Below are 55978 nucleotides of genomic sequence, written 5' to 3'. Positions count from 1 at the left end.
CGGGTGGCCAGATGGCGCGGGCGGCCCTGATGCGCGGCCTGCTGGCCCGTCCGCAGGCGCTGTTGCTGGATGAACCCTTTTCGAAACTGGACACGGCCCTGCGGGCAGAAATCCGCGAGTTTACTTTTGCCCACATCCGGCAGGCCGGAATCCCCGGCCTGCTGGTCACCCATGACCCGCAGGATGCCGAAGCCGCAGGTGGTCCAATGTTGACGCTGTCACCGGCCTAGCCATAGGCCTGACTGGTTCCGCGCGACAGATAACTGCCACCCGCGTCCCCGACCGGCACCCCGTCCTGCGCAATGGTGCGCCCGCCCAACAGGGTGCGGACAGGCCAACCGGTGATCTGCATCCCCTCATACGGGGTATAATCGCAGCCGTGGTTCAACCCTTGCTGCTGGATCGGGCGGGTCAGATTGGGGTCCCACAGGGTCAGATCAGCATCGCCACCAATCGCGATCGTACCCTTGCGCGGGTATAACCCGTACAGCCGCGCCGGATTGGTCGCGGTCAGCGCGACAAACCGTTCCGGCGTAATGCGTCCCTTGCTGACACCCTCCGAAAACAGGATCGGCAGCCGCGTTTCCACCCCCGGAATGCCGTTGGGCACCCATTTGAACGAGGTCCGCGCGCGGGGATTGTTCTTGCCGGTATCTGCCGGACCATCGAACCGGAAGGGGCAGTGATCGGACGAGAATATATCAAATGTCCCGTCCCGCAGCCCCTGCCAGATGGCGGCCTGACTGTCGGCATCGCGCGGCGGCGGCGAACAGACATATTTCGCGCCATTGAAATCCATGTTCAGCCCCTGCAGATCATCGGCGGTCAGGGCGATATATTGCGGGCAGGTTTCGGCATGAACCTTCAGGCCACGGGCGCGGGCCCATTGGATCTGCTCCATCGGTTCGCGGCCTGACACGTGGACGATGACAATTGGCACGTCGATCAGCTGGGCGTGGCTGATGGCGCGATGCGTCGCCTCGCGTTCGGCAATCTGGGCGTGGGCTTGGCCATGATAGAATGGCGCGGTCTTGCCCTCATCCTCCAGCTTGCGGGTCAGGAATTTGATGGCGTCGTGGCCTTCGGCATGCACCATGACCAGCGCCTTTTCGCGGCGAGCAACGTCAAACACCTCCAACAATTCACGATCATCCAGCACCAGATCATCATAGGTCATAAAGACCTTGAACGAGGTATATCCGTCCCGCACCAGCGCGGGCAGTTCCTGCCCCATGACCTGCGGGGTCGGATCGGTGACGACCAGATGAAAGGACACGTCGGTGTGGCATTTCCCGTCGGCCTTTTGGTGATATTCCTGCACGCAATCGCGCAGGGACCGGCCCTTGACCTGCATCGCAAATGGCAAAACCGTCGTATTGCCCCCCGCCGCGGCCGAGCGCGTACCGCTGGCGAAATCATCCGCCATCACCGTCCCGTCCGAGGTCGGCTGATCCAGATGCACATGCGCGTCGATTCCGCCGGGCATGACCATCAGACCCGTGGCATCGATACGGTCATCGCCCTGCAAATCCTGCCCGATCGCGACGATTTTGCCATCGCGAATGCCGATATCCGCGACATAGCTGTCGGCGGCGGTGACCACCGTGCCGCCAGTGATGACAAGGTCTAGCGCGGTCATGCAGGCACCTTGGCAAGGATTTGCGTCAAAGCATCGGTCAAGCGGTCCACCTGTTCGACGGTGTTGTAATGCACCATCGATACGCGCAGCACCCCGCCGTCATGGTCCAGCCCCAATTCTTCGACCAGACGCCGCGAATGGAAATCACCAAAGCGCATTGCGATGCCGAAATCATCCATTGCGCGCGCCACATCACCGGAATTCACCCCGTCGAATTTGAACGCAATCGTCGGCACGCGGGTGCTGTTTACGTTCACCGTGTCACCGACCACATGACAGTCATCGCGCGTCGCCAGCCAGCCCAGCAACCGGTCGGTCAGCATGTCTTCCTGCCGGGTGATCAGATCATAGGCGGCAACGACCAGCGCGCGTCTGTCACCCGTTGCGCCGTGATGGCGGGCCAGTCCGGTCAGGTATTCAACGATGCCATCGACGCTGAACGCGACTTCGTAGCTGGGGTTGCCGGGTTCCAATTTGCCGGGGACTTTGTCCTTGCCGTAAAAGTAATGGTACAGCCCGTCCAGTTCGGCCAGCAGGTCGTATTTGCCGTACATCATCGCCCCATGCGGACCGTATGATTTATACAGGCTGAAGGCATAATAATCGATATCCCATGCCTGCACATCAATGGCGCGGTGCGGTGCATAGGCGACGGCATCGACACAGATCAGCGCGCCGTGGTCATGGATAAACCGCGCAAATTCCGCGACCGGATGCACCTTGCCCAGAATATTCGACACATGCGTCACACACACCAGCCGCGTCCGGTCCGTCATCAGTGATGCCAGATCGGACAGTTGCAGATCACCGGTTTCGGCATTCAGCGGCCAGAATTTGAGGGTCACACCGAATTCCTGCAACCGCATCCATGGGCCGATATTGCTTTCGTGATCGGCCATGGTGACGATCACCTCGTCGCCTTCGCTGAACTGGCTGCGCATCGCGGCGCATAGGTTCTGCATCAGCACAGTGGTCGATGCACCAAAGACAATCTCCTCGGGGCGGGCGGCGTTGACCAAGGTTGCGGCGGCCTGACGACCCGTTATCAGTGCCTCCGATGCCGCCTGCGATACGGCATAGCTGCCACCGGTCTGGACGTTGCGCTGATACAAAAACTCAACCATGCGATCGACCGCGGGGCGCACAATCTGCGACCCACCGGCATTGTCGAAAAAGACCCAGTCATCGCGAAGACCGGGAAATTGGGCGTGCACATGGGCCATATCCAAGGGGCGTGTCATGTTATTCAACCTTCAGTGGTTCAGCACAGAGCTGAGAAAATTTCGGGTGCGCGGTTCGGACGGGTTGGACAGCACCTGCGCGGGCGGGCCCTGTTCGACAATCTGGCCGCCATCCATGAAAATAACGCGGTCGGCGACCTGCGCGGCAAAGCCCATCTCATGCGTGACAACGATCATGGTGACGCCGGTGCGGGCCAGATCGCGCATGACGTCCAGCACCTCTCCGACCATTTCGGGGTCGAGGGCGCTGGTCGGTTCATCAAACAGCATCACCTGCGGCTCCATGGCCAAGGCGCGGGCAATGGCGACGCGCTGCTGTTGACCGCCCGACAGGTGGTCGGGGTATTTATCGGCCTGACTGGCAATGCCCACACGGTCCAGCAAGACATCGGCCTGCCGTGCAGCATCGGCGCGTGACGTGCTGCGCACGCGGCGGGGGGCCAGCATGACGTTTTCGCGCACGGTCAGATGCGGGAACAGGTTAAAGGACTGGAACACCATGCCAACCTCGGCCCGCACTTTGGCCAAGGCGCGACCGGTGGCGACGGGAATGCCGTCCACGCTGATGCGGCTGTCATCGGAAAAATCCTCCAGCCGGTTGATGCAGCGGATCAGCGTTGATTTCCCCGACCCTGACGGCCCGATAACGCAAACCACCTCGCCTTTGGCGACATCCAGATCAATGCCTTTGAGCGCCTCGAATGGGCCATAATATTTGCGAAGGTTGCGGATGCTGACAAAGGTCATTCTATCGTCTCCTTGCGGCAAAGCGGCGTTCCATGCGCGACACCAGCGCGACAAGCGGCCACAAAAAGGCCAGATAAATCAGCGCCGCCCCGATCAACGGCGTCGGATTGGCCGATAGGGCCTGCGCCTGCGTCGCCTGTTTCAACAGGTCGGGCATAGCAACCACGGATGCCAGCGCGGTATCCTTGATCACATTGATCGAATTATTCGTCAGCGGCGGAATAACCACCCGCACGGCTTGGGGCAAAATCACGTCCGCCATTGTTTGGCGACCGTTCAGGCCAAGGGCGGCGGATGCCTCGAACTGGCCTTTCGGAATCGCCTCGATACCGGCGCGGAAGATTTCTGCGGTATAGGCCCCCGATACCAGCGTCAGCGCAGACATGGCCGACATAAACGGCGACAGGCGTATGCCCAGAAACGGCAGCGCATAATAGACAATGATCAACAGCACCAGCAACGGGATCGACCGGAAGATGTCGATATAGACCCGCGTCAGAAAGCGCAGCGGCGCCACCGCATAAAGCCGCGCCATGGCCAGCGCCAAGCCCAGCAACAGCCCCGCAATGATGCTGGAAATGCCCAGCTGTAATGTGATCCAGAGGCCCTTTAGCAGCATTGGAAAGCTGCGTCGCATGACCTCGGCGTTCAGGAAGGTGTCAAAGATATCCATGGGTGCCCTTAGCCGGTCGTAGACAGGGTCCGGCGCATGGCCGAACCCGTGCTTTGCAGATCAGTCCAGTGACGGCATCGGAAGGACAGTCACGGTCGAGGTGCCTTCATCGGGGGCCGCCCCGAACCATTTTTCGTGCAGCTCTGCGGTGACGCCTTCGGTTTTCAGATCGTCCAAAATGGCGTTCACCTGTGCGGCCAGCGGCGCGTCCTTGGCGAACATCATGGAATATTTTTCGCCCGTTTCGATGCGGGCGACGACCGTCAGGTTCGGCTTGTCCTTGGCGTAATACAGCATCGCCGGAATATCCGAGATATAGCCGTCGATCCGCCCCGCCGTCAGATCCAGCATCGCAGGGGCCAAACCTTCATAGCGGCGGATATCACCAAAACCATAGGTGTCGCTTTGCGCGCTTGCCCACATATCGCCCGTTGATCCGGTATCGACGCCGACGACCTTACCGGCCATCTCCTCTAACGTGGCGGGACCGTCTGTCAGCACCGTCAGCGATTGGTCGCTATCGTAATAGGGCTGGGCAAAGCTGACCGATTCCAGACGTTCGTCGGTAATGGTAATCGATGACGTCGCAATATCGATCCGGCCCGATTGCACCGCGGAAAACAACCCGTTGAAGGGGATATTTACGGTTTCAACCTCGGCCCCCAGCCGTTCGGCGACCGCAGCAACCAGATCAATCTCGAACCCGATAAATTCGCCGGATTCATCCTGAAATTCCCATGGGACGTTACCGATATTGGCACCCACGGTCAGTTTATCCTGTGCCATTGCCCCGTAAGCCGATCCGGCCAGAAGACCCAAGGCAAGAGCCGTCGTCTGCATCGTTTTTCCGCGCATGATACTTCCCTATTGTTTTATTTTGGATTGACCGGACAAACCGGTCTGACCAGTATGAAGCCACGGGGCTAAGTAATTTGCAATGCTTGTGACGACATGCGCAGATGAACGGCGGCGGATGTGCCAAGGAGAAAGGCAATATGACAGTGATGTGGGACAAAGCGCCGGTAACCCAGACGATTGCACGTCGTTTACAGGAAATGATCAGATCGGGTGAACTGGCGGCAGGGCAAAAGCTGCCCTCGCAGCGGGTCCTGTCAGAACGGATGTCGGTGTCGCGCCCCACCCTGCGCGAGGCGTTGCTGACGCTAGAAACGCTGGGTCTGGTCCAGACGCTGCCCGCGCGGGGCACCTTCGTGATGGACCCTGCCAACACGCAACCCCCTGCAACGACGTGGCGATATGATGATGCCTATGATCTGCATGATACGTTCCAGTCACGCCTGTTGATCGAAGGCGAACTGTGCCGTCTTGCGGCCCCTGTCATCACCCCGCAGGCAATGGTCCAGCTGGAAACGGCCTGCGCCTCGTTTGAAGATTCATGGAAAGCCGGTGATCTGGTCGCCCATGTCGAGGCTGATCTGGATTTCCATCGCGGCATTGCTGCGGCCTGTCCGAACAGGATGCTGGCCAGCCTTTACCAGACCGTCCAGCAGTTGCTGACCGAAACGCAAAGGCAGCCCATTCCGAATACGGCGGGCGAACGCATGGCGCAATCCATTGCGGAACATCATGCCATCCTGACGGCCCTGCAAAAAGCCGATGGCCCTGCCGCTGAACAGGCCATGCGTGCCCATATCCGCAATACGGCCATATGCGCCGGTATCGATTTATAGGCGTCACCGACGTTCGCGGGCGATGCCTGATGCCTTGCACCTGATCACGAGGGCAACCTGACCGCCCTGTGACCCTAGCAAGCCTCGATCATCACCCTAGCCTTATACCCGCCCAATGTCGCAAAGGCCCTTTGACGGCAGGTCAGAACCAGAATTTGCTGGTCGGCAGCGACGCGGTGAAGGGCGGTAAACATGGCTTCGATCCGGTCGTCATCGCTGTGGACCAGTGCATCATCCAGAATAACGGGCACGGCGGTACCCGTCCGTGCGAACAGCCGCGCGAATGCCAGACGTGTCAGCACCGCAACCTGTTCGCGCGTGCCACCTGACAGAATCTCAAGCGGTTCGGCCTGTCCGTTACGGGTCAGGGCGACTGGCAGCAGGCTTTGATCGTCGATCTGCAAAGCCGCGCCGGGGTGCAGGACGGAAATCAGCGGCTCAAGCTCTCGCATTACGGGGTCGAAATAAGCCTCGCGGGCGTCGCGGCGGGCGTCTTCCAATGCGCCGCGCAAACGGGTTAGAGACTGCACCTCGGAGGCATAGCGGGCGGCGCGCGCCTCGGAGGTGGCAAGCCGCCCGCGCACATCGTCCAGCTGTTCCTCGATGCCCTGTTCGGCCATGGTGCCGATGGACCCGTTCAGCGTTGCCAGTTCCTCACGCAATGCAGCGCGTGATGTCTGTGCCTGCGCGACAACAGATTGCATACGGGCCAGATGTGCCGCCGCCATGTCCAGATCGGGGGCAGCATCCTGCAGGCGCTGATAATCGGCCTGTGCTTTGGCCCGCAGATCCTGTTGGCCCATCCTGTCATCGCGCAAGGACTGTATCCGGCGTTCCAGCGCGGCCAGATCACCCGCCTCGGCCCGTGCGGCTTCGGCAGTGCGTTCCGCCGAAACAAGGGTCGATCGCGCCCCTGCCCGCGCCTCGGCTGCCGAAAGGAAAGCAGCATGGGCTTGGGTGGCCGCATCACGGCAGAGGTCTTCGGCCTGCGTGGCAGAGGTCAGTTCAGTTTCCAACGTGGTGGCATCTTCGGGGGCAGTGTTATCTGTCCCTGCGGCATCGACAGCCTTTGCATGGGCGTGGCGCAATGCGTCCAATCCGTCAGGCGCAATTTCGGCCAGCAGGTCATCGGCGCTGCAAATAACTTCATCCAGCCGCTGCGCTTCTGTCAGCTTCTGGCGCGCCTCGGGCAAGGTGTCGGCCCCGCATGCGGCAAGTTTTGCGGCCAGCGCGGTGGCGGCTTGTGCCAGACCGCCCTCATCCCCGTTGGTGACTGCCCCGGGATCGACACGCATCGTCCCGATGCCCGGCAGGTCGAAATTACGCGCGGCGGTCAGCCGGTGCGGGCCTTCGGGCAGATCAGCGCCGCCATCCTGCACCCGAAGTGCCCCGTCATAACGAAAGCTGACACTGACCGAGGCTGCCGCCAGTTGCGCCGCCAACTGGTCATGCGTGTCACGTGCCTGTTCGGCAGCCGCCAGCGTTTTGGGCGTCACCACCAACAGGCCGCGTTGGGCGCGATTGGCCTCTAATGTGGTGCGCAGGGTTTCAGCACGCGCCAGACTGCCTGCCAGTTGGTCGGCGCGACCACGCGCGGCCTGCGCCATCTGTGCACGTTGCGCTGCTGCCAGACGGTCGCGGGCGTCGCGGGTCCGGTCCTGCGCCTGTGTCAGGGCGGCCCCCGCAGCGGTGTCCGCCGCAGTCAGTTCCTGCGCACGGGCGTCATGGCGCATGGCGGTTTCGCGGGCAGCGGCCAGTTCTGTTTCCGCGCGGGCAACACGTTCGGACAGGTTCTGCAGGCGGTCGATGCTGGCGCGGGTGTTTTCCTCGGTCATGGCGGCCAGTTTCAGGGTTCGCTGTGCATCGGCCAGCTTTTCGGCATGGGCGGCAGCTTGTGCTTGTGCGGCCTGCGCCTGGGTCAGGGCGTCATTGCGCTGGCGGTCGGCATCGGGGTTTTCCAGATCGCGCAATTCGCGCTGGACTTCGGCACGGCGGGCCAGATCACCGGACAGGCGAGCGGCTTTGGTGGCCAGATCGGTTTCCTGCGCGCGCAAAGCATCAGCCTCAGCCTCGGCACGGCCCCATTCGCCCCCCGCTTTGGGACGACCGGTCGCGGTTGCCAGTTTGGTCAAGGCATCGCCCACCTGCGCGGCGACGGCGTCCAGTCGCCGCCCCCCCGTCATCATATCAATTTCCCCCGCAACCGAGGACAGCAGATCGCGCCGCGCATTCAGCGTCCGTTCGCGTTCGTTTTTATCACTGGCCGCGCTGCCTTCGGGTTCCATGCCCAAAAGCCCCTGACGCACCCATAACAACCCCGAAGGTCCGGCCAGCCCATTGCCGATAATATTATCGATCCATGCTTCGGCTTCATCATCCTGCGCCACAAGGCGGCCATTTTGCAAAATACGCGCCGTAGCGCGTGACAGCCAGCGCTTTTCGATCCGGAAGCGCCCCTGAGGCAAGTCGATTTCCATCGCAACCTCGGGGGCGCCGCCGGAATGGGGCTGCAAGGCTTTGACAGCAGATTTCGTCCCGCGATGGCGTTCGAAAAACAGCGCATGCATGGCGTCGAAAAAGGTGGATTTGCCGAATTCATTAGGCTCTGACAGCACGGTGATACCGTCAACGATGCCGTCGATCCGTGCGGTCTGGCCCGCGAAACGGCGGATATTGGTCAGTTCTATGGCGCGAATTTTCATGACTGCACCTTCAGGGCAAGGGCGTAAAGGCGTGACAAGGCGCTGGCCGAAACCTCTCGGTCGGCAAGGGCGCGGTCCGGATCGCGGGCTTCGGCCAACAGGGTTTCTGCCGCATGTCGCAAAGCCCCCGCATGGTCGATCTGGTCCAGATCATCGGGGCGGGTTTCCGTGGCAAGGCCCGACAGGTCCTGATCGAACCAGCCGAAATCAGGGGCAATCGCCTCAGCCTCGGCCTCCAGTGCGGTGCGATCGGCCAAGGGCAAGCGGCCCGTGGCCTGCAAACGCAACAGCAGATTGCGGCGCATGGTGGGGGACGGCAATTCATCCGTCAGCCGCGCCACCGGATCTTCGCCCGGCAGCAGATCCAGCGCCAATGTCTGCCATGCCAAAGCACCTGTTTCGACCACATCGACCTTGGCCGGACCGTTCAACGTCACCAATAGCGCCCCATTGGCCATATCATGTTTGAACCCATCAGCCTCGGGCGTGCCGGAATACCATGTTTCGGGGGTGACCTGCACACGACCATGCCAATCACCCAAGGCCAGATAATCCAGACCCGACAGCTGCGCGCGGTTCGGCGGAATGATCCCGGCCCCGCAATCTTCGGAAAAATCGGTGACAGCGCCATGGCCCAGACCGATACGCAAATGGCCGTCCGGTGTTGGCATAGACATCGCCTCGGTCAGGTCGCGGCCCGGTCGGCGTTGCGTGCAGGGCGCGGGCAACAGCATCACCCCGTCGGCCAGTTCAAAAGGTTCGGTGGAGGTCACGGCCCGAAGGTTGCCCAGATCCTCGGCTGCGATCTGGCGCCATAATTCGGTGGCGGCAAGACTGTCGTGATTTCCCGGCAGCATGATCCACGTCAGATCGCTTTCCGCCGACATGGCCCGCAGCGCGTGGCGCAATGTGTCCGGTGCAGGGGTTTCCGCATCGAAACTGTCACCCGCCAGCAACACGACACCCGCTCCGCCATCACGGGCAGCCTGCGCCAATCTGGCGATGGCCCCGTGGCGCGCCTCGCGCAGGCGGTTGCGGATCGCCTCGGGATAGCCGCCAAAGGACTTACCCAGATGCAGGTCGGAGGAGTGGAGGAAACGGAACATCAAGGCATCCTTCTGCGCGACGCCCATGGATTGCGTGATGGCAACCTCTTTGCAAGGGGAAGATGCCTAGAATGCTTGATGTTCCGGATGCCCCGCCCGATCAGTTTGGCCCGATCAGCTGGCCTGACTGTAACGGCGCTGTTCGACCGTCGCACCCGTATCGAAAACCTGCGCGACAAGGCGGGCAAAGCGCAAATCGTGCAGCGTCAGAACCCCGTCCTGCAATCTCCCTGCCCCGGGATATCGCTGTAAGGCCAGACCCGCGCGGTTGATACAAAGAGCCGCCAGATCGGCATCCTTGGCCAATGCGGGCAGATCGACACGGCCATAGCACATCAAAGCCTCGATTATGGCGGCAACCAGATGGTCTAGCGGCGTCATGGCCACCCCCCGCGCCACAGGCAGCCGCCCCGAAGCCACTGCCCCCTGCCAAGGGGCCGTCGCTGTGATATTCTGCACATACCCCTGCGGCATACGCGAAATGGCCGATGGCCCGATGCCCACCAGCACCGGATTGCAGTCGGTGGTATAGCCTTGGAAATTGCGCCGCAGGGTGCCGTTCAGGCTGGCTTGGGCAAGGCTGTCGCCCTCTTTCGCGAAATGGTCGATGCCGACGGGCAGATAATCACAGGCCAGCAGGATATCGCGCGCCAGATCGGACAGATCCAGCCGTTCCTGCGCCGAAGGCAGCGCATCTTCGGGGATCAGCGCTTGCCTGCGGGCCATCCACGGCACATGGGCGTAACCGAACAGGGCGATGCGGTCAGGGTCCATCGCCAGAACGCTTCGCAGGGTCCGCGCCAGCCGCTGTCCCGTCTGATGCGGCAGACCGTAAAGCAGGTCCATATTGATGCTGTCGACACCGCGTTCGCGCAGCCCCGCCACCATCCGCGCCGTCAGTTCCTCGGGCTGCTTACGCCCGATGGCCGCCTGCACCGAAGGATCAAAATCCTGCACCCCGATCGAGGCACGGTTCATCCCCAAGCGCACCAAGGCATCCAGCCGCGCATCATCACAGTCGCAGGGGTCAATCTCGACCGAGATGCGTGTTGCACCGGTCAAGGGAAACGCATCGCGCAGCATGGTGCCAAGCCGGTCCATCCGGTCGGCGGACAGGATCGTCGGGGTGCCGCCGCCCAGATGCAGCGCATTGATTGTCACATCGCGCGGCAATGCGTTGCGGATCAGGGCAATTTCCTGTTGCAGGTGATCCAGATAGTGGTCCAGCGGCGCATCGCTTCGCGCCCCTTGCGTCCGGCAGGCGCAAAACCAGCACAGCCGCCTGCAATAGGGCACATGCACGTAAAGCGACAGCGCCGTGGCTGCGGGTATTTGTTGCAACCAGTCCAGATGCCGGTCCGGCCCGACCGCATCGGAAAACCGGTCTGCCGTGGGATAGCTGGTATAGCGCGGGGCACGCGCCGTCAGCAGCGCATTTTGAAGGGGATCATATGTCATGCGCCGACCTAAGTCCTGCACTTTGTCGTCCCGCATTGATCGAGATCAAGTTCCTGTGTAGAAACCCGCCTATGGTTCGTTTATCCCCCGTCAAAGCCTGTAACGATTGTCCGATCCGCTATCGCGCCGTCTGTGCGGAATGCGATCCGGACGAATTGGCCGTGCTGGAACAGATGAAAACCTATCAGACCTTCGAGACAGGCGCGCATCTTGCTGCCGCGGGCGAGGATCTGGACCATTTCTCCTCGATCGTGACGGGATGTGCGACCATGTCCCGCACGTTGGAGGACGGGCGTCGCCAGACCGTCGGCCTGTTGCTGCCATCGGATTTCATCGGTCGTCCGGGACGCGGGCAATCGGCCTTTGACGTGCAGGCGCTTGGACCCGTCACCCTGTGCCGCTTTGAACGCCATTCCTTTGAACGGCTGGTGCGGGAAACCCCACATATCGCATCACGGCTGATGACCATGTCGCTGGATGAACTGGACGCGGCGCGCGACTGGGCGGTAGTTCTGGGCCGGATGACGGCGCGGGAAAAACTGGCGGCTTTTCTGGTCAGCCTGACGCGCCGCTTTGCCCAAGGCGCGGGTGGCCCGCGTCCCGGTGGTGGTGGCGTGACGCTGCAACTGCCGCTGACGCGCGAAGAACTGGCCGACCATCTGGGTTTGACTATCGAAACCACCAGCCGCCAGATGACCGCCCTTCGCAAGGACGGGTTGATCGACCTGCGCCCAGCGCGCGAGGTGTTTATCCCCGATTTCGGTGCCCTGTGTGCCGAGGCGGGCGAAGACGGCGACGGCGGTCCCATCGTCTGAACCTGCGGCAATCCGGCATCATTGCCGGATTTACCCCCTCACGTCGCCGTGACTTGATCCATGTCAATGCAACGCCCCTGCCTGCCGTGCCACTGCCGAGGCGAAGCCCCATCGGGGCATGCCACGACACGAGGACGACATGCAGTTTACAAGGATCGCCATACTGGCGCTGATTACCTTGATGGCGGCAATAGCAGCAGATCTGGGCCGCGACATGGCGTATTCTGTGCACGCTGTGATTATCATGCTGGTCGCGGGCGGATTATGCCTGTGGGATTTGCGCCGCGTGGACGAACCCCGCGCACAGATCCCGACCGGCGCCTATATGGACGGCCCCATCCGCGCGGGCGTTATTGCCACCGCCTTCTGGGGCATCGCGGGCTTTCTGGTCGGCACCTTCATCGCCTTCCAGCTTGCCTTTCCGGCGCTGAACTTCGACTGGTCCGAAGGATACGCCAATTTCGGCCGCCTGCGCCCGCTGCACACCAGCGCGGTGATCTTTGCCTTTGGCGGCAACGCCCTGATCGCAACGTCCTTCTATGTCGTCCAGCGTACCAGCTCGGCGCGGTTGTGGGGCGGCAATGTGGCGTGGTTCGTCTTTTGGGGATACCAGCTGTTTATCGTGCTGGCCGCGACCGGATATCTGTTAGGGGCCACCCAGTCCAAGGAATATGCCGAGCCTGAATGGTATGTCGACATCTGGCTGACCATCGTCTGGCTGACCTATCTGGCCGTCTTTATGGGCACGATTTTGAAGCGCAAAGAACGCCATATCTATGTAGCCAACTGGTTCTATCTGGCGTTCATCGTCACGGTTGCCATGCTGCATGTGGTCAACAACCTGTCGATCCCCGTGTCTATCCTTGGCTCCAAATCCGTACAGGTCTTTTCGGGCGTGCAGGATGCAATGACCCAGTGGTGGTACGGCCATAACGCAGTCGGATTCTTCCTGACGGCGGGCTTTCTGGGGATGATGTATTATTTTGTGCCCAAACAGGCAGGCCGCCCTGTCTACAGCTACAAGCTGTCGATTATCCACTTCTGGGCGCTGATCTTTCTGTATATCTGGGCCGGTCCGCACCACCTGCACTATACCGCCCTGCCCGATTGGGCGGCGACCTTGGGCATGGTGTTTTCCATCGTCCTGTGGATGCCCAGCTGGGGTGGCATGATCAACGGCCTGATGACGCTGGAAGGCGCATGGGACAAGATCCGCACCGACCCCATCATCCGCATGTTCGTGGCCAGCCTTGCGTTTTACGGCATGTCCACATTCGAAGGTCCGATGATGTCGATCCGCGCGGTCAACAGCCTCAGCCATTACACCGACTGGACCATCGGACACGTCCATTCCGGCGCGCTTGGCTGGAACGGCATGATCACCTTTGGCTGCCTGTACTTTTTGACGCCACGCCTGTGGGGCCGCAAACAGATGCATTCGATGTCCGCGATCAACCTGCACTTCTGGTTGGCGACATTGGGCATCGTTCTTTACGCGTCGTCCATGTGGGTCACCGGCATCATGGAGGGCCTGATGTGGCGCGAAGTCGATGCCAACGGCTTTCTGGTCAACTCGTTCGCCGACACCGTAAAGGCCAAATACCCGATGTATGTCGTGCGTGGCCTTGGTGGCGTCCTGTATCTGGCGGGCGGTCTGGTGATGGTCTGGAACATGTGGATGACCATCCGCGCTCCGCAAGCACGCCCCGCCCTTGTAACCGTCCCGGCCGAGTGATCCCATGACCCAAGACACCAACACCCCCGACCAGACGCCCCCAAAGAAAAAGCGCCGGTCCCTTCTGGACCGTCACGCCACGCTGGAACGCAATGCGACGCTGTTGCTGGTGGGATCCTTCCTTGTCGTCACCATCGGCGGCATCGTGGAAATCGCGCCCCTGTTCTGGCTGGAAAACACGATCGAGGATGTCGAGGGCATGCGCCCCTATACCCCGCTGGAACTGGCCGGTCGCGACATCTATGTCCGCGAGGGCTGCTATGTCTGCCACAGCCAGATGATCCGCCCCATGCGGGACGAGGTCGAACGCTATGGCCATTATTCGCTGGCGGCGGAATCCATGTATGACCACCCCTTCCAATGGGGGTCCAAACGCACCGGACCGGATGTGGCCCGTGTGGGCGGGCGCTATTCGGATGAATGGCATTACGACCACCTGTCGGACCCGCAATCGGTCGTCCCCGAAAGCGTCATGCCAAAATACGACTATCTGGCGCGCACCAAGCTGGATGTGACCTATATCGGCGATCTGCTGGAAACCCATGCGATGGTCGGGGTGCCCTATACCCCCGACATGATCGCCAATGCCCGCGCCGATATGCGGGTGCAGGTCGATCCTTGGGGCGACACCGATGGGCTGCTGGAACGCTATCCCGATGCACAGGTCCGCAACTTTGACCGCAATCCCGACATGACGGAAATGGATGCGCTGATCGCATATCTTCAGATGCTTGGCACGCTGGTCGATTTCTCGACCTTCATTGCCGATGACAGCCGCTAGGGGGACCGGATGACCGATACATATTCCATCATGCGCCTTTTCGCGGACAGCTGGATGCTGCTGGCCATGTCGGCGTTTTTCATTGGCGCGTGCCTCTGGGCGTTTCGCCCCGGCGCCCGCGCTGCCCATGACGAGGCTGCTAACGCCATCTTTCGCGACAGCCCCCAGATACGCACTGACGGCGACGACCAGCCTAAGGACCCGACATGACCAAGCCCCCCAAAACCGACGACACGCCAAAGGTCGAAACCACCGGCCACAGCTGGGACGGCATCGAGGAGTTGAACAACCCCCTGCCCCGCTGGTGGCTGTGGACGCTGTATGGCACCATCGTTTTCGCGGTGGTCTATGTGATCCTGTATCCCGCATGGCCAATGGTGAATGGTGCGACCAAGGGCGTGCTGGGCTGGTCAACCCGCGGCGATGTGCAGATGCATATCGAGGAAGTGGACGCCAGTCAGGCCGATATGCGGGCATCGCTGACCGAAACCGATCTGGGGGTTCTGGACCGCAATCCCGAACTGATAGAATTTGCGATGAACGCAGGTGCTGCCGTGTTCCGGACCAATTGTTCGCAATGTCACGGGTCTGGTGCGGCGGGTGCTGTCGGCTATCCCAACCTGCTGGATGACGACTGGCTGTGGGGCGGTATGGTCGAAGACATTGCCTATACCGTCCGCCACGGCATCCGGAACGAGGACGACCCCGATGCGCGGTTTTCCCAGATGCCCGCCTTTAGCGAGATATTGCCCAAGGAAGACATTGCCACGCTGGTCGACCATATCCGCAGCCTGCCGGGTGGCACCGACCCCTTGGCGGGCGCGGGCGGGCAGCTGTTTTTAGACAACTGCACGTCCTGTCACGGCGATGACGGTCGCGGGGATCGCACGCAAGGTGCGCCGAACCTGACCGATGCGATCTGGCTTTATGGCGACAGCCCCGAACAGGTCACCCGCATCATCACGCGCGGTCCTTACGGTGTCATGCCCCCTTGGAACACCCGCCTCTCCGAGGCCGAGATCCGCGCCGTCGCCGCCTATGTCCACGGCCTTGGCGGCGGTGAAATGCCCACGCCACAAGACTGACGATGCATCCTTGATCCACATCAAGGCATCACGCGCGCCTTTACGCAAGTAAGGGCGCGCAAACAGAAAGCAGCATGATGTCAGACGCTCCCCAGAACCTCTATGCCGCGCGGGTCCCGATCTTTCCGCGACGGGTCAGCGGGTATTTCCGCCGCCTGAAATGGTGGATCATGGCCATCACTTTGGCCATCTATTACCTGACGCCGTGGCTGCGATGGGATCGCGGCCCGAACCTGCCCGATCAGGCGGTGCTGGTCGATATGGCCAACCGCCGCTTCTATGTCTTCTGGATCGAGATCTGGCCGCATGAATTCTATTTCGTGGCGGGGTTGTTGGTCATGGCGGGGGTTGGGCTGTTCCTGTTCACCGCCATGCTGGGGCGGGTCTGGTGCGGCTATGCCTGTCCGCAGACCGTCTGGACCGACCTGTTTCTGGTGATCGAGCGTTGGGTCCAAGGCGACCGCAACGCCCGCATGCGCCTGCACCAAGCGCCGTGGACGGTCCGCAAAATCCGGCTGATGGGGACGACATGGACGCTGTGGCTGATTGTTGCGATGGCGACCGGCGGGGCGTGGGTGTTCTATTTCACCGATGCGCCCGAACTGGCCCGCCAGCTGGTGACGCTGTCGGCGCCGCCCATCGCTTATGTCACCATCGCCATTCTGACCGCGACGACCTTTGTTTTCGGCGGGTTCATGCGCGAACAGATCTGCATCTATATGTGCCCGTGGCCGCGCATTCAGGGCGCGATGATGGACCCCGGCACGCTGACCGTCGCCTATCGCGACTGGCGCGGTGAACCAAGGGGGCGCGGGTTGCGCCGTCAAGCCGCGGACCTGCGCGTGGCCGGCCCGCAGATCGGCGGGCGTGCGCCGCTGATCCCCATGCCGGGCGTGCCGGATACCACCACCAATGTCCAAGGCCCCGGCGATTGTGTTGATTGCAACGCCTGCGTCAACGTCTGCCCGATGGGCATCGACATCCGCGACGGCCAGCAGATGGCCTGCATCACCTGTGCGCTGTGCATCGATGCCTGCGATCAGGTAATGGAAAAAATCGGGCGTCCGCGCGGGCTGATCGATTATCTGGCGCTGTCGGACGCCCCGCGCGAGGCTGCGGGCGGTGCCCATATCCCCGCGTGGAAACATGCGCTAAAACCGCGCAACCTGATCTATCTGGCTATCTGGCTGGCCATCGGCGCGGCTCTGGTCTCCGCGCTTTTCATCCGCCCCCAGATCGAGCTGACCGTCGCCCCCGTCCGCAACCCGACCTTCGTGACGCTATCGGATGGCAGCGTCCGTAACGCCTATGACGTGCGGCTGCGCAACAAACATCACGACGCCCGTGTCTTCAACCTACAGGCAGGCGCGGACAGCACAGCCGCCCTGCAGGTCGAGGGGCATGACGGCGCCAATGTCACCGTTCCCGCGGACGCGCAGATGAAGGTTCGCCTGTATCTGACCGCCCCTGCCGGATCGGCCCCCGCCGCGTCGGATAACAGCCCCGTCCGCATCTGGGTCGAGGATACCGTCAGCGGCGAACGCGCCCATGTGGACAGCACATTCAACGGAAAGGACAGCCAATGACCGAACTGACAGGACGCCATGTCGCCGCAATGTTCGTGGGCGGGTTCAGCATTATCATCGGGGTCAACCTGTTGCTGGCGACGAAAGCCGTCAGTACCTTTCCAGGGCTCGAGGTGCCGAATTCCTATGTCGCCAGCCAGTCCTTTGACGCCCGCCGCAATGCGCAGAACGCACTTGGCTGGACCTCGGATCTGGAATACCGCGACGGCGTGCTGGGCGTTGAGATCCTTGACCGCAAAGGCCGCCCTGCCCCCATCCGCAACCTGACCGTCCATGTCGGTCGCCCCACCGAGGCGCGCGACGACCTTGCCCTTGAACTGGACGACACGGGCCACGTGGCCGTCGATCTGGCACGGGGCATGTGGCGCGTCGATCTGGCAGGCAGCGCCGATGATGGCACATTGTATCAACGCGCCATTTCCCTGAAAGTCGATCCGTCATGGTAGCCGCCTGCCCCGCCTGTTCCAGCGTTCAGGTCACCGAACCCCGCGCGGTCGATCAGCCGACGCATGTGCTGCATCTGCCCGACATCCATTGCGGGGCCTGTATCTCGACGGTCGAGCGCGCCCTGATGGCCTTGCCCGCCGTCCAGCAGGCCCGCGTGAACCTGACCCTCAAACGTGCATTCATCATCGCACCGGGGGCCGAGGATGCCACCCTAATCGACGCATTGGCCCGCGCGGGCCACCGCGCCGACCGTCTGGATGCGGGCCGTCTTGGGCCACGCGATGTCACCGCGCGCGATCTGCTGACCCGTATCGGCGTCGCGGGCTTTGCAATGATGAACGTCATGCTGCTGTCCGTCGCCGTCTGGAGCGGCGCCGCCGGTGCCACAGCACAGGTGTTCCATCTGGTATCCGCCGCCATTGCCATTCCTGCCGTGGGCTTTGCAGCGCAGCCGTTTTTCATGTCGGCCTTTGGCGCTCTGCGCCACGGGCGGATGAATATGGATGTGCCGATTTCGCTGGCGATTGTCTTGGCCTCGGCGGCGTCGCTGGCCAATGCTTTTGGCTTTAGCCATCGCGCCAATTGGTTCGATGCGGCGCTGGCGCTGACGTTTTTTTTGTTGATCGGACGCTATCTGGATCGCGCGGGCCGCGCCGCCGCCCGTTCCGCCGCAGCCGAGCTGGCGGCGTTGGAATCGCCGCAGGCCGTACTGATCGAAGGGTCGCAGGACCGCATCGTCGCCGCCGAAACCCTGCAGGCCGGCGCGTTGATCCGCATCCGCCCCGGCGACCGCCTGCCTGCCGATGGCACCATCATTACCGGACGCACCGATCTGGACCGATCCGCCCTGACCGGTGAATCCGTCCCCCAACCCGCCGGTCCGGGGGATGAGGTGACGGCGGGCGAAACCTGCCTGACCGGCGCATTGACCGTCCGCGTCGACCGCGCCGGACGCGATACCGCATTGGCCCGCATGGCCCAGCTGGTCGCCACCGCCGAAACCCAACGCACCCGCCATACCGGCATCGCCGACCGTGCCGCCCGCATCTATGCGCCGTTGGTGCATGTGCTGGGGGCTGCGACCTTTATCGGCTGGCTGACGGTGACGGGGGATATCTGGCGGTCGCTGGATGTTGCCATCTCGGTTCTGGTGATCACCTGCCCCTGCGCCTTGGGGCTGGCGGTGCCTGCCGTGTCCACTGTTGCCACCGCACGGCTGTTTCGCGCAGGCATTCTGGTGAAATCGGCCACCGCTCTGGAACGCCTGTCCCAGATCGACACGGTCGCGTTCGACAAAACCGGTACGCTGACGACGGGTCAGGTCACGCTTGGCGGCACACCTGATCCCGAGGCACTGGCCATTGCGGCAGGACTGGCGCAGTCATCGCGGCATCCGGTCTCCAAGGCGATTGTCGCGACGGCGCAGGCACGGGGAATTGTCCCTGCGCTTGTCACCGACACCACCGAACATCCCGGTTGCGGCATCACTGGCATGCTGGATGGAAAACCGGTCCGCCTTGGCCGCGCCGGCTGGATCAAGGGAACCTGCGAGACAGATATGTCCGCTGTCTGGCTGTCCACGCCCTGCCACGCGCCCGTTGCGCTGACCACCAGCGAAAGCCTGCGCGACGATGCCGTGCCTGCGGTTCAGGCGCTGCGCGATGCGGGCTATCATCTGGCGCTGCTGTCGGGCGATGCCCCGCCTCCGGTGGCACGCATGGCGCAGATGACCGGAATCGACACCGCTTTGGCGCAACTTACCCCGGCTCAGAAAGTCGATTGGGTGCGTGATTGCACCGGAATGGGCAACCATGTGCTGATGGTCGGTGACGGGCTGAACGACACCGGCTGTCTGGCCAGCGCGCATGCAGGCATTTCGCCAGGAACGGCGCTGGATGCGGCGCGGTCGGCATCGGATGTGGTGCTGATCAGCGGCGGCTTGCAAGGCGTGCCGCATGCGCTGTCCACGGCCCGCAGCGCGATGGGGCGGATGCGTCAGAATATCGGGCTGGCGGTGCTGTATAATCTTGTGTCGATCCCTGTGGCGATCTCGGGGCATGCCTCGCCCTTGGTGGCGGCATTGGCCATGTCGCTGTCATCGCTGACAGTCACCCTGAATGCCGTGCGGAGGTTTCGATGAATGTTCTGGCCGTTCTGATCCCCATATCCGTCACGCTGGGGCTGGCGGGGCTTGCCGCATTTGTCTGGGCGCTGCGGTCGGGTCAATACGAAGACCCCGCCGGCGATCAGGCCCGCGCATTGGATCTGATGGAGGATGAGGATTAGGTTCGGACGCCTTTGTCCGGCGCCCGAACCCGTGCGATTAAGCCAGAACAGGCTCGATATCAGTGGACCACAGCTTGACGTCCTCGCGGTCCATCAGGCTGACGGTCATGACCTTGGTCTCGGCGCTGATATCGACCTTGCCAAAGAACTGCATTCCATCCGAGGGCGGCAGGTTGGCCTGACCTTCGTCGGGGTGTTTGGTAAAGCGGACCTCGGGGCCGAAGGTATTGTCATATTCCGACGGGCCGAAGGTGCCGGCATGCAGCGGACCTGATACGAATTCCCAGAACGGCTCGAAATCCTGAAAGACGGCCCGGTCGGGGCTGTAATGATGCGCGGCGGTGTAATGCACATCGGCGGTCAGCCAGACGGTGTTCTTGATGGCGGCATGCTTGATGAAGGACAGCATGGCGGCGACGTCAGCCTCTCGGCCCAGAACGGGACCATCGCCATTCGCACCGTTTTCCATACCGGTTTCGCCGTCACGGACCATCATGCCGATGGGCATATCCGATGCGATGACCTTCCACGTCGCGGCCGAGTTGGTCAGTTCACGCTTCAGCCATGCCATCTGTTCGGCACCAAGGAAGGGCGTGCCACCTTCTTCGGTATTGGCCGTGTTATTCCCGCGATAGGTGCGCATATCGATGACAAAGACATCCAGCAGCGGACCGTAAGCGACCTTGCGATAGATGCGGCGCGGTTCGGCCAGATTCTGGCGGGTGGGCAGCATTTCATGGAAAGCCTGCCCCGCGCGGGCGGCCAGCAGGCGCGCCGATTTGACGGTATAGCGGTCGTCGGCGTCCAGCATCTCGTTCGGGTACCAGTTGTTTGTCACCTCGTGGTCGTCCCACTGGGCGATGATCGGCACTTCGGCATTGAAGGCCAGAACGTTCTTGTCCATCATGTTGTAAAGATGCTGGCCACGGTATTCGTCCAGCGTTTCGGCAACCTTGGATTTGGCTTCGGTGACGATGTTTTTCCACATCGTGCCATCGGCCAGTTCCACCTGTTCCTGCAACGGGCCGTCGGAATAGACGGTATCACCTGAATGCAGGAAAAAATCGGGGCGGTGCTGCAACATGGTGGCATAGGTTTTCATACCGCCGCGATCCTCGTCGATGCCCCAGCCCTGCCCGACCGTATCGCCCGACCAGACAAAGCTGATGTCGCGCATGGCATTCGGCGCGGTGCGGAAATGGCCGACAACCGGTTCGGATTTGGTGCCATCCGACAGATCCGCCATGGTCACGCGGTAAAAAATTTCCTGATCCGAGGGCAGACCCGTCAGTGCCATTTTGCCCGTGTTATCGGTGGGCGACCCGACCGGCAGGCGCGGCATCAGATGCACGTCGCGGAAACTGTCCGAGGTGGACCATTCGACCCACATCTCGGCCTCGCGATCCGCGCGGCCCCAGACGACCGCGCCGTCATGGGCAACATCGCCCGATTGCACGCCATGGGTGATGACCGGACGCGATTGCGCCCGAACCAGTCCGGGCATGGCAAGACCACCTGCAAGGGCGACACTGCCCAGCAAAGCTTCGCGGCGGGAAAAGGTGATACGCGGCATTTCAGTTCTCCGGTCTGTCTGGTGACATATGGGGCTGAATTCGCAGCAAAACCTTACAGTGACGCGACACTGACGCGAAAATCGGGTGACGTTCGCAACACGCCGCCTATTCCCCCGAGGCTGTCAGCCTGATCTGCTGCAACAGCCCCTTTGAATCGCGGTTGCTGATGCTGATCTTGCCGCCGAAGCGGGTGACGATTTCACGCGCGATGGCAAGGCCAAGGCCCGCGCCGGGGATGGTTTTGCGACGGGCCGGATCGGCGCGGAAGAACGGTTCGAACACCTGCCCCAGCAGATCGGGGGGAATACCTTCGCCGTCGTCAATGATGGTCACGACCGCATCGTCGCCGTCACGTCGCAGGGTAATCCTTGCACCACCGCCATGGGTGGCGGCGTTCAGGATCAGGTTTCGCAGGGCGCGCTTCAACGCCAGCGGTCCCGCCTGCACCTTCAGGGGCAGCATATCAAGTATCTGGACCTTCTGGTGCATCTCGTGAAGTTCGTCGACAATATCCTGCAACAGCAGATCCAGTCGCAGCGGTTCCTGACCGTCGCGGCTGACCTCTTCGCGGGCCAGCCGGATGGCGCTGTCGGCGATCATGTCCAGCTCCTCCAGATCGGCCAGCCATTTGTCGCGTTCCTCGTCATCGGGAATGAATTCGGCACGCAGGCGCATACGTGTCATCGGCGTGCGCAGATCGTGCCCCGCGGCTGCCACCAGACGGATGCGGCTTTCCACGGCCTGACGCAATTCTTCGGAAAGACGGTTCAATGCGCTGGCGGTTGCGCGGATTTCGGCAGGGCCGATTTCGGGGATATGTTCCAATGTGCCATCCGGCCCGACGCGCCCCGACAATTGCTGCAACAGCTGCAAGGGCCGCGACAGACGCTGCGCCGCGTAAAGCGATATCACCGCTGAGCCGATGATAATCACCGCAATCCAGATCGAGAAGATCATCCAGCCATCATCCGGCGGCATCCGGTTGGGCACGGGTGTGATCATCCAGCGTCCGTCCCCCAGATCGATGGAAACAGAGGTGGCCGCCCCTTCGGTGGCCTTGATCACTTGTACCGCATCCGCATTGCCCGTGCTGACCAGCGCCATGTTCAATGCAACTGTCAGACGTTCATCGGGCTGGCCGCGCAAGGGTCCGTCGGCGATCTGTCCGCCGGCATCTAGCAACGCTTGCGGATTGTCCCGTGCCAGACGTGTCATCACCCCCAGCTGCTGTGAAATCGGCACGATCGAGGTTTGCGGATCGGGCGGCTGCAACGCGCGGCTGGCCGCTAGTGTCGCCAGCCCGACCACCGTCAGAATGGCCGAGATCAGCAGGATGGCGATACGGGCGCGCAGGGAAATCATCTGGCGCGGGCCTGCGGAACGACGGGCAGCGCCAGTTGATAGCCACCGTTGCGAACAGTGCGGAACGCCGGTTCGTCAACCTTTTCGTTCAGTTTGCGACGCAGCCGGCTGATCAGCACGTCGATCGACCGGTCCAACGGATCGCGGTTGCGGCCCTTGGTCAGATCCAGCAACTGGTCACGCGACAACAACCGCCCCGGACGGTCCAGAAAGACGCGCAGCAGGTCGAATTCTGCACCGGTCAGCTCGACCTCCTCGCCCTCGGGGTCGGTCACACTGCGGGCTTCCAGATTGACTGCGAAACCGCCCATGTCATAGCTGTGGGCCAGTTCAAGGACAGGTTCATCCATGACAGCACGGCGCAGGACGGCCTTGATACGGGCGACCAGTTCGCGCGGGTTGAAGGGTTTGCCCAGATAGTCATCGGCCCCGATTTCCAGTCCGATGATGCGGTCCACATCCTCTTTCAGGGCCGTCAGCATGATGATCGGCAGATGGGGATGATGGGTACGCAGGGTGCGGCAGATTTCCAGTCCCGATCCATCGGGCAGCATGACATCCAGCACCACCAGATCAGGCAGGCTCTGGGCAATACAGGCATCGCATTCGCGCCGGTTGGCGGCAGATTGGACCCTGAACTGTTGCCCCGTTAGATAGCGGGCAAGCAGGGTCCGGATCTCGTGGTCGTCATCGACAATCAGGATAGAGGGGGCGTTCGGCATAGGGGTCAGATCCTTTTCATGCCCAGACTATAGCCCCGCAATGCCCTGTGCAGCAGATAGTTTTATGTCCGAATGTTGCCGCCAGCGGGCCGGAAACATTCAGACACAACTTTCCCCCATGCAGAAACCTTTCGATACGTGCCGGACCTAGTCGGGACATATCGTGGGTCCATATAGATCACCGAAGACTGCAAGACGCGAAAGGAATACGCGATGCGCAACAAGATTATCACGGGGTTGGTCGCCCTGACCATGGTATCGGGTGTTGTTCCCGCCATGGCCCAGAACGGCGACCGTTATGCCCAGAACACCGCACCCGCGGGCCAGCGTCAGAATGGCGATGGTCCGATCGCGAAGATGCTGGCCTCGGTCGAGGGCGATCTGCATCTTGATCGGACCCAACGTGCCGTCTGGCAGGATTACCGCAACGCGCTGTTGCAAGCCCAGCCCCGTCGGCCGGACGCCAATGGCAGCAATGCCCCCACCCGCAGCGATAATCGCGACACGCAGGCCCAACGCCCGCATGCCGCTGACGGACAGCGCCCGTTGTTGGCGGAAATGCTTGCCGAAGGTCCCCTTCAGGGCACGCCACAAGCGGCTGAACTGAAGCGCGCGGCCCGAAGCATCCGCACCAGCCTGTCGCCCGAACAGATCGACCGCCTGACCAAAGCCGAGGCATCGATGCCAAAGCCACCCCATGGCGGACGCCCCGCACACGCTAATAACGGCTGATTTGCGGGTCCCCTCGGGGGATCAAGATAAACTTACGATAAAAGAACAAGGATATATCACATGCGTTACCTGACCCTTCTGGCCACCGCCGCTGCCCTGACCTTCACCGCTGTTCCCGCGACCTTTGCCGCGGGCACCAAAACCGCCGATTGCGACCGCGGTCAGGCACATTGCACGCAGCAACAGCAGCAAACCAAGTCGCCCGCGCAGACGACCCGCAGCCAGTCGACCACGACCAAAGCAGCCCCGACCACCCATTCGCAATCCAGCCGCACCACCACTTCGACGCCTAAAACTACGACCACCACCACAACGACGCGCACCCAGCAAACCAACAGCAACGCGCAGCAGACCCAGCCCAAGCATATCCCCGGCACTCCGGACGACGTGAAGAAATAAGCGTTTCAAGCGCTGTAACGAAAACCTGCTTAACAAAGAAAATGGAACATACCATGCGTCGTACCACCCTTCTTGCCACCGCCATCGCCCTAAGCTTCAGCACCGTTCCCGCGGCCTTTGCCGATGGCCCGAAAAGCGATGAATGCGGCCGCGACCAGCACTGCACCCAGCAAGAAACGCAGGGCAACCAACGCGACCAGCATTCCGACCATAAAGATGCCGATAAAGCCGACAAAAAGGCCCCTAGCCGCGCAGCCCCCGCGCAGCAAAGCCGCGCGCAACCGACCCCTGCCCAGCCAAGCCGCAGCCAGCAGGTGGCCCCGCACCAGGATGCAAAGGCCGAGGCGCATAAGGCCCCCTCGCGCGGTGCGAACGGTGCCAATGGTCCGCGGGTGACGCGCAATGACCACAGCAAATTCGGACCCGCGCCGCGTGGTCAGGAATATCGTTCGGTTGATGACCATCTGGTTCTGGTCGACAGCAACACCAAGCGCATCGTCACCGTTCTGGGCCTGATGAGCAGCTTTAGAAACTGATCCGATATCCCGAACGGCACCTGTCGTTCGGGCCCCCTACCTCAGTCAGAGAGCCTTCCCGATGAAATTACGCAAGATCCATATTCTGGCCGTTGTTGTGATCCTGTCGGGACTAGACCTCGGCTGGATGAAATTCAACGGGGACGATAACCTCACTACCCCTGTCACGGCCCGTGTCGAACGGGGATCGGTTGCTGAAACCGTTCTGGCATCCGGCATGCTAGAGGCGTCACAGCTGGTCAGCGTCGGGGCGCGTGCCTCGGGGCAGATCGAAACACTTGCAGTCGCGCTTGGCGATCAGGTCAAGGCCGGTGATCTGATTGCCCAGATCGATTCACAGGACCAGCAGAACACCGTGCTGCAGGCCGATGCCGATCTTGCCAATATCACCGCACAGATTGCCGCCAAGGCTGCCACGCTGTCACAGGCCCGCATCACGCTGACGCGGTATCAGGAACTGGGCAAACAGAATATCTCGACCCAGGAAACCGTAGATACGGCGGCGGCGAATGTCGCGGTCTATACCGCCGATCTGGACGCACTAGAGGCGCAGAAATCCAGCGCCGAGGTGACGGTTTCCAGCGCCAAGGTCGCGCTGGAACGCACCCGCATCACCGCCCCCATTGATGGAACGGTCGTTGCGGTCGTCGTGCAGGAAGGACAGACCGTCAACGCCACCCAATCGGCCCCCACCATCGTCAAGATCGCCGATCTGTCCACCATGCTGGTCAAGGCCGAAATCTCCGAGGCGGATGTGATGAATGTCGCCAAGGACCAGAACGTCACCTTCACCACACTTGGCGCCGCCGATACCCCCTTTCACGCCGTGGTGCGTGATATCGAACCTGCACCGACGGAAATCGAGGAAAGCGACACCATCTCCTCGGACAGTGCAATCTATTACAACGGGTTGTTGGAGGTCGCGAACCCCGACGGCAAGCTGCGTATCGGTATGACCGCCGAAGTCAGCATCGAACTGGCCCGCGCCGACGATGTGCTGACCGTGCCATCCGCCGCGATCAAGCGTGATCCGGGCGGCACCTATGTCGATGTGCTGGACCCCGCCACCGGTGGCATAGACCACCGGTCGGTTACCGTCGGGCTGGACAACCGTCTGACTGCCGAAATCAGCGACGGCGTGGCGCAGGGTGATCTGGTTATCACCGGCACCACCGTGGCCACCAAACCCAAAGCCAGCGACGGGGGCCGTATGGGCCCGCCGATGTTCTGACCATGGACAGCGCGCCCCGCCCCATCATCAGCATCCGCAACATTACCCGCAGCTTTACCGCAGGCAGCGAAACCGTCACGCCGTTGCGCGATGTCGATCTGGACATCTGGCCCGGCGAAATGGTCGCCATCATCGGGCAATCGGGGTCGGGGAAATCGACGCTGATGAATATCATGGGCTGTCTGGACCGCCCCACCAGCGGCGATTACCATTTCGACGGGCGCGATGTATCCCAGCTGGAACCCGACACGCAGGCCGAACTGCGGCGTGAACGCTTCGGTTTCATCTTCCAGCGATACCAGTTGCTTGGCGATCTGGATGCGGTCGGCAACGTCGAGGTTCCGGCCATCTATGCCGGTATCCCCCGCGACATCCGCCGCAAACGCGCCCGCGATCTGCTGACGCGGTTGGGGCTGGAAAGCCGTCTGGATCACAAGCCATCCGAATTGTCTGGCGGTCAGCAACAGCGTGTTTCCGTCGCCCGCGCCCTGATGAATGGCGGAGAGGTCATTCTGGCCGACGAACCCACCGGCGCGCTGGACAGCAAAAGCTCGGCCGAGCTGATCGAGCTGTTGCTGGACCTGAACCGTCAGGGCCATACGATCATCATGGTCACCCATGACCCCAAGGTGGCCGCCCACGCGCATCGCACCATCGAAATCAGCGACGGCAAAATCCTGTCCGACAGCGGCTATAAATCCCTCGCTGCCGCGCCACGCCAATCACCCGACGCCAAACCGTCACGCTTTGCTGCCTTGTCCCGCCTGTCCGAGGCGTTGAATATGGCGCTGATTGCCATGATGGCGCACCGGATTCGCAGTTTTCTGACCATGCTGGGGATTATCATCGGTATCGCATCGGTCGTGCTGGTGGTGGCATTGGGAACGGGAAGCCAGCAAAAAGTGCTGGAAAACATTTCATCGCTTGGCACGAATACGATCACCATCCGCGCGGGATCGGGCTTCGGACGACGTGATGCCGACCGGATCGAAACGCTGGTGCCATCCGATGCCGATGCCCTTGCACTGGCCGATTATGCCAAAGGGGTGTCGCCTGCCGTGTCCTCCAGCGCGACGGCGCGCCATGGCAGCGCCGAAGCGACCGTGCAGATCAATGGCGTGGTCAACGATTATTTCGATGCCCATTCCTATCTGACCGTGGCAGGCACCCTGTTCGACGCCGATGATGTCGCCACGCGCACACAAGCCGCAATCATTGACGAGGATACGCGCGACACCTTCTTCGATGATGGCGTCGATCCTTTGGGTCAGGTGCTGCATCTGGGGCAGGTTCCGGTGCGGATCATCGGCGTGGTGCGGTCCAGTGGTGCCAGCTTCGGCCCCGAGTCGCTGAACGTCTGGATGCCCTATACCACGGTCATGTCGCGGGTGTCGGGCCAAGGCTATCTGTCCTCGATCGAGGTTCAGGTGGCGAACGGTTTCGAAACCGATGCGGCACAGGCGCAGATCAGCGCCCTGCTGTTGTCGCGCCACGGGGTCACCGATTTCTTTACGCAAAACAGCGATTCCATCCGTGAAACCCTGTCTGCCACCACGCAGACCATGACGCTGCTGGTCGGGGTGATTGCGGTGATTTCGCTGGCGGTCGGTGGCATCGGTGTCATGAACATCATGCTTGTCTCTGTGACCGAACGCACGAAAGAGATCGGCGTCCGCATCGCCATCGGCGCAAGGCGCATGGATATCGTGTCGCAATTCCTGATCGAATCTGTGCTGGTCTGTCTGATCGGCGGCGTTCTGGGCATCGCCTTTGCATGGGGCAGCGGCACTTTGGCCGCCACCCTGTCCGACAGCGTCAGGATCAGCTTTTCGACATTGTCGATCGTGGCGGCCTTCCTGTCATCGACCCTGATCGGCATCACCTTCGGCTTTCTACCCGCCCGATCCGCCGCGCGGCTTGATCCGGTGGTGGCGCTTAGTCGGGAATAACGGCCTCGGCCTCTATTTCCACCTTATAGGGGCCGGCAAGGGCTGCGACCTGCAACAGGGTGTTTGCCGGTTGGACCTCACCGAAAAAGCGCCCGTGGACGCGGGCCACAGCCTCGCAATCGTCGATATCGGTCAGATAGACGCGGGTACGGACGATATGTTCGGGGCCACCGCCATGGGCACGGACCGCCGCCACGATCTTGTCCAGAACATAGGTCGCCTGCGCCGCGGCATTCTGCGGCGCAACGGCATGGTCATCCCCATGCGTCGCCGTGGTGCCCGATACCAGCACCCTGTTGCCGACCCGCATGGCACGACAGTATCCGGCAATAGGTTCCCATTTGCTGTGGGTCAGCACCCATGCACGATCAGGCAAAGCGGCATTGGGGCTGGCCGGATAGACCGGCGCGATGGCGCTCAGATGGTGGCTTAAATCACCCGAGGCGGTCAGGAAGGGCGGCTTGCGGTATTCATCGCCGCAATCGCCCGCAATCATCGGCATACCCGCAAAGGCCGCCTCCAACAGGGCGTGATCATTGGCATCCAGCGCAAAACCGAAGACGTTCAGATTGTCAGCGCGATGTTCGCTTTCCGAAATTCTTGCGCCAATAATGGTGGCAGCAACGGCAGGCTGTTCCAGCACCCAGCGGCTGGCGACATTGGAAAGGGACACGCCATGCTTGCGGGCGATCCGGTCCGCAGCCCCCAGCAGGGTCTGGAAGGCATCCCAGCCGCCTGCCTGATCGATAAAGCGTTTGTATTTCATCCGGCTCCAATCGGGGATATCGACGGGTTCCGGTTTGCCCAGCCAGCGCGACGACAAAAAGCCCCCCGACAGCGTGCCATAGGCCAGCAGGCGCACGCCCCATCTGGCACAAAGCGCCGTCAGATCCCCCGCAGCGCGACGGTCAACCAGCGAAAACGACACCTGGTTGGACACAATCGGAATGCCCTCGGCCAGCGCCACCTCAAGGTGGATGGCGTCGAAATTGGTCACGCCGATGGCCCCGATCAGACCTTCGGCCTGCAATGCCTGCAGCTGGCGCAGGGCGTCCAGCCAGCGAGGGTCGTCAAAGCTCCACCAATGGAATTGCAGCAGATCGACCTTGGGGGTCCGCAGGCGGTCAAGACGGTCCTGCACCCCTGCCCGCACGATTTCGGCGGTCATGGGGCCGGGTTCGGGGCACCACTTGGTAAAAGCGCGAACGGTATCAGGCGTGTCGCTGCGCGAGGTCAATTCGCCGGTGATCACCTCGGCCGATCCGTAATGGTCGGCCATATCGAAGCTGTCGAAACCGTCGCGCACATAAGCCGCAAGGCTGTCAGCGGCAATCACAGGGTCCAACAGCGTGCCGTCCTTTTCAAGGTCGGCCACCTGCCACAGCCCGCAGACCAGCCTGCTGATGTCCAGACCGGGGGCCAGTTCGGTGCGTTCGGGCGTCATTGCCATGGGGTTATCCTTCACGAACAGTGTCTTCGGGTTTGCGGGGGCCAAGATGGCGGGACAGGGTCTTCACCTCGCCCAGAATTCCGCGCGGGCGCATCAGCAGGACGGCACAAAGCGCCACGCCGATCATCACGATCTGCAAAGACGAAGCGCGCGCCTGATGTTCCGCCGGAAACAGCTGTGACACCAGATTGCCCGACATCGCCCAGATGCCCCAGACCAGCACACCGCCAAGAATCGCGCCCCGCATATTGCCCGCCCCCCCGATGATCAGCATGGTCCAGACCTGAAAGGTCAACGTCGGCAAATAGTTGTCAGGCGCGATAAAACCGATGAAATGCGCCTGCGCCGCACCGCCCAAGCCCATGACGAAACCGCCAAGGGCAAAAGCCTGCAGGCGAAAGCGTTCAGGGCTTTTGCCAAGGGCGCGGGCGGCGTCCTCGTCTTCACGGATGGCGCGCAGAACGCGGCCCCAAGGGGACCTGACCAGATGTTCCAGCACCAGATATGTGACCAGAACAAGCACCGCCATCAGAACCAGATTGGCAAGACCGAAAGCGTTGGCATTGGTCGCCAGATCGCCAAAGGGGCGCGGGATAAAGCCGATGCCAAATGGCCCGCCGGTGATGGTTTCAAGGTTCAGCAGCACCAGCTGGATCACCACCGCCGCACCGAATGTGGCAATGGCCAGATAATCCGCCCGCAGGCGCAGCGTCACCGCGCCGACCAGCGCCGACAGGAACGCCGCCCCCAGTCCTCCGCCCAACCAGCCCAAGGCGATGGGCATATGGAAGCCGCCCAACCGCTCCGCCGTTTCGGGCGTTGTCAGCACAGCCGAGATATAGGCCCCCACCGCCACGAACCCCGCCACGCCGACATTGAACAGCCCCGTCTGGCCCCATTGCACATTCAGGCCCAGACAGATCACCGAATAGCTAAGTGCCATGGTCAGGAAAAACGCGCCATAGGATAACAGATCGATCATGCCATCGCCTTTCCGAACAGCCCCTGCGGACGCATCAGCAACACCCCGATCAGGATCACGAAGGACACCGCGGCGCGCCATTCGGCACCGATCATCTGGACGGTCAGCGCCTCGGCCAGACCGACGATGATACCGGCCAGCATGGCGCCGGGCACCGACCCGATGCCGCCAAGAATGGCCGCCGCAAACAGCGGCAGCAGCAGGTCCAGCCCCATGGTCGGGCGTATCTGCACCAGCAGGCCCGACATAATGCCGCCGATTGCCGCCAGCGCCGCCCCAAGGATCCAGACCATGCGGATGACGCTGCGCACATCGATGCCGCTTAGGCTGGCCAGTTGCACGTTTTCGGACACCGCCCGCATGGACCGCCCCGCCGAACTGCGTGTCAGCAACAGATGCACCACCAGCACCAGCACCCCTGACAGACCGATCACCAGCAGCTGGTCGGGCGTGGCGCGCATACCGGCAAAAAGCGGTTTAGAGATTTGCAGTGCTGTCGTGAAATAGGCCGGCTGCGAGGTATAGATAAACTCCAACAGGTTGCGCATCGCCAGCGCGGCCCCGAATGAGGCCATGACCAGAATGATCACCGCCGACCCCTTGGCGCGCAACCGCGCAAACAGCAGCCAATCCACGCCCAGCGCCAATGTCGAGGTCAGAATGATTGACCCCGCAATCGCGATGGGCACTGACCATCCGAAAGAAAACGGACCGATGGGCGTGCCCAGACCGGGCAGCAAAGCCCCAAGCGCGGCGCTGATCGACAGGGCAAGATAGGCGCCCCAGCTGACCAGCTCTCCGTGGGCGAAATTGGCGAAACGCAGGATCGAATAGGTCAGCGTGACGCCGATCGCCCCCAAGCCGATGATCGTTCCGTTGATCAGACCGTCCATCAGACCCTGCATCACGATACCTTTGTTCGGGGTTGATGGCCGCCCAGATACAGGCGCGACACAATGGGATCGCCCTGCAGATCGGCGGCAGGTGCATCATGGGCCACACGCCCTTCGACCAAAATCACGCCACGGCTGGCAATTTCCAATCCGGCGCGGACGTTCTGTTCGACCAGCAGCATCGTCACCCCCGTCTGATTGATCCGGCCCAGTTGTTCGAAGACCTCCGACACCATCTTGGGCGACAGCCCCGCCGAGGGTTCGTCCAGGATCAGCACCTCGGGTTCGATGACCAGCGCACGGGCCACGGCCAGCATCTGTCGCTGACCGCCCGATAATCCCCCCGCCCGTGTGGACGGGCGCGCGGCAAGGTCGGGAAACATCTGGAACATCGCCTCGATCCGGTCGGCGCGGCGGGCTTTGGGCAGGATCTGCGCGGCCAGTTGCAGGTTTTCGCGGATGGTCATGGTGGCAAAGATGTTTTCGGTTTGCGGGACAAAGCCCAAGCCGTCGCGCAGCTTCTGATGCGCGGGCACATTGGTGATATCGCGCCCTGCCAGTGTAACACGGCCCGCGTGCATCGGCACCAGACCGGCGACTGTCTTGACCAATGTGGATTTTCCGGCCCCGTTCGGCCCCAGCAGCACCACGAATTCCCCCTTGGCAACCCCCAGCGAGACATCCCTGATGATCGGCAGATCGGCTTGATACCCCGAAACCACACCCTGCAATGTCAGGATACCGGTCATGCCGCATCCCCCAGATAGGCGCGGATCACATCGGGATCGCGTGTCACATCATCGGGGCGGCCTTGGGCCAGTTCGCGTCCCTGCGCCATCACAACAACACGCGAACACAGGCGGCCCACCATCTGCATGTTATGTTCGATCAGCAGGATCGACTTGCCGTGTTGGGTGTTCAGCGTGACGATACGGTCCATGATCTGTTCCAGCAGGCTGGGGTTCACACCCGCTGCCGGTTCGTCCAGCAGCAGTATATCGGGATCGGCCATCAACAACCGTGCCAGTTCCAGCAGCTTTCGTTGGCCCCCTGACAACACTGCGGCCATCTGCCCTTCAAGATGCGACAACAACAGGAAATCCAGCAAGCCGCGCGCCTTTTCGACTGCGGCATGTTCATCGCGGCGCACGCGGCCCGGCTGGAAGCAGGCACCGAACAGGCGTTCGCCTGTCTGGTTCTGTGCGCCGGTCAGCACGTTTTCCAGAACCGTCATATGGGGAAAAGGTTTGGGGATCTGGAAGCTGCGCCCCATGCCATGGCCGATACGGGTGCGGGCATCCTGCCCCGTCACGTCGCGGCCATGTATGCAAATGCTGCCCGAACTGGAGGGAAGCGATCCCGCCAGCATGTTGAACATCGTGGTCTTGCCCGCGCCATTGGGACCGATCAGGCCCAGCAGCTCGGATTTATGCAAGGACAGGGACATGCCATCGACCGCTTTAAAGCCGCTGAAGCTGCGGCTTAGCCCCGTTGTCTGAAGCGGCGGCAAAGCGTGGCCCTGTCGTGTCGTCATGCAGTCCCCCTGCGTCCCGAGTCGCTTTCGATATTTGATCAAAGATTATTGACAGAAATTCAGGAATCAACCAGAAAAGATGAAAGGTTCCATTTTTACAAAGGCGACCCGTTGTCTGATTTGCCCCCCAGCCCTGCAAAGACCGACCTTGGCAACCTGTCGCGCGTGGGTCGCGAATCCCTGCAAGAACGGGTCTATCAGGAATTAAGCCGGTCCCTTGTCCATGGCGCGTTCGAGGCGGGACAGGTGCTGCGGATGCAGGTACTTGCCGATACGCTGGACGTCTCGATCATGCCCGTCCGAGAGGCATTGGCACGGCTGGTCTCCGAAAACGCATTAGAGGTAATGCAGTCGCGTTCGGTCCGCGTCCCCCTGATTACCGAAGCACAGCTAAGCGACCTGATGCGCGCCCGCTGTCTGGTCGAGGGAGAGCTGGTCCGTCTGGCCATCGACCATCTGACCACCGCCGATCTGGACGACCTGAGGCAGCAGACCAAAGCATGCGAGGACGCCTTCGCCCGTCTGGACACCGAACAGGCCGTGCAGACATCGATGCTGAACCATGATTTCCATTTCTCGATCTATCGTGCGGCAAAATCGCGGGTGCTTTTGCCTGTCGTGCGCAGTCTGTGGCTGCAATCGGGGCCCTATGTCCGCATGGCTGCGACCATCTATACCCGTAATCCTGCGGTTGCTGCCGTCCACCACCATTGGGCGCTGATCGAGGCATTACAGGCCCGCAGCCCTGTCCGTGCCGAAGCCGCGCTGCGCGATGACATCACCCAAAGCTTTACGCTGATCCGCGATGAATTACGCAAAGGGGAACTGCCGCGATGACCGAAACCGATATGTTCGATCTTTACGATCTGCGGGTCGAGGTGGTCGCCCCTGATGGTGGGGCCATCCATTGCGGGGCCAAGGTCGGCGATTACTTCGAACTGCAGGGCGAAATGCTGTATCTGCCCCCCGGTCAGGGGTTCTCGATCTATTCATTGGCGGCGCTGATGCCGCTTTTGCCCGCAAAACAGCGCCCCACCGCCCGCGCCGACTGGATGAGCACGGACGCCGAAGTGGCCTGCCCCGACCCCAATTGCACCACCCGTTTCCGCATCACCCGCATCGCGACGCGCCGTTTCCGCCATTCAGACACCACTGCCGTCCCATTGACATGAGGTCCCTATGACATCCCCCACACGCATCGATCTGGCCCCCGAATATTCGATCTCGCGGGTGATCCGCGGGGGATGGCAACTGGCGGGGGATCATGGAACCGTCGATGATGCGACCGTGGTTCAGGATATGATCGCCTTTGCCGATGCGGGCATCACGACCTTCGATTGCGCCGATATCTATACCGGCGTCGAGGCGAAGATCGGCGCTTTCCGCAAGGAATATGCCAACCAACGCGGACAGGCCGCATTGGACCGTATCCGCATCCACACCAAATGCGTTCCCGATCTGGGCAATCTGGGCAGCCTGACCCGCGAGGGCTTGCAGGAAACCACCGACCGGTCTCGCGACCGGTTGGGCGTCGAGCGGCTGGATCTGGTCCAGTTCCACTGGTGGGATTATGCCCAAGGTGACTGGTTGCAGGCCGCTGGCTGGCTGCGGGAATTCCAGAACGAGGGTCGCATCAACCTGTTGGGCGGGACGAATTTCGACACCGATCATGTCGCCGCGATGTTGGACAACGGCATCAGGCTGGCATCGATGCAGGTGCAATATTCGCTGCTGGACCGCCGCCCTGAAAAGGCAATGACGGCACTGGCGGCAAAACACGGATTCTCCTTCCTGTGCTATGGCACCGTCGCGGGCGGGTTCCTGTCCGACCGCTGGCTGGATGTGCCCGACCCCGGTATGGCCTTTGCGAACCGATCCTTGGTCAAATACCGTCTGATCATTCAGGATCTGGGCGGCTGGGATCTGTTCCAATCGCTGCTGGCCACCCTGCGCCGCGTTGCGGACCGCCATAACAGCGACATTGCAACCGTGGCTTCCGCCGCAATGCTGGCACGTCCGCAGGTGGCTGCGACCATTGTGGGGGCCCGCAACGCCAACCATCTGGCCGCCAATCTGGCGATCACCGCGCTGGAACTGACTGCCGCCGATCTGGCCGCCATCGACACCGCCCTTGCAGGTGCCGCAACGCTAGAGGGTGATGTCTACGGGCTGGAACGCGACCGCACAGGTCGTCACGGCGCGATCATGAAATACAATCTGAACAAAGAAGAGGTCTGAACCTCTCGTCCATAAGACTGACGGCCACTCCAACAGAGGAACACCCCATGAAAAAGCGGATCTTTGCGACAAGCCTTTCGGCCATGGCGCTTTTTGCTGCCGCAGGTCATGCCTGCGACGTTGAAATCGGTCTTGTGATGGAACTAACGGGCCCCGCAGGTGCCTATGGTCAGGCCGGTGCCAAGGCGGTCGAAATGGCCTTTGCCGATATGAATACCGCCGGTGGCGTGCTGGGATGTCAGATTGTCACCGACACGCGCGACAGCCAAAGCCAGGGCAATGTCGCGGTCGATCAGGCCACGCAGCTGGTCAATATCGACAAGGTGCCGGTGGTGATCGGCGGCATCATCTCGTCCGTTTCGATCCCGATCCTGACCTCGGTTACGGGGCCTGCGAAGGTGGTGCAGGTTTCACCCGCATCATCATCGCCGACGCTGACGTCACTGGCGCAGGATGGCAAAACGGACGGATACTTCTTCCGGACCATCACCTCGGACGCGTTGCAGGGAACGGCTGCGGCAAAATACGCGATGGATCAGGGGCTGACCAAGCTGGCGATCATCCATGTGAACAATGATTTCGGCCTGAACATGATGCGCGAATTCACCACCGCCTATCAGGCATTGGGCGGGCAGATTACCTCGACCACGCCCTACAATGAAAAACAGGCAAATTATTCATCCGAGGCTGGCGCCGCGATGAAAGACGACCCCGAGGCGCTGTATCTGATCAGCTATCCGGTGGATGGCGCGACCATTGCGCGGTCATGGATTTCCAATGGCGGGCCGCAGAAATTCCTACTGAACGACGGGATGAATTCCGAAGAATTCATCAATGCGGTCGGTCCGCAATATCTGGAACAGGCCTTCGGCACATCGTCAGGCACAGCCGAAACCGCATCGACCGCGTATTTTCAGGATAATTTCGCCAATGTATCGGGCGGCATTGCAGCGGATGCCCCTGCGGCGGACCGGTCCTATGACGCGGGTGCCATCGTCGCGCTGGCCGTCGCGCAGGCAGGTGAGGCGACGCCCGAAAAGATCCGTGACGCGATCCACGCTGTCACCGACCCTGAAGGCGAGCCGATCCACGCCGGACCCGATGAATTCAAAAAGGCACTGGCGCTGATCGCGGAAGGCAAGCCGATCAAATACGAAGGCGTCATCGGTCCGGTCAGCTTTGACGGAAACGGCGATATCACCGGCCCGTTCCGACTGTGGAAGATCACTGATGGCAAGGTCGAAACCGTCGATACGATGTCCGCCGAAACCGTATCCGGCCTGAAGGCCGAAATGTAAGACAGGGGCCAAGGGGCAGCACCCCTTGGCCCTTTTGTCAGAACGCGTTGCGTTCGTGATAGGTCTTCAGGAAGGCCTTTATCCGCGCATCTTCGGGGCTGTGCAGGATGCGGGTCGGGGCATCGACGGCCACCAGCTCGCCCGCCTCCATAATGGCGACCTGATCGGCGACATGGGCGGCAAAGCCCATTTCATGCGTGACGACGACCATGGTCATGCCTTCGGCGGCCAGGGTCTTCATGACGTTCAACACCTCACCCACCAGTTCGGGGTCCAATGCGCTGGTCGGTTCGTCAAACAGCATCAGGCGCGGTTCCATCGCGATGGCGCGGGCAATCGCGACCCGCTGTTGCTGCCCACCCGACAGACGTGCGGGGTGGTTGGCCACCTTGTCCGACAGGCCGACCTTTTCCAGCGCCTCGGCGGCGCGTGCCGCCGCCTGATCCTTGCTGAAACCACGCACACGGACCAGCCCTTCGGCGACGTTTTGCAGCGCAGTCATATGTGGCCACAGGTTGAACTGCTGGAACACCATGCCAATAGAGCGGCGCATATCGCGCAGCTTGCGTGCGGGCATGCGCGAACCGCCGGGGCTGTCATAGCCGATCATCTGGCCGTCGATGCGAACCTCGCCCGCGTCATATTCCTCTAGGAAATTCATGCAGCGCAGCAGGGTTGATTTGCCCGACCCCGACGGGCCGATCAGACAGGTCACCTTGCCCGGCGGGATCGTCAGGTCGATGCCTTTGAGAGCCTGAAACGGGCCATAGAATTTATCCAGCTTGCGGATCTCGACAGAGGATGCCTGAACCATATCAGGTCCTTTCGATCAGATGTTTCGTGATGCGGGTTTCCAGCTTGCGCCCCACGCGCGATATCGCCTCGACCAAGGCCCAGAAGAACAGCGCCAGTACAAGGTTCGCCTCGACATAGCGGAAGGTTTCGGTCGACATGCGCTGGACCTGATACATCAGTTCCGGCACGGTGATGATCGACAGGATCACCGTTTCCTTGGTCAGGATGATCGAGAAATTGACCAGCGCAGGCAGCGCCGACACCAGCCCCAGTGGCAACAGGATGCGCTGGATGATGGTGGCCTCGGTCATGCCGATGGCGCGTGCGGCCTCGATCTGACCTTCGGGGACCGCACGGAAGGCCGACCGGAAGATTTCCGCGAAATAGGGGCTGCCATAGATGGTCAGACCCAGCAATCCGGCAGGCAACGCGTCCAGCCGCAGCCCGATCAGCGGGCCGCCGTAATACAGCACGAACAGCTGCACCAGAAAGGGCGTGCCGCGGATCACCTCGATATAGACCTGCAACAGCCAGCGGACGGGTTTGGGGCTGTAGCGTTGGATCAACGCGATGATCAGGCCCAGCACTATGCCCAGCACGGTGCCAAACAGCCAGCAAAAGATGGTGATGCCAAAGCCGCGCAGCAGCATCGGCGCATATTGTTGAAGAACCGAGACATCCATCAGACGGCCATCCTGTGTTCAAGATAGCGGCCCAGCCCCGCCAGGCACAGGTTGATCGCCAGATAGATGCAGGCGGCGGCGATATAAACTTCGAGCGGGCGGAAGGTCATCGCAGCCTGCGCCTGACTGGCGCGCGTCACCTCAAGAATGCCGACGACGGAGACCAGCGATGATGCCTTAACCAGCAGGATCAATTCATTGACCAGCGCGGGCAGCGACATGACCACGGCCTGCGGCAGGATGATCCGGCCCCAGACATCGCGCGGCCCCATGCCGATGGCAACGGCAGCCTCGGCCTGACCGCGCGGCAGGGCACCGATTGCGCCGCGCCAGATTTCGCTGATATAGGCGCTGGCGCAGATGCCGACGGTAATCACGGCGGCCGCGATGGCGGGCACATTGATGCCGATCACGGGCAGCAGGTAATACATCAGCAGCAGTTGCACCAGCAGCGGCACCCCGCGCAGGAAACTGACCCAGATGGCGGCAAAGCGGCGGGCGGCGGGCCAGCGCGACAGGCCGGCCGCACAGATCAGCGCGCCGATCACCAGCCCAAGGGCAATGCCAAGGCCCGACACCAGCAAGGTATACCTTGCAGCCCAAAGCAGCGGCTCGAAGCTGTCGAGGAAGGTCTGGATGGAAAACATCACAGCTCCGGTTCTTTAAGGGGGTCGGGCAAGGACCGGCCTTGCCCGACAGGTCTTAGTAAGAGGACAGCGGCAGTTCGTTATAGCTGCCAAGCCATTTTTCCTGAATGGCCTGCACGCGACCGTCTTCGGTCATCTTGGCAATCGCATCCTCGATGGCTTTGGCAAAGCTTTCGCTGGCCTCTTCCTTACGCAGCGCCCATGCAAAATAGGTCGGTTCGCCGAATTGTGCAGGTTCGAACAGCGCAAAATTTTCAGGACGGGTTTTGACCAGATAGGTCAGGTTCGGCAGCGAACCCGCCACCGCATCCAGACGACCGGTGGCCAGATCGGCATAAGCCTCATCCGTGGTGCCGTATTCCTTGACCGTCACACCGCCAAGCGTTTCACCATAGGCCTGCAACAGACGGAACTGCGCGGTGCCCTGCTGGACACCGACCGTTTTGCCTGCAATATCCTCGGGGGCGGTCATGTCGTCATTGCCAGCCGATTTGACCAGCGACACGGTCGCGTCGGCGATCGGCGGGGTGAAGGTATAACGTTCCTGACGTTCAGGCGTCACGGTCACGGGGGCGATGATGATGTCGAACTTGCCAACTTCCAGACCCGGCAGTTCGGCGGTCCACGGAATGTCCTGATAGACCGGTTCGACACCGATTTCCTTGGCAACCTCGTCGAACAGGTCCTTGGTCATGCCTTCATAGGTGCCGTTGTTCAGCATGTCGAAGGGCGCATAATGCATGTCGGTGGCGGTGATGATCTTGCCCGCCGCTTTGATGTCTTCCAACTGGTCGGCCAGCACGGGTGTGGCCATGCCAAGGGCTGCAAGCCCGAACACGGCACCTTTCAGGGTCGCTCTAACAGTCACATCGATCTCCTTGTTGGTTATGGGGGTCTTATCAACAGATCGGGGGAAACTGCCAATGCCGTTTTATCCTTCTTTCAACATCAGGAATGTCCGGTGGGGATGGATGACACTGTTTCGGGCAGTTCGGACAGCTTTGGCGGGGAAATAAGTCGATGCGGGTTCATACGCCAAAGACCGCGCGCCAGCGTTGTGAATGATGCGGTATGAACAGAGCGGGGGGATTCAGGACGTTTACAGTAATCGGTCAGGGTGACTGCCTGCGTCACTTACATCCGCCACACCGGTGCATTTGACCCGAGGCACCGGACATTGCCGGTCTGATCCGTCACAAGCAAGCGCAGCGCACCGCTGGAAAGACCAAAATGCCGCAAGCCGGTTCGAAACTTTTAGTCCTGAGGACGCCGGCGGCAAAGCAGTCCGGACCATATCGACGAAACCGCCCCCGACCGGAAAACCGGTCGGGGGCGATTGTTAGCTTGTTCCCGTCGCTCAGGGCCGGACGGCGACGACTTCGATTTCAACCAGCCATGAGGGGTTTGCCAGTCCGGCGACCTCGAAGACGGAACGGGTCGGCAAATTCGGCTGGTCTTCGGTGCCGAAATACTTGGTATAGCCATCCATGAAGCCGCTGAAATCCATTCCGTCTGCGCCATCAGGCGCGACCAAATAGGCCTGCATCTTGACGACATCACCCATGGTCAGGTCCAGCGCGGTCAGCTTTGCCTCGATCGAGGCCAGCGTGCTTTCGGTCTGGGCGGCGGTGTCACCGAATTGTTCGGGCGATCCTGCCTCGGCCTCGGCGTCGATGACCTGCGGGACGGTGCCGCTAAGATAGACCAGCGTTGCATCGGCGGGAATTTCCACCGCTTGCAGGATCGGGAAATCCGAATTCGGGATCGGATGGCGCGTGACCTCGGCTGTTGCTGCACCTGCGCCCAGAACAAGGGCGGTCGTTGCCATGGCGATAAGGGAATGTTTCATTCGTGCTCCGCTTTGTTAGTATCTTCGGGTTCGACCGGACGGGAATTGGCGACGGTTTCAAGGGTGGCATCGGGTTCGAAACTGTTGCCAAGTCCGGTTTGCAGATATGTTGTCAGGGCGACAATCTGTTCGTCATTCAGGAATGTCCCGAATGCGGGCATCCCCGCCTGCCCGTTCACGATCAGCGTGATGGGATAGGCTGAATATTCAAGGTTCGGGTTGCCGGACAGTGCCGGATAGTGCCCCGCACCAACCGCGCCTTCGCCACCGGGCATATGGCAACCCGCACAAAGGGTCTGGTACAGAACCTCGCCGTCGGTAGAGGTATAGCCCGCCGAACCAAAGACCGTATCTTCGGCAAAGCTGGACATATCCGCGGATTGGGCATGGGCCGCGACAGCGCAGAAAGAGGTCAGGGCAGCGATGGTCAGAAATGAGGTTTTCATAGCTTCACCCGTTGATGACTTTGTCATGAAGACGCGTGATCGCGTCCAGCGACGACAGGATCGAACCTTCCTGCCAACCCGCGATATAGGACAGATGCTCACCCGCGCAGACGACGCGGTTGTCGATCTTGATCGCCTCGGCATAGCCTTGGCTTTCGCGGTCTTCCCAAACGCCCGAACATCCCAGAACCCAAGGCACCTTGTGCCATGACACCGCGACACCTGCCTTGAATTCCTCGCGGTATTGGGGGTGGATCTTTTCACCCTGACGCAAGGCCCATTCGATCCGTTCGGCGGGCTGCATGGCGTTGAACTTAAAGGTATCCGTCCCGCGCCATGTATAGCAGCCCAACAGAACCGCAGGCCCGTCCGAATGATAGCCGGTCGAGGGATAGCTGATCTGCGAAATTGCCTGATCGGTATAGCTGATCCCGCCGTAGATCTGTTCATCCTCTTCCCAGAAGCGGCGCTTGAATTCCAGACCGACCTTGGTCGAACCGTTATAGAACATCGAGCTGATGACGTTCGACAGCCCCGACGACAGATTGTGGTCGATCTGTCCCAGAACCGAGAATGGGATCGTGCAGACACAGTAATCAGCGGTGCTGGTTTTGGTACCGCCGCCTGCGGTATCTTCCCAAGTGACGGTCACGCCATTGTCGTCTTGCTGAAGCGAGGTGACCTTGGCGTTATAGGTGATCAGATCGCCGACCTCGCGTTCGAACCCTTTGGCGATGCCGTCCATACCACCGACGGGCTGGAACATCGGGGCCCAGTGTTCCAGTGATTCATGCTGGCCAAGCGACCGCCACAATTGCGACTGGATAACCTGACTGGGATCATAAAGATCCGATGCGACGGGGGCCGCGCCCTCGCCCCCGCCGGGCTGCTTTTCGTATCCGCGATAGCCGCTGGTCTTCAGGCTTTTTGCATAGGCGTTCTGGTCGTCCAGCACCCCGAAGCTGCGCAGGCTTTCAATCAGCATCTCGCGGTCGTCTTCGGTGACCAATTCGTCCAGCTTGCCCTGATCGACGGCCTTGGCCAGCAATTCAGAAATATGGCCGCGATAGTCGGTCTTGATTTTTCCCATCCGCTGCGGCTTGCCGTCAAAGGCGTCGCTGCGATGCACATAGGCGTTGTAATCGGTCTGGACGAATGGCTCCAGCGGGACTTTCAGGCGTTTGCAGTAATCCATGACCGCATAGTGATGGTGCGGCAAACGCCACGGGCCGGGGTTGATATAGTTCCCTTCGGCGAAATCGACCGTCTGCTTGGCCCCGCCCAATTCGGTGTATTCATCGCCCGAACGCAGCGTCCAGCAACGGCCACCGGCCTTTTCGCGGTATTCCAGCACCTCGACCTGATAACCGGCTGCCCGCATTTCCAACGCTGCCGTCATGCCGGCAAGACCTGCACCAAGGATCAGGACCTTGGCCCCCTTCGGATCGCCATCCAGCTTGACCGGGCCGGTATAATTCGACGCCGCCGCCTGCCCCATCGAGGCCATGGCGTAATACATCGCGGAACTGCCCGCGGCTGTGCCGATCATGCCCAGCAGATTGCGTCTGGTGAATTGGGTCATGTCACATCTCCCTCTTTGCGCATGCCTCGGGACATCTGGAAACGCCCTTGGCGCTATGACGAACATCCCGTGACAGGACAGCTGACTTGTCTCATGTGCCGGAATTGACGTTCACCCGTCAGTTGTAAATGCTAGGCGGTGCGACCTTACCGTGCAAGCTTTGCGTTGCACGTTCTGCAAGCAGCTTGGGCGTTTTTGTCGCAGATACCGATGCATAAGCATGCAGTTTACACGCGAGACCCGACGTTATCTGGTCCAATTCAAGCGCTTGTCTGTACTGGACGCCCTTCCACCGACCAGTTGTGCGGAACGCGGTCGGAAAATCGGGCCATAAGGCCCGATGCATCTTCATATGGCTGACCTGCCACCGGATCCGCATAAATCCAGCAACCATTTGCTGAACGATTGCGATGAAGGGCGGGTCTCGCCCCCGTTCGGGGTCACCAGATAATAGGCGAACATCGTCGGGAAACTGTGGCCGAACGGATTGACCAACGTGCCGCTTCGCAATTCAGATTGCACCATGCTTTCGGCAAACAGCGATATGCCCAGCCCGTTTGCCGTCGATGCCAGTTGGAAATGGCGATCCTCCAGCGTGGTCTGCCGACGGTTCGACGCCAAATCCAGCTGCGCGTTTTCGAACCATTCCGCCCACATGCATTTGTCATCGACATGCAGCAATGGACAACCGGCGACATCGGCAAGGCAATTGATCGGGTGGCGTTCCAGAAATTGCGGGCTGCAGACCACCACCATGCGTTCCGACCATAAGGGCACCCCCGAAAAACCCGGCCATCCGCCCCTGCCCCACTGGATCCCCAGATCGGCAAAGTCGCCTGCCGCAGCCATGCTGGCATAGCTGTTGTTGTGGCTTTGGAAGGTCAGTTCCAGTTCGGGATGGGCTTCCCAGAAGCTGCCCAGTCTGGCGGACAGCCAGCGACTGGCGAACATCGGCAGGACGGCGACCCTGACAAGGCGGGTGGTATTGGCAACCTCGTCCAGCCCTGCACGGATGGCCCCCAGCCCGCGTTCGACGTGACCCGCAAGGATCGCGCCTTTGGCCGTCAGGCGCAGCCCGACGGCGGAACGGTCGAAAAGAAGCGCGCCGATCTCGTCTTCCAATTTCTTGATATGATAGCTGACCGAACTTTGGCTGACATTCATCTCTTTGGCTGCGTGGGTCAGATTTTGCGTCCGCGACACCGCACTGAAAACCTGCAGTGATTTGATATTGTTTATTCTCTGCATTGATTGCCCCCTCCAGATCAATCAGCAGCGTCCCCTCCCAAGGTCGCTATCGGGATGCAGGTTAGCATCTAAAAATTCGATGATGTTACAAAATCTTTGCGTTTCTGTCCGTCCGGTTCCTGCCCCTATGCTGCAATCGGGTCGCCCATGGCGCCAAAGGGGGGAGAACATGCATACCGACGTTCTGGAGGTCGACGGCCTCTGCAAGTCGTTCGGCGGCGTGAAGGCGCTGCGCGATCTGTCATTCACCATCCGGCAGAACGAGGTTCTTGGCCTGATCGGCCCGAACGGTTCCGGAAAATCAACCACCGTCAATATGCTAAGCGGGGCAATGCCGCCAACCAGCGGGCAATTACGCCTTGGTGGCGTCCGCGTCGAAGGGCTGAACCAGTGGGACAGGGTCGCGATGGGGCTGACACGCACCTATCAGACAGCCAGCGTGTTTCCGGAATTCACTGTCCGTGAACATGTTATGCTGGGCTGCGAGGCACGCCGCACTGTCAGCCCCGTGGCCCATGCCTTCCGTTTGCGCCGCAACAGGGCGGAAGACCGCCAGATGCAGGAACGTGTCGATCAGGCGCTGGAATTGACCGGCCTGACCGGTGACCGCGATACGATTGTCGGCGTGCTGTCAGCAGCGCAACAGCGTTTCCTGATGATCGCGACCGCATTGGCATCCAGCCCGCGGGTCATCCTGCTGGATGAACCTGCCGCGGGGATGATTTCGCATGAACGCGAAACACTGGCGGGGATGATCGGGCGTATCCGCGATGCCGGAATTTCAGTGCTGGTCATCGAACACCACATGGCCCTGATCATGGAGGTTTGCGACCGGATCGTTGTGCTGAACTTTGGCGCGCCGATCGCGCAGGGAACGCCTGCGGAAATCCGCGGGAACCGTGCCGTGATCGATGCCTATCTGGGGGAGGCTGTCTGATGCTGGAAATCCAGAGCCTGCGCACCGGCTATGGCCCGATCGAGGTGGTGCACGGCATCGATATGACGGTGCGCGAAGGTGAATGTGTTGCCCTGATCGGGGCGAATGGTGCGGGGAAAAGTTCGACCCTGAAAACGATCTGCGGATTGCTGCCCGCCCGTTCGGGCCAGATCCGTTTCGACGAGCAGGATATCACGAACCGCAAAGGCCATGCCATCGTCAAGGCAGGCATCACCATGTGCCCCGAAGGGCGTCAGGTCTTTCCCGGAATGACCGTAATGCAGAATCTGCGTCTAGGGGCCTACGCCCGCAAGGGGGCGGATCTGGACCAGATGCTGGATATGTTTCCCATCCTGCGTGAACGCGCGGGACAGGCGGCGGGCACCCTGTCGGGCGGGGAACAGGAAATGCTGGCCATCGCGCGGGCGCTGATGTCGCAGCCGCGCCTGTGTATTTTCGACGAGCCCTCATTGGGGCTGGCACCGAAAATCGTGGCCGAGGTCGCAGAGACCATCGCCCGTATCAAGGCGACGGGAATGACCATCCTGCTGGTCGAACAGAATTCGCTTATGGCGCTTCGGCTGGCCGATCGGGCCTATCTGTTTGAAGCCGGAGAGATCGTGCTGGAGGGCACGGGAGCCGAGCTGCAGACCCACCCCGAGGTCGTTAAGGCCTATCTGGGACACTGAGCCGGACATATATAGAGGGAGGAGAGAACATGATGGGGAAGTCACTTTTAACATGCAGCGTTGCGGCGCTGTTGCTAGGAACCGGCAGTCTTGCCGCACAGGAAACGCTGAAAATCGGCGTGGCAGATGCGCTGACAGGCGGGGCCGCGGTCTATGGCCTGCCGCAGGCCAATTCGGTTGAAATGGCCGCCGATGAAATCAATGCGGCGGGCGGCATTTCGGTCGGAGACGAGACCTATATGCTGGATGTCATCGTCTATGACGATAAGGCCAACCCGACCGAGGCCACAAACGCCGTGCGTAAGCTGATCGACCGTGACGGCGTGAAATATATTCTCGGGTTTTGCTGTTCGGGGGCGACAGGCGCCATCGCCTCGTTCATTGGATACGAGGATGCGGTCATGCTGGTGGGCAATGCCGCCGAACGGTCCATCACGACGCAGGGTCTGACCAATCTTGTCCGCACACGCCCGCCTGCCGATTATACGGGGGCCGCCGCCGGTGCATTTGTCGCGCGGCAAGGACATAAGCGCGTCGCAGTGTTGGGTGCTTTGGAAACGTCGTTCTATGCCAGCTATGTCGAGGCATTCGAGGAAGAATTCGCCAAATCCGGCGGCGAGGTGATCGCACATGAGGTTTTTGCCTCGAAGGATCGCGATATGTCCCCGCAGTTGACCAAGATCCGCGCGATGGACCCCGATGCCCTGCTGGTGGTCGGCTATGTCGAACCCGCGGCCTTCGCCTATCGCCAATCGACCGAGCTAGGCATGGATATCCCCCGCTATGGTTTTACGTCCGGCAGCGAGGAACAGTTCCTGCGCGTGGCCACCACCGAACAGATGGAAGGTGTCTGGGACCTGCGCCCGACCGAACTGACCCTGCAATCGACCACCGATGCGGGGCTGGCCTATCATGAACATTATCTGGAACGGTTCGGGGACGCGCCCTCGCCCAGTTCGCCCTATGCCTATGATCAGGCGTGGGCACTCAAGCATGCGATCGAGGCTGCCGGATCGGTCGATGATACCGAAGCCGTCGCTGCCGCATTGCGCGATCTGAAAATTTTCCCCGAAGCGGTCATGCAATACCGTCCGGTCAACGGGAAGATGTTCGATGATAACGGACAGGCCTATACCGCCAATGGCGCGTTCCAATGGCAGGACGGGCATTGGGTCTTTGTCGAGGAGCTGCCCTCGGACCCGGAAGCCTATTCGGAGTTTCTGTCCTCGTTGAACTGATCCGCCAGGGCGGCGCCATGGTGCCGCCATTTTCCCGTCTCCAACAAAAGGACTTCTGCCGGCGCGGTATCGCATGCGCCCGGCGGGACGCTGGAAACATGACCGAGATCCTGCAACAAATTATCAATGGCATCGCAATCGGGGGCGTCTATGTCCTGATCGCGCTTGGCCTGACAATCGTCTTCGGCATTCTGGGCATTGCCCATTTCGCCCATGGATCGGTGTCCATGTTCGGCGGATACCTGACCTTCTTTCTGGCAGCACAGCACGGCATCCCGCTGGCACTGGCCATCACTATCGCACTGATCACCGGCATGGTTCTGGGCGTGCTGATCGAGTTGCTGGCGTATCGACCGGTGCGTCATGCCAACCATATCAACGCCTTCATCGTCGCATTGGGCCTGACCATGATGGTCGAGGGGGCAAACCTGCAATTCTTCGGGGCCGAACAGATTGTCATCCCGACAGGTGCCACGCGTGTTTTCAGCATCGGCGGCGTTACCCTGCCCGAACTGCGTCTGTATGTTATTCTGGCCGCCGCCGCCCTGATCGCGGCCATGACCATATTTGTCGAGAAAACGAAAACCGGGCAGGCCATCCGCGCAGTTGCCGAAAACCGCGATGCGGCGATCCTGATGGGCATCAACGTCCAGATGATCCCGCTGGTCGTCTTTGCCATTTCGACAGCGCTTGGTGTCGCGGCGGGCGTGATGGTCGGGTCGCTTTTCGCCATCGCGCCGGGTGTCGGCGAAGGGTTGGTCGTCAAAGGGTTTGCGGTTCTGATCCTTGGCGGTCTGGGGTCGATCCCCGGCGCGGTCGTCGGGGGCATTGTCCTTGGCGTGACCGAAGCACTGGCCGCAGGGTTCATTTCATCCGCCTATAAGGATGTCATCGCTTTCGTCGTGATGATCGCCGTTCTGTTGCTGCGCCCGCAGGGCCTGATGGGAAGGGCCTGAGCCATGAAATTCAAGACACTTCTGATGCTGGCCGCATTGGTGCTGTTCCTTGCCCTGCCCCAGCTGATCACCGTCAAATACTATCTGCATCTGTGCATTCTGGCGCTGATCTGGGTCATCATGGCACAGGGTCAGAACCTGATCCAGGGCTATACCGGCTATGTCTCTATCGTGCAGGCGGGCTTTATGGGCATCGGCGCCTATAGCAGCGCGCTGATGGGCAGCCATTTCGGATTGCCGGTCGGCATGACCATCATTCTTGCACCGTTGGTCACTGCCGTTTTCGCGCTGGTGGCAGGCTATCCCAGTTTGCGGGTCAAGGGGCATTACTTTGCCATCGTGACGCTGGCCTTCAACATGGTGATCTTCATCGTCCTGTTGAACTTTACCCACCTGACAAACGGCGAGGCAGGCATCAGCGGCATTCACAAACCCGGATACGGGCGCGGTGCAATGATCGATTTCTATGATCGTCAGGTCTATTACTACTTCGTGCTGGCCATTGCCGTTCTGATGACCACATTGGCCGCAGTCATCGTCAGATCCCGTATCGGACAGATCCTGCTGGCCATCCGCCAGAACGAGGATCTTGTCGCCTCGGTCGGGGTGGCGGCATGGCGTTACAAGCTGTTCGCCTTTGTCATCAGCGCCATGTTCGCGGGTCTGGCGGGCGCGCTTTACGCCCATTACCAAAGCTTTATCAACCCCGAGATTTTCGGCGTCGCCCAATCGATGGATGCCATTCTTGCGGTGATCATCGGCGGATCGGGAACCTTGACAGGTCCGGTCATCGGCGCGTTTTTCGTGGTCTTCTTGCCCGAATATCTGCGCTTTGCCGACAGTTTCCGCCTGATCCTTTACGGGCTGATCCTGGTTCTGGCGACGATCTTCATGCCGCGGGGCATCGTCGGTCTGGCCCGCGATCTGGGCACGCGTTTCGGGGGCCGCAAATGACCCCAGACGCGCAAGTAACGCTTGATAATATCCGCATCTTTGCGGCGGATATGATCGCCCCGACCGCACCTTTGTGGTCCAAGGGGCAAGCGCCCGAACCCGACCTGTTCCGGAAGGTCGCCGATCTGGGCCTGTTCCGCCTGCAGGTTCCGCAATCCGAAGGCGGCCTTGGTCTTGGTTTTGCGGTCAAGGCCCGCGCCTGTCAGGCACTGGCCGCGGCAGATTTCGGTTTTGCCATGTCGGTGGTCAATACCCATAACGTCGCCGCACGGATTGCCACCAGCGGTTCGCCACAGGCACGGGCTGCCTTTATGCCCGCACTGTTATGGGGCGAAGCCAGCGCCTGCACCGCCCTGACCGAACCCGATGCAGGGTCGGATGTCGCGGCAATGCAGACCAGCGCAAGGCGCGTTGACGACGAATGGGTGCTGAACGGCGAGAAATGCTGGATCGTGAATGCGCGACATGCGGCAACGGCAATCGTCTTTGCCCAGACCGCCGGACAGGGTGATATCGCGGGCATCGCAGCCTTTCTGGTCGATCTGACCGCGCCGGGCTGTCGTCGCAACGCGACCGGCTCCGATTTTGCCCAAGCCAGCGCGGGCACCGGCGGCTTTGTGCTGTCGGATGTGGTGCTGCCCGCTGACAACCTGATCCTGCCTGCCGGTCAGGCCTTTCACAGTATCATGTCGGACATCAACGGCGCGCGAACGTATGTCGCGGCGATGTGCTGCGGCATGCTGGATGCCGCCCTGCATTACGCTGGTGCCTATGGGGCCACGCGTCGGACCTTTGGCAAAACCTTGCAGGCCCATCAGGGCTGGCGACTGCCCTTGGCCCGTGCGGAAACAGCACTGGCAGCAGCCCTTGCCTTGACCGATGCCGCAATCCACGCAATTGATGCAGGGCAGGATGCCCAGTTGCAGGCAGCCTTTGCCAAAGTGGCGGCCACCGATGCGGCATGCACCCATCTGCCCGCCCTGCTGCACGCCATGGGCGCCGAGGGCCTGCGCCCGCAATATCCCATGGCCCGCCATCTTGCTGCCGCACAGATCGCCGCTTTGGTCGACGGCTCGACCGAGATGCTGCTTGAACGGATCGCGAGACTGGCGCGGCCCCTTACCGAAATTCAGAACTGACGAGGATATCATGCGCGTATTCCAGATCCAGGATGACTGGGGCATCGACAACCTGAAACTGGCCGACAGGCCCGTCCCCGAACCCGGTCGCGGTCAGGTGCTGATCCAGATGCGCGCGGCATCGCTGAATGCCCGCGATCTGATCGTGCCCGAACGCGGCTATGGCAGGGCGACCGGCAACCTTCCACTGATCCCCCTGTCCGATGGCGTCGGCATTGTGGTGGAAACAGGTGAAGGCGTCAGCCGTGTGGCCAAGGGGGATCGGGTCTGCCCGACCTATTTCCAGAACTGGATCGGCGGTGCCCCTTCACCGGCGGCATTCGCATCCGCGCTTGGCGGTCCGCTGGACGGGGTGATGGCCGATATGGTCTGCCTGTCCGAAGACGGCGTTGTCCGTGTGCCAGATTACCTGACCGACGCCGAGGCCGCGACCCTGCCCTGCGCCGGCCTGACAGGTTGGAGCGCGATCACCACCCATGGCCGGATCAGCGCCGGTGACCGTGTTCTGGTGCAGGGCACGGGCGGCGTTGCGATGTTCGCGCTGGCCTTTGCTAAGATGCAGGGCGCGCATGTGACAGTCATCTCCTCCAGTGATGAAAAGCTGGAAACCGTGCGCGCGATGGGGGCCGATGCCACCATCAATTATCGCGATACACCCGATTGGGCCCGCGCCAGCCGCGAGGTGACATCCGATCGTGGCGGCTATGATCTGATCGTGGAACTGGGCGGTGCCGAAACGCTGCCACTGTCGCTGCGCGCCATCCGGCCCGGTGGTACAATTGCCATGATCGGCGTTCTGACGGGGCTGCAACTGGATGCCTCATTGGGGCCGATCGTGGCACGTCAGGTGCGATTGCAAGGCGTCACCGTCGGGCATCGTGACGGGTTTGAGGCCATGTTGCGGGCCATGACCCAACATGGCACCCGCCCCGTTCTGGGCAAGACATTCGACTTTGCCGATCTGCGTCAGGCCCTTGAATATCTGCGCGCGGGTCCGGGTTTGGGCAAAACGCTGATCGGGTTCTGACATATGGCCGATCTGATATACCACACACGCCACTGGGCCGGTCAGGACCCCGACCGTCTGGCGTTCCACATGTGCGACACCGCCGAGGATGTCAGTTTTCGCGCGCTTGAAGATCGCGCCAATCAGGGCGCGCATCTGCTGCGACAACTTGGCTTGCAGCGTCAGGATCACCTTATGGTCCTGTTGGAAAACCGGCGGGAATTTCTGGAAATCTGCTTTGCAGCAGATCGCAGCGGGCTGTATTATACCACCGCCAGCACGCATCTGTCGCAAGAGGAACTTGCCTATATCATCCGCGATTGCGGTGCAAATGTGCTGGTCACCTCGGAGCAGTTCGCGGCGCTGACCGATGCAATTGCCCGGCAGATGCCCGATCTGACAATCCTGACCTGCGACGAATGGAACCAACGGGCCGATAGAATGCCCGCAACCCCTATCAAGGACGAGGCGCAGGGTTTGGATATGCTTTATTCCTCGGGGACGACGGGGCGGCCCAAAGGCATCAAATGGCCCATGCCGAACGACCCCCCCGGATCGCGGACAATGCTGATTGACCTTCTGGGCGGGCTGTTCGGCTATGAACGCGACACGCGATACCTGTCACCCGCGCCGCTGTATCACGCGGCTCCCCTGCGCCACAGTATGGTCACCATCAAGTCGGGCGGATCGGCCTTTATCATGGGGAAATTCGACGCGGAAAAATCACTGGCGCTGATCCAGACGCATCATATCACCCACAGCCAATGGGTGCCGACGATGTTTGTCCGCATGCTGAAACTGCCCGATGATATCCGCGGTGCCTATGTTGTGTCCTCGATGCAGATGGCGGTCCATGCAGCTGCCCCCTGCCCGATCGACGTCAAGGAACGGATGATCGACTGGTGGGGGCCGGTGATCCATGAATATTATGCAGGCACCGAAAACAACGGTTTTACCGCGCTGGACACGGTTGAATGGCTGACACATCCCGGCTCTGTCGGGCGGGCGAAACTGGGTCGCATCCATATCTGCGACGAAGACGGCCATGAACTGCCATCCGGTGCCGAGGGAGAGATCTATTTCGAAAACGGCCACCAGTTCATCTATCACAACGATCCCGAAAAGACGGCCGCCAGCCGGAATGCACAAGGCTGGACAACTTTGGGGGATATCGGTCGGGTCGACCCTGCCGGCTATCTGTATCTGACCGACCGCAAATCATTCGTCATTATTTCCGGCGGTGTGAACATCTATCCGCAAGAGGCCGAAAATGCCCTTCTGGCGCATCCCGATGTCCTTGACGCCGCCGTCATCGGCATCCCGAACGAGGATTTCGGCGAAGAGGTCAAAGCCGTTGTCCAGACCACCACAGGACAGGCATCCCCTGCATTGGAACAGGAATTGATCGAATGGTGCCGCGCCCGCCTGTCAGTCATCAAATGCCCGCGCAGCATCGATTTTCGCAAGGCATTGCCACGGACGGAAACCGGCAAACTGTTCAAACGCAAACTTTGGCAGGAATACCGGCAACCCTAGGCGATCCGCGCCCCCATTGGCAGTCCTATGGTCGAAAGGCCAAGGATTGCAAATGGGGGCGCGGGACAGTCGGGTCGTTGAATTCAATCAAGGATCACCACCGGCTTTTCCCGTTGTATCAGAACGACGCAGCCCTCATCCGACCAGACGCGGTGTATCGAACCGGGCTGGTTGCGGACCATCGTTCCGGTGTCATAGGTGCCGGCTTCGTCAGACTGGCTTCCCTCCAGCACGATAATGGTTTCCAGACCGTCATGGCGATGACGCGGCACCGATGCCTTGGGTTCATACCGCGTTAAAGCTGTTTGGCGTCAGGTCCTTTACTTCGAGGCATTCAATCCACCAGTTTCGGAAATCCGGCATGTCGTCGCCGGTGATTTGATCAATCGACTTATCGCCGATCACCTGAACAAGGTTCTGGATAGCTTTCTTGCGGGGGTTCTTCCATCGCCGGATCAGGTCGGGTGACTTACCAAGCGTTCTATCCTTCGCAAGTGTCCAATAAAGCTTAAGACTGCGACTGATGATCAGCGAAGGCTCCTCCGCCCCGCCAAAAAGGGCTGTCGCTTCGCGCATGTCGATAGAGTTCGGCTTATCGCCCGAACGGGTCACAGCAGAAAGCCGATCACGAATCTCATTCAGCAGCAGCTCCGCGACCTTCAGCGCACAGGTAGCGGAAACCCTTCGCTAGCTGCGCGCTGCAGCGAATAACTGCTCGGCATCATCGTCAGCGCGTGCCAGTTTCGCTACCCAGGCTGCGATCATCTTATCCCAAACGGCATGGCCCTTCCTCTGTGCGTTCGACGCAAAATCAGTCTTGAGGCTAACCTAGACATGCTTTCTCGGCTCAACCGATGCATAGCGCTTGGGCATGCGCTTGTAGAAATACAGAGTGCTTTTAACCAAGTTCTCGCGCGTCCCGAGCGTCATACAAACCTCGTCAAGCCGAAGCCTGTATATCACTCGATGTATAGCAAAAAAGATGCATCAAACGGCCAAAACGCTCTGCGTTTGCTGGTTTGCGCATCATCTAAACTGAATGAAATTGGCGGAGCGAGAGTCCTTCAATCCCAGTTCAAAAATCTCTCAACACATTGAAATAAAATATACTTATTATTTAGCGTATATCATTTTGTATAGCAAAATGTATTGCATATCTTACGCGCCTCGGCCTAACAGTCGAGATCATATCTCGCCCGCATTGCGCGAGCCATGCTTTGCATAGGCTTGAATGGCCACGAGTTTCCTAGAATGCCTTCGCGTCTCATCGACCGTTGTCGCTTGAACTAGGCGGGTGAGAATATTCCCTTCTTCGCGCGCTGGCCCTTAATGCTGTAGAATATCTCAATGTAATCGAACACGCCCTACCCGGCGTTGTCACGAACCTAGCGGTCACTCGTCTAATCCTTTCGCGCTTGATGTCAGCGGTGAAATTGCCTGCATCCATTATAGCCTCTTTGATTCAAAATGAGTGAGGATGATGCCCATGAAACGCAAAGGTCTTCTCCACTTGCGCCCCTCCTGAAATGACCGTCTCTTAAGTTCAGCAAAAGGAGGGCGGCATGGACATAACCTTAGTGCATCGAAAGAGGAGTTATCTGAGCCTCGGCATAATCTGCTTGGCTCTACCGAGCTTGGCGCAAGCCCAAGACTATGCCCACGCAAACGAACCCATCGGCACGGTTGAAGATGTCTATAACGGACACTTAACCCCTGATCTGGCGGTCAGCACATTCCGCAATATTGATCGCCTCTTTCCGACACGGACGATCCCGGCAAGCGAGAATCCCCACGAGCTGTCCGAGGCATCTGTCGATCTACTGGACATGATCGACTACAAGGTCGAAGACGCGACCTATGATCTTTATGACTTCCTGTCATTGGATAACGTGACCGGGATGATCGTGCTGAAAGACGGTAAGGTTGTCTACGAGACCTATCAGCGTGGCAACACCCCCGACACGCGCTGGATGTCGATGTCGGTCGCCAAGTCTATAACGTCTACCTTGGTGGGTGCTGCGATCGTTGACGGCTATATCGAGAGTGTGGACGATATGGTGGTCGATTATGTTCCCGAGTTAGCCGGCAGCGCCTATGACGGTGTTAGCATCCGCGACATCCTGCTGATGGCATCCGGAGTAGATTGGAACGAGACATATACGGATCCCGATTCTGACCGCCGCGATCTGCTGCGCGCCCAGATCGAACAGCGCCCCGGCGCTGCGATGGAGGTGATGGCGGCCCTGCCCCGAGCATATGAACCCGGCACTCATCATACCTACTCGACCGGCGAGACGCAGGTGCTGGGCGAGGTGGTTCACGGTGCCGTTGGTATGCCACTGGCGGACTATCTCGCCCAGAAGATCTGGCAGCCCTACGGTATGGAGTCCGAGGCGAACTGGTGGCTGGACAGTGCAGACGGGGTTGAGATCGGCGGCAGTGGTCTGTCTGCAACCTTGCGAGACTTCGCGCGCTTCGGTCAGTTCTTTCTGGACGACGGCGTGATCGACGGCAAATCCATCCTGCCTGAAGGATGGACCGAGACCGCAGGTCAACCGCAAGACCTCAGTAATGGTGAGACGATCGAGTATGGCTACATGTGGTGGCCAGGCTGGACCGAACCATCCATTGCCGACGGCGCCTACGCCGCAATCGGCATCCAAGGGCAGAACATCTATATCAACCCGAAGCGGAATGTCGTGATCGCTACGCATATGGCGCAGCCAAAGCCAGTCGGTCGTGAACCGGTTGATCCCTTGGTCGTCTTCGATGCCATAGCGGCAGCGCTAGACTGAAAGCTACTGGAGCAGAATATGCTCGCGCAACGTAAACGAAGCAACGCGCTCCGAAAAAAATCATTTCACAAGGAGGCCGCGCCTAATAGGCGCGGCAATTGTCGGCGCCGCAGCTGTTGCACGTTATTTTCGATATAGACGACCTTCCCGCACGGACATGCATGTGCTGGGACTCTTCTTGGAGGGGTCAGCTGCGAGGGTCTTGTTCAGGCCTTGTCGTTACTAGATTGATCGACGTAACGTCGTGCTATGACACTCAGCCAAACACAGATCATCAGGTCGCTTGCAGACGCGCTTCAGTGGCTAGAAAAGGAGCTGTCCTGGGGCGCTCCCCTTGCTGAGCTTCGTCACCTCACAGGCCGGATTGGCGAACTTTATGCCGCGATGATCACACGCGGGCAGATGGCGATGGCCGTCAATCAGGTAGGCTATGACGTCGTCTCTGCAGAAGGCGATACGATCTCAGTAAAGACCTTTACAGAGGTGGTCGCAGGAATTCGGACCAGTTGCTAAGCTTTAGCGATTGACGAAGGACTGACCTGAGATGACGAAACGAAAGCGCTATTCTGCGGAGTTCAAGGCGAAG

The 55978-nt window shown here is 60.8% G+C and carries 56 protein-coding genes (1 of these 56 cut by a window edge); 30 read left to right on the top strand and 26 right to left on the bottom strand.

Annotation, left to right across the window (positions count from 1 at the left end):
• Positions 1–230, top strand: the end of a protein-coding gene (locus DWB67_RS13490; protein WP_119808076.1) for an ATP-binding cassette domain-containing protein. Its footprint begins 409 nt before the window's first position; the window shows 230 of its 639 coding nt (coding positions 410–639); its start codon lies off the left edge, out of view; its stop codon occupies positions 228–230.
• Here the strand turns inward: DWB67_RS13490 and hydA are convergent.
• The 5 genes from hydA to DWB67_RS13465 are packed head-to-tail and all read right to left on the bottom strand — an operon-like array spanning position 227 to position 5155.
• On the bottom strand, positions 227–1639 hold the full coding sequence (gene hydA, locus DWB67_RS13485) for a dihydropyrimidinase (protein WP_119808075.1): 1413 nt from the start codon (positions 1637–1639) through the stop codon (positions 227–229). The two genes, DWB67_RS13490 and hydA, sit on opposite strands and share 4 nt — an antisense overlap.
• Positions 1636–2880, bottom strand: a complete 1245-nt coding sequence (locus DWB67_RS13480) for a cysteine desulfurase-like protein (protein WP_119808074.1) — start codon at positions 2878–2880, stop codon at positions 1636–1638. Before DWB67_RS13480 ends, hydA begins: the two co-directional genes overlap by 4 nt.
• Positions 2881–2892: 12 nt before the next feature.
• On the bottom strand, positions 2893–3627 hold the full coding sequence (locus DWB67_RS13475) for an amino acid ABC transporter ATP-binding protein (RefSeq protein ID WP_119808073.1): 735 nt from the start codon (positions 3625–3627) through the stop codon (positions 2893–2895).
• Position 3628: 1 nt separating this feature from the next.
• The gene (locus DWB67_RS13470) at positions 3629–4300 is read right to left on the bottom strand and encodes an amino acid ABC transporter permease (protein WP_119808072.1); all 672 of its coding nucleotides are present in this window, start codon (positions 4298–4300) and stop codon (positions 3629–3631) included.
• Positions 4301–4360: 60 nt separating this feature from the next.
• Positions 4361–5155: a transporter substrate-binding domain-containing protein gene (locus DWB67_RS13465; RefSeq protein WP_220475136.1), complete on the bottom strand. Its 795-nt coding sequence runs from the start codon at positions 5153–5155 to the stop codon at positions 4361–4363.
• Between the two features lie 140 nt (positions 5156–5295).
• Between DWB67_RS13465 and DWB67_RS13460 the strand changes: the two genes are divergently transcribed.
• The gene (locus DWB67_RS13460) at positions 5296–5991 is read left to right on the top strand and encodes a FadR/GntR family transcriptional regulator (protein WP_220475135.1); all 696 of its coding nucleotides are present in this window, start codon (positions 5296–5298) and stop codon (positions 5989–5991) included.
• Positions 5992–6065: 74 nt separating this feature from the next.
• Here the strand turns inward: DWB67_RS13460 and DWB67_RS13455 are convergent, their stop codons facing one another.
• The 3 genes from DWB67_RS13455 to hemN form a co-directional block, all read right to left on the bottom strand.
• A complete protein-coding gene (locus tag DWB67_RS13455; RefSeq protein WP_119808071.1) occupies positions 6066–8693 on the bottom strand; it encodes an ATP-binding protein in 2628 nt (875 codons plus the stop codon).
• A complete protein-coding gene (locus DWB67_RS13450) occupies positions 8690–9799 on the bottom strand; it encodes a DNA repair exonuclease (RefSeq protein ID WP_119808105.1) in 1110 nt (369 codons plus the stop codon). The genes DWB67_RS13455 and DWB67_RS13450 overlap by 4 nt, the downstream gene beginning before the upstream one ends.
• A 114-nt stretch (positions 9800–9913) precedes the next feature.
• The gene (gene hemN / locus DWB67_RS13445) at positions 9914–11257 is read right to left on the bottom strand and encodes an oxygen-independent coproporphyrinogen III oxidase (RefSeq protein ID WP_119808070.1); all 1344 of its coding nucleotides are present in this window, start codon (positions 11255–11257) and stop codon (positions 9914–9916) included.
• Positions 11258–11328: 71 nt separating this feature from the next.
• Here hemN and fnrL point away from each other — a divergent pair, with 71 nt between their 5' ends.
• The 9 genes from fnrL (at position 11329) to ccoS (ending at position 19992) form a co-directional block, all read left to right on the top strand.
• Entirely contained in the window at positions 11329–12072 is a 744-nt protein-coding gene (gene fnrL / locus DWB67_RS13440) for a transcriptional regulator FnrL (RefSeq protein ID WP_119808069.1), read from the top strand.
• Between the two features lie 139 nt (positions 12073–12211).
• The gene (gene ccoN / locus DWB67_RS13435; RefSeq protein WP_119808068.1) at positions 12212–13807 is read left to right on the top strand and encodes a cytochrome-c oxidase, cbb3-type subunit I; all 1596 of its coding nucleotides are present in this window, start codon (positions 12212–12214) and stop codon (positions 13805–13807) included.
• Positions 13808–13811: 4 nt separating this feature from the next.
• Positions 13812–14588 carry a cytochrome-c oxidase, cbb3-type subunit II gene (ccoO, locus tag DWB67_RS13430; protein ID WP_119808067.1) on the top strand — a complete coding sequence of 259 codons (777 nt, stop codon included), beginning with the start codon at positions 13812–13814 and terminating at the stop codon, positions 14586–14588.
• A 9-nt stretch (positions 14589–14597) separates the two neighbouring features.
• Positions 14598–14798 carry a cbb3-type cytochrome c oxidase subunit 3 gene (locus tag DWB67_RS13425; RefSeq protein WP_119808066.1) on the top strand — a complete coding sequence of 67 codons (201 nt, stop codon included), beginning with the start codon at positions 14598–14600 and terminating at the stop codon, positions 14796–14798.
• Positions 14795–15673, top strand: coding sequence for a cytochrome-c oxidase, cbb3-type subunit III (gene ccoP / locus DWB67_RS13420; RefSeq protein WP_119808065.1), 879 nt, complete (start codon positions 14795–14797; stop codon positions 15671–15673). The genes DWB67_RS13425 and ccoP overlap by 4 nt, the downstream gene beginning before the upstream one ends.
• A gap of 77 nt (positions 15674–15750) precedes the next feature.
• Positions 15751–17259: a 4Fe-4S dicluster domain-containing protein gene (locus DWB67_RS13415; protein ID WP_119808104.1), complete on the top strand. Its 1509-nt coding sequence runs from the start codon at positions 15751–15753 to the stop codon at positions 17257–17259.
• Positions 17256–17705 carry a FixH family protein gene (locus DWB67_RS13410; protein ID WP_119808064.1) on the top strand — a complete coding sequence of 150 codons (450 nt, stop codon included), beginning with the start codon at positions 17256–17258 and terminating at the stop codon, positions 17703–17705. Before DWB67_RS13415 ends, DWB67_RS13410 begins: the two co-directional genes overlap by 4 nt.
• Positions 17699–19846, top strand: coding sequence for a cation-translocating P-type ATPase (locus DWB67_RS13405; RefSeq protein WP_119808063.1), 2148 nt, complete (start codon positions 17699–17701; stop codon positions 19844–19846). The genes DWB67_RS13410 and DWB67_RS13405 overlap by 7 nt, the downstream gene beginning before the upstream one ends.
• Positions 19843–19992 carry a cbb3-type cytochrome oxidase assembly protein CcoS gene (ccoS, locus tag DWB67_RS13400; RefSeq protein WP_119808062.1) on the top strand — a complete coding sequence of 50 codons (150 nt, stop codon included), beginning with the start codon at positions 19843–19845 and terminating at the stop codon, positions 19990–19992. The genes DWB67_RS13405 and ccoS overlap by 4 nt, the downstream gene beginning before the upstream one ends.
• Before the next feature lie 37 nt (positions 19993–20029).
• Here the strand turns inward: ccoS and DWB67_RS13395 are convergent, their stop codons facing one another.
• The 3 genes from DWB67_RS13395 to DWB67_RS13385 form a co-directional block, all read right to left on the bottom strand.
• Complete coding sequence (locus DWB67_RS13395) at positions 20030–21565, bottom strand: alkaline phosphatase (RefSeq protein ID WP_119808061.1); 1536 nt, start codon at positions 21563–21565, stop codon at positions 20030–20032.
• Between the two features lie 106 nt (positions 21566–21671).
• Positions 21672–22928 (bottom strand): ATP-binding protein, encoded by a 1257-nt coding sequence (locus tag DWB67_RS13390; protein ID WP_119808060.1) that lies wholly within the window; start codon positions 22926–22928, stop codon positions 21672–21674.
• Positions 22925–23650: a response regulator gene (locus DWB67_RS13385; protein ID WP_119808059.1), complete on the bottom strand. Its 726-nt coding sequence runs from the start codon at positions 23648–23650 to the stop codon at positions 22925–22927. Before DWB67_RS13385 ends, DWB67_RS13390 begins: the two co-directional genes overlap by 4 nt.
• Before the next feature lie 213 nt (positions 23651–23863).
• On the opposite strand from DWB67_RS13385, the gene DWB67_RS13380 reads away from it, so the two are divergent.
• The 5 genes from DWB67_RS13380 to DWB67_RS13360 all read left to right on the top strand — a co-directional run bounded on the left by DWB67_RS13380 (position 23864) and on the right by DWB67_RS13360 (position 28497).
• Positions 23864–24382 carry a hypothetical protein gene (locus DWB67_RS13380; RefSeq protein ID WP_119808058.1) on the top strand — a complete coding sequence of 173 codons (519 nt, stop codon included), beginning with the start codon at positions 23864–23866 and terminating at the stop codon, positions 24380–24382.
• A 60-nt stretch (positions 24383–24442) separates the two neighbouring features.
• A complete protein-coding gene (locus tag DWB67_RS13375; protein WP_119808057.1) occupies positions 24443–24781 on the top strand; it encodes a hypothetical protein in 339 nt (112 codons plus the stop codon).
• A gap of 53 nt (positions 24782–24834) precedes the next feature.
• Complete coding sequence (locus DWB67_RS13370; protein WP_147385931.1) at positions 24835–25317, top strand: RcnB family protein; 483 nt, start codon at positions 24835–24837, stop codon at positions 25315–25317.
• A gap of 61 nt (positions 25318–25378) precedes the next feature.
• A complete protein-coding gene (locus tag DWB67_RS13365) occupies positions 25379–26548 on the top strand; it encodes an efflux RND transporter periplasmic adaptor subunit (RefSeq protein WP_119808055.1) in 1170 nt (389 codons plus the stop codon).
• Positions 26549–26550: 2 nt separating this feature from the next.
• Entirely contained in the window at positions 26551–28497 is a 1947-nt protein-coding gene (locus DWB67_RS13360) for a MacB family efflux pump subunit (protein WP_119808054.1), read from the top strand.
• On the opposite strand, the gene DWB67_RS13355 is transcribed toward DWB67_RS13360, so the two are convergent.
• From DWB67_RS13355 to DWB67_RS13335, 5 genes are read right to left on the bottom strand one after another with little or no spacing between them, the layout of a single operon-like run.
• Positions 28484–29947, bottom strand: a complete 1464-nt coding sequence (locus DWB67_RS13355; protein WP_119808053.1) for an aldo/keto reductase — start codon at positions 29945–29947, stop codon at positions 28484–28486. The two genes, DWB67_RS13360 and DWB67_RS13355, sit on opposite strands and share 14 nt — an antisense overlap.
• A 4-nt stretch (positions 29948–29951) precedes the next feature.
• Positions 29952–30929: a branched-chain amino acid ABC transporter permease gene (locus tag DWB67_RS13350; RefSeq protein WP_119808052.1), complete on the bottom strand. Its 978-nt coding sequence runs from the start codon at positions 30927–30929 to the stop codon at positions 29952–29954.
• Entirely contained in the window at positions 30926–31834 is a 909-nt protein-coding gene (locus DWB67_RS13345) for a branched-chain amino acid ABC transporter permease (protein WP_220475133.1), read from the bottom strand. Before DWB67_RS13345 ends, DWB67_RS13350 begins: the two co-directional genes overlap by 4 nt.
• Positions 31834–32571, bottom strand: a complete 738-nt coding sequence (locus DWB67_RS13340) for an ABC transporter ATP-binding protein (protein WP_119808050.1) — start codon at positions 32569–32571, stop codon at positions 31834–31836. The genes DWB67_RS13345 and DWB67_RS13340 overlap by 1 nt, the downstream gene beginning before the upstream one ends.
• Positions 32568–33356, bottom strand: coding sequence for an ABC transporter ATP-binding protein (locus DWB67_RS13335; RefSeq protein WP_119808049.1), 789 nt, complete (start codon positions 33354–33356; stop codon positions 32568–32570). Before DWB67_RS13335 ends, DWB67_RS13340 begins: the two co-directional genes overlap by 4 nt.
• Positions 33357–33467: 111 nt before the next feature.
• On the opposite strand from DWB67_RS13335, the gene DWB67_RS13330 reads away from it, so the two are divergent.
• Genes DWB67_RS13330 through DWB67_RS13315 form a run of 4 tightly spaced genes read left to right on the top strand, consistent with a single transcriptional unit; the run spans position 33468 to position 36892 of the window.
• Positions 33468–34193 (top strand): GntR family transcriptional regulator, encoded by a 726-nt coding sequence (locus DWB67_RS13330; RefSeq protein ID WP_220475132.1) that lies wholly within the window; start codon positions 33468–33470, stop codon positions 34191–34193.
• The gene (locus DWB67_RS13325; protein ID WP_119808048.1) at positions 34190–34528 is read left to right on the top strand and encodes a TIGR04076 family protein; all 339 of its coding nucleotides are present in this window, start codon (positions 34190–34192) and stop codon (positions 34526–34528) included. The genes DWB67_RS13330 and DWB67_RS13325 overlap by 4 nt, the downstream gene beginning before the upstream one ends.
• 7 nt (positions 34529–34535) lie before the next feature.
• The gene (locus tag DWB67_RS13320; protein ID WP_119808047.1) at positions 34536–35594 is read left to right on the top strand and encodes an aldo/keto reductase; all 1059 of its coding nucleotides are present in this window, start codon (positions 34536–34538) and stop codon (positions 35592–35594) included.
• A 47-nt stretch (positions 35595–35641) separates the two neighbouring features.
• Positions 35642–36892, top strand: a complete 1251-nt coding sequence (locus tag DWB67_RS13315) for an ABC transporter substrate-binding protein (protein ID WP_119808046.1) — start codon at positions 35642–35644, stop codon at positions 36890–36892.
• A gap of 37 nt (positions 36893–36929) precedes the next feature.
• On the opposite strand, the gene DWB67_RS13310 is transcribed toward DWB67_RS13315, so the two are convergent.
• The 8 genes from DWB67_RS13310 to DWB67_RS13275 form a co-directional block, all read right to left on the bottom strand.
• Complete coding sequence (locus DWB67_RS13310) at positions 36930–37706, bottom strand: amino acid ABC transporter ATP-binding protein (protein ID WP_119808045.1); 777 nt, start codon at positions 37704–37706, stop codon at positions 36930–36932.
• 1 nt (position 37707) lies between these two features.
• Positions 37708–38370, bottom strand: a complete 663-nt coding sequence (locus DWB67_RS13305; protein WP_119808044.1) for an amino acid ABC transporter permease — start codon at positions 38368–38370, stop codon at positions 37708–37710.
• Positions 38370–39017 carry an amino acid ABC transporter permease gene (locus tag DWB67_RS13300; RefSeq protein ID WP_119808043.1) on the bottom strand — a complete coding sequence of 216 codons (648 nt, stop codon included), beginning with the start codon at positions 39015–39017 and terminating at the stop codon, positions 38370–38372. Before DWB67_RS13300 ends, DWB67_RS13305 begins: the two co-directional genes overlap by 1 nt.
• 55 nt (positions 39018–39072) lie before the next feature.
• Positions 39073–39885, bottom strand: a complete 813-nt coding sequence (locus tag DWB67_RS13295) for a transporter substrate-binding domain-containing protein (protein ID WP_119808042.1) — start codon at positions 39883–39885, stop codon at positions 39073–39075.
• Between the two features lie 489 nt (positions 39886–40374).
• Positions 40375–40866: a RidA family protein gene (locus tag DWB67_RS13290; RefSeq protein WP_119808041.1), complete on the bottom strand. Its 492-nt coding sequence runs from the start codon at positions 40864–40866 to the stop codon at positions 40375–40377.
• The gene (locus DWB67_RS13285; RefSeq protein ID WP_119808040.1) at positions 40863–41312 is read right to left on the bottom strand and encodes a cytochrome c; all 450 of its coding nucleotides are present in this window, start codon (positions 41310–41312) and stop codon (positions 40863–40865) included. The genes DWB67_RS13290 and DWB67_RS13285 overlap by 4 nt, the downstream gene beginning before the upstream one ends.
• A 4-nt stretch (positions 41313–41316) precedes the next feature.
• Positions 41317–42894: a flavin monoamine oxidase family protein gene (locus DWB67_RS13280; protein ID WP_119808039.1), complete on the bottom strand. Its 1578-nt coding sequence runs from the start codon at positions 42892–42894 to the stop codon at positions 41317–41319.
• 348 nt (positions 42895–43242) lie between these two features.
• Entirely contained in the window at positions 43243–44142 is a 900-nt protein-coding gene (locus DWB67_RS13275; protein ID WP_119808038.1) for a LysR substrate-binding domain-containing protein, read from the bottom strand.
• A gap of 169 nt (positions 44143–44311) precedes the next feature.
• On the opposite strand from DWB67_RS13275, the gene DWB67_RS13270 reads away from it, so the two are divergent.
• The 8 genes from DWB67_RS13270 (at position 44312) to DWB67_RS13235 (ending at position 52597) form a co-directional block, all read left to right on the top strand.
• Positions 44312–45079: an ABC transporter ATP-binding protein gene (locus DWB67_RS13270; protein ID WP_119808037.1), complete on the top strand. Its 768-nt coding sequence runs from the start codon at positions 44312–44314 to the stop codon at positions 45077–45079.
• Positions 45079–45768 carry an ABC transporter ATP-binding protein gene (locus DWB67_RS13265; protein ID WP_119808036.1) on the top strand — a complete coding sequence of 230 codons (690 nt, stop codon included), beginning with the start codon at positions 45079–45081 and terminating at the stop codon, positions 45766–45768. The genes DWB67_RS13270 and DWB67_RS13265 overlap by 1 nt, the downstream gene beginning before the upstream one ends.
• 29 nt (positions 45769–45797) lie before the next feature.
• Positions 45798–47006, top strand: a complete 1209-nt coding sequence (locus DWB67_RS13260; RefSeq protein ID WP_255418676.1) for an ABC transporter substrate-binding protein — start codon at positions 45798–45800, stop codon at positions 47004–47006.
• Between the two features lie 98 nt (positions 47007–47104).
• Positions 47105–47962, top strand: a complete 858-nt coding sequence (locus DWB67_RS13255) for a branched-chain amino acid ABC transporter permease (RefSeq protein ID WP_119808101.1) — start codon at positions 47105–47107, stop codon at positions 47960–47962.
• A gap of 3 nt (positions 47963–47965) precedes the next feature.
• Positions 47966–48916, top strand: coding sequence for a branched-chain amino acid ABC transporter permease (locus DWB67_RS13250; RefSeq protein ID WP_119808035.1), 951 nt, complete (start codon positions 47966–47968; stop codon positions 48914–48916).
• On the top strand, positions 48913–50055 hold the full coding sequence (locus tag DWB67_RS13245) for an acyl-CoA dehydrogenase family protein (protein ID WP_119808034.1): 1143 nt from the start codon (positions 48913–48915) through the stop codon (positions 50053–50055). The genes DWB67_RS13250 and DWB67_RS13245 overlap by 4 nt, the downstream gene beginning before the upstream one ends.
• 10 nt (positions 50056–50065) lie before the next feature.
• Complete coding sequence (locus DWB67_RS13240) at positions 50066–51082, top strand: NAD(P)-dependent alcohol dehydrogenase (protein WP_119808033.1); 1017 nt, start codon at positions 50066–50068, stop codon at positions 51080–51082.
• 3 nt (positions 51083–51085) lie between these two features.
• Positions 51086–52597 (top strand): AMP-binding protein, encoded by a 1512-nt coding sequence (locus tag DWB67_RS13235; protein ID WP_119808032.1) that lies wholly within the window; start codon positions 51086–51088, stop codon positions 52595–52597.
• Positions 52598–52680: 83 nt separating this feature from the next.
• On the opposite strand, the gene DWB67_RS13230 is transcribed toward DWB67_RS13235, so the two are convergent.
• Entirely contained in the window at positions 52681–52869 is a 189-nt protein-coding gene (locus DWB67_RS13230) for a cupin domain-containing protein (RefSeq protein ID WP_119808031.1), read from the bottom strand.
• Positions 52870–52882: 13 nt separating this feature from the next.
• The gene (locus tag DWB67_RS13225; RefSeq protein WP_119808030.1) at positions 52883–53209 is read right to left on the bottom strand and encodes a hypothetical protein; all 327 of its coding nucleotides are present in this window, start codon (positions 53207–53209) and stop codon (positions 52883–52885) included.
• Positions 53210–54159: 950 nt separating this feature from the next.
• On the opposite strand from DWB67_RS13225, the gene DWB67_RS13220 reads away from it, so the two are divergent.
• Positions 54160–55392, top strand: a complete 1233-nt coding sequence (locus DWB67_RS13220; RefSeq protein WP_119808029.1) for a serine hydrolase — start codon at positions 54160–54162, stop codon at positions 55390–55392.
• Between the two features lie 249 nt (positions 55393–55641).
• Positions 55642–55905, top strand: a complete 264-nt coding sequence (locus DWB67_RS13215; protein WP_119808028.1) for a hypothetical protein — start codon at positions 55642–55644, stop codon at positions 55903–55905.
• Positions 55906–55978: the final 73 nt, after the last annotated feature.

This window comes from Paracoccus sp. JM45, assembly GCF_003590715.1.
GTDB lineage: Bacteria > Pseudomonadota > Alphaproteobacteria > Rhodobacterales > Rhodobacteraceae > Paracoccus.
This window is presented reverse-complemented; position numbering and strand designations above follow the sequence as displayed.

What these genes read in the sequence shown, in the direction of transcription:
- DWB67_RS13385 (WP_119808059.1), bottom strand. Translation starts at nt 23,650, where the DNA reads ATGCCGAACGCCCCCTCTATCCTGATTGTCGATGACGACCACGAGATC.
- ccoN (WP_119808068.1), top strand. Translation starts at nt 12,212, where the DNA reads ATGCAGTTTACAAGGATCGCCATACTGGCGCTGATTACCTTGATGGCG.
- ccoO (WP_119808067.1), top strand. Translation starts at nt 13,812, where the DNA reads ATGACCCAAGACACCAACACCCCCGACCAGACGCCCCCAAAGAAAAAG.
- DWB67_RS13465 (WP_220475136.1), bottom strand. Translation starts at nt 5,155, where the DNA reads ATGCGCGGAAAAACGATGCAGACGACGGCTCTTGCCTTGGGTCTTCTG.
- hydA (WP_119808075.1), bottom strand. Translation starts at nt 1,639, where the DNA reads ATGACCGCGCTAGACCTTGTCATCACTGGCGGCACGGTGGTCACCGCC.
- DWB67_RS13280 (WP_119808039.1), bottom strand. Translation starts at nt 42,894, where the DNA reads ATGACCCAATTCACCAGACGCAATCTGCTGGGCATGATCGGCACAGCC.
- DWB67_RS13380 (WP_119808058.1), top strand. Translation starts at nt 23,864, where the DNA reads ATGCGCAACAAGATTATCACGGGGTTGGTCGCCCTGACCATGGTATCG.
- DWB67_RS13300 (WP_119808043.1), bottom strand. Translation starts at nt 39,017, where the DNA reads ATGTTTTCCATCCAGACCTTCCTCGACAGCTTCGAGCCGCTGCTTTGG.
- DWB67_RS13285 (WP_119808040.1), bottom strand. Translation starts at nt 41,312, where the DNA reads ATGAAAACCTCATTTCTGACCATCGCTGCCCTGACCTCTTTCTGCGCT.
- ccoP (WP_119808065.1), top strand. Translation starts at nt 14,795, where the DNA reads ATGACCAAGCCCCCCAAAACCGACGACACGCCAAAGGTCGAAACCACC.
- DWB67_RS13265 (WP_119808036.1), top strand. Translation starts at nt 45,079, where the DNA reads ATGCTGGAAATCCAGAGCCTGCGCACCGGCTATGGCCCGATCGAGGTG.
- DWB67_RS13290 (WP_119808041.1), bottom strand. Translation starts at nt 40,866, where the DNA reads ATGAAACATTCCCTTATCGCCATGGCAACGACCGCCCTTGTTCTGGGC.
- ccoS (WP_119808062.1), top strand. Translation starts at nt 19,843, where the DNA reads ATGAATGTTCTGGCCGTTCTGATCCCCATATCCGTCACGCTGGGGCTG.
- DWB67_RS13410 (WP_119808064.1), top strand. Translation starts at nt 17,256, where the DNA reads ATGACCGAACTGACAGGACGCCATGTCGCCGCAATGTTCGTGGGCGGG.
- fnrL (WP_119808069.1), top strand. Translation starts at nt 11,329, where the DNA reads ATGGTTCGTTTATCCCCCGTCAAAGCCTGTAACGATTGTCCGATCCGC.
- DWB67_RS13470 (WP_119808072.1), bottom strand. Translation starts at nt 4,300, where the DNA reads ATGGATATCTTTGACACCTTCCTGAACGCCGAGGTCATGCGACGCAGC.
- DWB67_RS13480 (WP_119808074.1), bottom strand. Translation starts at nt 2,880, where the DNA reads ATGACACGCCCCTTGGATATGGCCCATGTGCACGCCCAATTTCCCGGT.
- DWB67_RS13370 (WP_147385931.1), top strand. Translation starts at nt 24,835, where the DNA reads ATGCGTCGTACCACCCTTCTTGCCACCGCCATCGCCCTAAGCTTCAGC.
- DWB67_RS13395 (WP_119808061.1), bottom strand. Translation starts at nt 21,565, where the DNA reads ATGCCGCGTATCACCTTTTCCCGCCGCGAAGCTTTGCTGGGCAGTGTC.
- DWB67_RS13325 (WP_119808048.1), top strand. Translation starts at nt 34,190, where the DNA reads ATGACCGAAACCGATATGTTCGATCTTTACGATCTGCGGGTCGAGGTG.
- DWB67_RS13275 (WP_119808038.1), bottom strand. Translation starts at nt 44,142, where the DNA reads ATGCAGAGAATAAACAATATCAAATCACTGCAGGTTTTCAGTGCGGTG.
- DWB67_RS13215 (WP_119808028.1), top strand. Translation starts at nt 55,642, where the DNA reads ATGACACTCAGCCAAACACAGATCATCAGGTCGCTTGCAGACGCGCTT.
- DWB67_RS13450 (WP_119808105.1), bottom strand. Translation starts at nt 9,799, where the DNA reads ATGTTCCGTTTCCTCCACTCCTCCGACCTGCATCTGGGTAAGTCCTTT.
- DWB67_RS13375 (WP_119808057.1), top strand. Translation starts at nt 24,443, where the DNA reads ATGCGTTACCTGACCCTTCTGGCCACCGCCGCTGCCCTGACCTTCACC.
- DWB67_RS13425 (WP_119808066.1), top strand. Translation starts at nt 14,598, where the DNA reads ATGACCGATACATATTCCATCATGCGCCTTTTCGCGGACAGCTGGATG.
- DWB67_RS13350 (WP_119808052.1), bottom strand. Translation starts at nt 30,929, where the DNA reads ATGATCGATCTGTTATCCTATGGCGCGTTTTTCCTGACCATGGCACTT.
- DWB67_RS13475 (WP_119808073.1), bottom strand. Translation starts at nt 3,627, where the DNA reads ATGACCTTTGTCAGCATCCGCAACCTTCGCAAATATTATGGCCCATTC.
- DWB67_RS13345 (WP_220475133.1), bottom strand. Translation starts at nt 31,834, where the DNA reads ATGCAGGGTCTGATGGACGGTCTGATCAACGGAACGATCATCGGCTTG.
- DWB67_RS13320 (WP_119808047.1), top strand. Translation starts at nt 34,536, where the DNA reads ATGACATCCCCCACACGCATCGATCTGGCCCCCGAATATTCGATCTCG.
- DWB67_RS13235 (WP_119808032.1), top strand. Translation starts at nt 51,086, where the DNA reads ATGGCCGATCTGATATACCACACACGCCACTGGGCCGGTCAGGACCCC.
- DWB67_RS13310 (WP_119808045.1), bottom strand. Translation starts at nt 37,706, where the DNA reads ATGGTTCAGGCATCCTCTGTCGAGATCCGCAAGCTGGATAAATTCTAT.
- DWB67_RS13240 (WP_119808033.1), top strand. Translation starts at nt 50,066, where the DNA reads ATGCGCGTATTCCAGATCCAGGATGACTGGGGCATCGACAACCTGAAA.
- DWB67_RS13220 (WP_119808029.1), top strand. Translation starts at nt 54,160, where the DNA reads ATGGACATAACCTTAGTGCATCGAAAGAGGAGTTATCTGAGCCTCGGC.
- DWB67_RS13455 (WP_119808071.1), bottom strand. Translation starts at nt 8,693, where the DNA reads ATGAAAATTCGCGCCATAGAACTGACCAATATCCGCCGTTTCGCGGGC.
- DWB67_RS13335 (WP_119808049.1), bottom strand. Translation starts at nt 33,356, where the DNA reads ATGACGACACGACAGGGCCACGCTTTGCCGCCGCTTCAGACAACGGGG.
- DWB67_RS13340 (WP_119808050.1), bottom strand. Translation starts at nt 32,571, where the DNA reads ATGACCGGTATCCTGACATTGCAGGGTGTGGTTTCGGGGTATCAAGCC.
- DWB67_RS13255 (WP_119808101.1), top strand. Translation starts at nt 47,105, where the DNA reads ATGACCGAGATCCTGCAACAAATTATCAATGGCATCGCAATCGGGGGC.
- DWB67_RS13245 (WP_119808034.1), top strand. Translation starts at nt 48,913, where the DNA reads ATGACCCCAGACGCGCAAGTAACGCTTGATAATATCCGCATCTTTGCG.
- DWB67_RS13305 (WP_119808044.1), bottom strand. Translation starts at nt 38,370, where the DNA reads ATGGATGTCTCGGTTCTTCAACAATATGCGCCGATGCTGCTGCGCGGC.
- hemN (WP_119808070.1), bottom strand. Translation starts at nt 11,257, where the DNA reads ATGACATATGATCCCCTTCAAAATGCGCTGCTGACGGCGCGTGCCCCG.
- DWB67_RS13260 (WP_255418676.1), top strand. Translation starts at nt 45,798, where the DNA reads ATGATGGGGAAGTCACTTTTAACATGCAGCGTTGCGGCGCTGTTGCTA.
- DWB67_RS13315 (WP_119808046.1), top strand. Translation starts at nt 35,642, where the DNA reads ATGAAAAAGCGGATCTTTGCGACAAGCCTTTCGGCCATGGCGCTTTTT.
- DWB67_RS13355 (WP_119808053.1), bottom strand. Translation starts at nt 29,947, where the DNA reads ATGGCAATGACGCCCGAACGCACCGAACTGGCCCCCGGTCTGGACATC.
- DWB67_RS13460 (WP_220475135.1), top strand. Translation starts at nt 5,296, where the DNA reads ATGACAGTGATGTGGGACAAAGCGCCGGTAACCCAGACGATTGCACGT.
- DWB67_RS13360 (WP_119808054.1), top strand. Translation starts at nt 26,551, where the DNA reads ATGGACAGCGCGCCCCGCCCCATCATCAGCATCCGCAACATTACCCGC.
- DWB67_RS13270 (WP_119808037.1), top strand. Translation starts at nt 44,312, where the DNA reads ATGCATACCGACGTTCTGGAGGTCGACGGCCTCTGCAAGTCGTTCGGC.
- DWB67_RS13405 (WP_119808063.1), top strand. Translation starts at nt 17,699, where the DNA reads ATGGTAGCCGCCTGCCCCGCCTGTTCCAGCGTTCAGGTCACCGAACCC.
- DWB67_RS13390 (WP_119808060.1), bottom strand. Translation starts at nt 22,928, where the DNA reads ATGATTTCCCTGCGCGCCCGTATCGCCATCCTGCTGATCTCGGCCATT.
- DWB67_RS13365 (WP_119808055.1), top strand. Translation starts at nt 25,379, where the DNA reads ATGAAATTACGCAAGATCCATATTCTGGCCGTTGTTGTGATCCTGTCG.
- DWB67_RS13415 (WP_119808104.1), top strand. Translation starts at nt 15,751, where the DNA reads ATGTCAGACGCTCCCCAGAACCTCTATGCCGCGCGGGTCCCGATCTTT.
- DWB67_RS13250 (WP_119808035.1), top strand. Translation starts at nt 47,966, where the DNA reads ATGAAATTCAAGACACTTCTGATGCTGGCCGCATTGGTGCTGTTCCTT.